This window comes from Paraburkholderia sp. RL18-101-BIB-B, from assembly GCF_046026985.1.
GTDB lineage: Bacteria > Pseudomonadota > Gammaproteobacteria > Burkholderiales > Burkholderiaceae > Paraburkholderia.
Genome location: NZ_JARESV010000014.1, coordinates 113,216 through 170,544, shown reverse-complemented (window position 1 = coordinate 170,544; position 57,329 = coordinate 113,216). Strand labels below are relative to the sequence as shown.

Below are 57,329 nucleotides of genomic sequence, written 5' to 3'. Positions count from 1 at the left end.
TAGAACCAGACAAAGCCGAAGGTCGAGGCGAGCGTGTCCAGAAAGCGCTGCGGCGATGTGTCGAAGCGGCCGGTCACCGTGCCCTGAACGTTGCCCGCGATCGATGCGGCCACGCCCTGGCTTGCGGTGAAATCGCGCAGCACGTCTTTCAGGTCCTTGCCTTCGACGGCAATATGCACCGCGTTGCTGCGCCATCGCACCGGCGCCGCGCTGGCGGGCTGCAGCCCGCCCAGCGTGAGGGACGCCGCGAGCCACGCGGCGCAGAAGAGCGTCTTCGATTTCATGGAGTCGACTGAGTGAAGGTGAAGGAAAGAAACCGCGAATCAAGTCGCACGCCGCCGCGGCGAGCGGCAACGAACCCGCTATCGTTCGAGCGTCTCGGACGGCGCTTCATGAAACTGCTTGCGATATCCGTTGACGAGCGTCGAGCGGTTCTGCACGCCCCATTTGCTCGCCGCGCCTAGCACGCCGCGATCGCTGGAATAAGAACGGTCGGTGAGTTCGGCGCGAATCCGTTCCATGCGCTGACGGCGGATCAATTCAGTGGGCGACAGCCCGAGGAAATTCTTGAAGGCGCTTTGCAGCGCGCGTTCGGTCACGCCGATTTCCGCGGCCACCTCGCGGACCGAGAGATCGCGCCGGTCCAGGTTGTCGAGCACATAGCTGTATGCGCGGCGATACTTGGCCGGCAGGCGCGCGCCCACATCGTCGAGTTGCGGCGAGGCTTTTGCGCTGCGTTGCAGGAACGGCGCGCGCGCCTGCGAGTCTTCGCGCAGACACTGCATCGCGACCAGCGCATAGCGGCTATACAGTTGCAGCGATTCCTGCGCGCGACCTTCGGCCTGGCGCGTTTTCGCGGTGCAGTAGAGGTATTCGAGCTGACGGTGGCCGGTAGTGCCGTTGCGGCCGATCTGATGCAGCGGTTCCAGAATCGAGCAGGCCAGATGCGGCGCCGCGCCCGCCAGCGTCGCGAGTGCGATTTCCAGTCGCAGCGTGCGCTGATAGTCGCCGAGACCCTGCTCGCGCGACCATTGCAAATGACGCTGCAATTCACCGATGGCATCGCGATCCGCGCAGGCGGCGAGGCGCAACTGCTGCAGATAGTCGATACGCGCGCGCAGCAATGGCGAGCGCACACCGAACACCGCGCGCGCGAGACCGTCGACGCTCATGTCAACGCCCTGGCCCGGCCGCGGCGCGTGTTCGCTCGACAAACCCGAATGCCAGTAGACGTGATCGCGCAGCGCCGTCGCGGCCCGCACTTCCATCTGCACAGCCAGGTCGAAACGCATCGTGGCAAGCAGTGCGTGCCAATGGCCCGCTGCATCGTCGAGATCGCGCTCCACGCGTTCAAACAGATCGTCGAGCGCGTCGGCCGCTTCGCTGGTGCGGCCCAGTTCATTGAGCACGCAGACGATCCCGAAGTGCGCTTCCACCGCGCGAGCCGGCTCGATCTCGGGTTCGTCCACGACACGCGAAAAACAGGCTAGCGCGGTGCCGAGCCGGTGACGGAACAACGCCTGCCACGCGGCATTGCGGCAGGACGCCGTGCGGATCGCATGCTTCGACGAACGAATCAGTTTCTGCGAACGACGGTAGTTCTCTTCCGCCTCGACTTCGATACCCAGCATCAGTTGCAGATCCGCGTGCAGTTGCAGTGCATGCGGCGCGGCTTCGGCGTGACCCACTTCGTCGGCCCAGCGGCTCGCGAGCTGGCTCGCGGCGCTCACCTTGCCGTCGAGCAAGGTGTCGAGGAAACGGCCGGACAGTGGCGTGTGTTTGCAAGGTGCGGGCGTCGCGAGTGCGGACACCACGGGGAAGTAAAGCATCGAGAACATGGACGACTCCTCTGAGTGCAGGAACGCGTCGCACGCGGCACGCGCGTTGCGTTCGGTGGAGTCAATGTAACGATTCGCATCAAGCGAAGTTTCAATTAATCTGATATTCGCGGCGCATTTGAGAAGGTTTGAGTTTTGCCGCGAGGCCGTTGCAATGCGGTACGTTGCGCATGCATTCTCAACATAACCTCAAGGCTTCGCTACGGGCGCGGATGCATTGGGCGCATCCTTCGCGGCCGGCGTCTTGGTCGTATCGGAGAGCACGCGAAACTCGGCGGCGAGACCGCGCAACGTCACCTGGTCTCGCACCTGATCCACGAAGATGCCGACGAACAACGCGAGCATCAATACCGTGACTGCGCCTTTGACCGGCTGACTGAGCGTCATCAGATCGAGTTTCGAAGCGGACTTCGCGGCGAAGCCAAAGGCGAAGTCGATCAGCAGCAGAATGAACATCATCGGCGCCGCGAGTTTGGCGACCGATTGCATCAGCGAATCCGTTTGCGTCAGCACGAACGATTCGAGAATGTTCGACACGTTCGGCCCCGCCGAGATAATCGGCCACCAGTGATACGACTCGTACAGCGTGCCGAGCAGAAACGTCATGCCGCCGAGCGCCCAGAATGCAACAGACGCAATCTGGCTGAGCAAGGTGGCGGTCGGCGTCGACTGTTCCTGGCGCATGGGGTTGGTGATCTGCACGTTGTTGTAGCCGGTCAGATCGTCGATATACGTGCCCGCGCTTTCCGCGACCCAGAACACGATCGATGCCGCGAAGCCGATGGCGAGTCCGATCAACGCCTCGCGCAAGCCGACTTCGAGCAGCAGCACGCCGTGCAGCGATTGCATGAACGCGACAGGCTGGCCGTAGGCCACATACGAACTGAACAGCAGCACGATGGCATTGCGCACCACGCCTTGCAGGAGACCGTCGGCGGTCGGCGGAAAAATGAACATCACGATGAACAGGCGCAGCGAACACACGCCGATCAACGTGATATAGCCGACCAGCAGCGAGCCGAGTTGCGGCAACGCCGATGCGATGTCGTTCATGCGTGCGCCCCGCGTGCCTGGAAGCGTCGCGCCAGCGCGGTTTCCTCGGCCTCTTCGTCACTCGCGTCGCTGGCGGCATTCTCCTGAACCCGCCGGATGTCGCGAATCCGTTCGCCGCATAGATCGATGCGGCCTTGATTCAACGCGATCTCGCGCTGGGTCTGCGCGATCGCGGCGAGGTTTGCTTGCACCGCGGCTTCGGCATGCGCGAGTTCTGTTTCGAACACGCGCAGCCGGTCGTTCACCACGCCGATATACAACCGGCAGTTGTTCAGGTCGTCGAGCGAGAAGGCTTCGGTGCCCGTCATCATGCCGTCCACGCGATGCTGGTAGAACTGCAGCACGCCCGCTTCGTGCGCGACTTGTGCCGCCTTCGCATCGCGTGCGGCTTCGAGCGGCGCATGCGCGCCGCGCTGCGCCGTGAGCGTGACGCGCAAGCTCTCGTCGAGACGGCGCCGCCGCGTGCAGGATCGCTCAAGTGCGACGATGCGCCGTTGCTGCAGGCCTTTCGATCCCGCGCTCATCAGCCGAGCCCGCTCAGGTCGTAGAGTTGCGCCTCGGTGTCGTTCGGCGCGGCATAGTCGCCGGTGCGCTGCGAAAGGAACGCCTTGATCGCGTCGGCCTTGGCGATCGCCTCGTCGGCGAGCGCGTTGGTGCCGGGCTGATACTCACCGATCTGCAGCAACATCTCGACTTCGCGATGCTTCGCCATCAATTCGCGAATCCGTGCGGCTGCCTGCACGTAGCCGTCCGGCACGACTTGCGGCATCACGCGCGACAGACTGCCGAGCACGTCGATCGCCGGATACTGGTTCTTCGCCGCGATTTCGCGCGACAGGATCATGTGGCCGTCGAGAATCCCGCGCACTTCTTCCGCGATCGGATCGCTGCCGCTGTCGTCTTCGGCGAGCACGGTATAGAGCGCGGTGATCGAACCCGTTTCGCCCATGCCCGCGCGTTCGAGCAGGCGCGGCAATTCGGCGAAGATGGACGGAGGAAAGCCGCGCCGCGCCGGCGGCTCGCCGGCGGCGAGGCCAATCTCGCGGCCGGCGCGCGCAAATCGCGTGAGCGAGTCCATCATCAGCAGCACGCGCTGGCCACGGTCGCGAAAGTATTCGGCGATTGCCGTGGCGACGTAGGCTGCCTTGGCGCGCTCCATCGACGAACGATCCGAAGTCGCGCACACCACCACCGAGCGCGCCATGCCTTCAGGTCCGAGAATCAGCTCGACGAATTCGCGCACTTCGCGGCCGCGTTCGCCGATCAGCGCGATCACGTTGACGTCGCACGACGCGCCACGCGCGAACATGCCGAGCAAGGTGCTCTTGCCAACGCCGGCCGGTGCGAAAATGCCCATACGCTGGCCTTCGGCGAGCGTCATCATCGCGTCGACCACGCGCACGCCGGTCGGCAATGGCGCATCGATCATGCGGCGGCTCATCGGGTCGGGCGGTGCGGCGAAGATCGGCCGCAAGGTATCGGAATGAATCGGCGGCCCGCCGTCGACCGGTTCGCCCAGGCTGTCGATCACGCGGCCGAGCAACATGTCGCCCACTTTCACGGCGAGCGAACGTCCGAGCCCGATCACCTGCGTCGAACGCGAAATGTTTTCGAGGCGCGAGAACGGCGAGAGCAACGCGACGTCGCGCGTAAAACCGATCACCTCGGCGTGTTGCAGCAGCGTGCCGTTCGGCGCGCGCAGTTCGCAAAGCTCGCCGAGCGACAGATCGAGCCCGGCCACCTTGATCAGCGTGCCGATCACTTCCAGCACTTTGCCGGTCCGCGCCACCCCCGGCACGGCCAGGATTTCGCGCTCGATCTCGTCGGTGAGACGGTCGAAATCGACCGTGCGGGTCAGCCACGGCGTGCTCATGCGGCTTCCTCGCCGTCTGGCGCAGCGGGCGTGGCGGGTTCCTCGCCGCCGGCATCAGCCTCTTCCACGGACCGCTTCAACGCGCGCGACACCGCGCTGCGCATGGCGCGCAATTGCGTGTCGAGACTCGCATCCACCGTGCCGAAGTCGGACTCGCACACGCAACTGCCCGGATCGAGCCGCTTGTCGGCGATCACGGAAAGCGGGATCGGCTGGCCGAGATCGCGCCAGCGCGAGGCGAGCCGATCGAAGGTGGCTTTGGCTTCGGCGTAGTCGTCGGGATGCACGGCCACGCGCAGATAGGTCGCGCCTTCCACGATCCGGTCGACGGTGGCGAGCGCCCGCTCGAACAACGCCTCGTGACGCTCGACGCGCACGATCTGCTCGACCGCCGACGCCACGATCTGCGCGAGCCGCTCGCGCATGCGCATCTGCAACTGGTTCTGCGCGTCGGCGACATCGGCGAGACGCTCCATCCAGTCGGCGAGCGCACGGTCGCAACCGTCGCGATACCCCTGCTCGCTGGCCGTGTCGTAGTCGCGCTGCGCCTGGGCGGCGATCTCCGCGGCCTGAGCATGACCCGCATCGACGATGCGCGCCGCTTCGTCGCGCGCGTCGGCAAGCAGGGCCTCGCGTTCGATGGCGAGCGCGGCGTAGGCTTCGTCGATCGACAGCAGTTCGCCGAAGGTCGCGCGCGGAATCACATCGCTGACCACGCCGACGCGCGCGGACCAGCCGTGCGCGTCGTTTTCGCCGAAAGCGGAGCGCGCGCGCTTCAACCAAATAGCCATGCAAACTCCGGTAGCAGATCGGACAGCCGCGCGAACAGGCGCGCCGAGCCGGCCGCGTCGATCGAATCGGGAACGGACGCGAGCCACGCCGGTGTCGTCAGCACGCGCGGCAAGGCGAGACGCAGCAGCGGAAACGGCACGCGCGCACTGTCGCCGGCGCAGTTCGCACCGTTCACATGGCCCAGGTCGCGCAGCAGCAACGCGCAGCCTTCGACGGCGAGGGTGCCGGCATCCAGCGCGGTCAGCGGCGGCATCGCGGCGCGCGCGGCGAGGCGCGCAATATCGGGGGCATCGGCAAGATGCGCGTCCTGGGTGAGACGGTCGACGCCGACACCGGTCCACTCGGAAAGCTGCGAACGGGTGCGCTTGTCGATCAGACGCCGCGCTTCGGCACGGCGGAACGACAGGGCGCGCATGCGCAGCACCTGCAGCGCGTGACGCACCGGCAGCACGTCGAGCAGCACGGCGTTCGGCTGGGCCGCGCCGGACGGCGTCGGTTTGAGCGCGCTATGCGTGAGGGACGCGAAGGCGGGCGGCTTGACAGCGGCCGCATCGGCGAGCGCGTGTGAACAGCTCTCCACCGCCGCGCTGTTCGCGCGTTCGAGCGCCATGCGCCAGCTTTCGAGTTGCACGGCATCCGCGCCGAGCAACGCGGCGCTCCATGAGGGATCGGCCCAGCGGGCCGCGCTCGCGAGATTGCGGCGATACGCATCGAGCGCCGCGGCCACGCGCATGAAGGGTAGATCGGTCGGCGCGTTCATCGTAGCCGCGTCGACGGATCAGTTCGCGGGACGCAGACGCCGCAAGCGCGCCAGCAATCCGGCGAAGCGCCCGCTCGCGCCGGCCGCGGCATCCGCGTTGCCGGCGGCATCGCCGCTCCTGGGCCGTCCGGCGATCACGCCACGGCGCGCGAGCACCAGCAGCCCGGTCGCGGCCAGCACGATCACCCCGGCCAGCACGCCGAACCACCACGCCGGGACGCCGTTGCTTTGCGGCAGTTGCGAGTATTCGACAGGATCCGCCGCGACCGCGGTCACGCTGACCTGATCGTAGGTGAGCCCTTCGACGCTGTGCATGACCAGCGTCTTGATCTGCGGCACCAGCGCGCCGATATCGGAGTCGCGCCGGTACTTGATGAACACCGCCGCCGACGACGGCTTGATGGTCTGCGCAAGCGGATCGTTATTCGGCAGCACGATCTGCACGCGCGCGACCAGCACGCCGTCGATCTTCGAGAGCGTCGACGACAACTCCTGCGAGGTGCCGTAGATGAAGCGCACGCGCTCCTCGGTCGGCGTCGAGACGAGGCCGTCCTTCTTGAACAGGCCGCCGAGGTCGTCGAACTTGCTGTGCGGCAGACCGCGCGCGCGCAGCACTTCCATGGCACGCACCATCTGCGCGTCGTCGACATCGAGCGACCATGTCTTGCCCGCGTCCGACGTGTCCTTGGACGCATCCACGCCGCGTTCCAGCAGCGCGACCACCATCTCGTTGACGTCCTGCTCGGAGAGATTGCCGTATAGCTCCTTCTTGCAGCCGCCGAGCATGACGCACAGCGCCAGCACGCAGAGCAGCGGCGCGGCTCGGCGGGCCGGTCGCGCGACAGGCGGCACGGCGGGCTGCACAGCGGGCAATCGGTCGAACATGGTGACGGCGTCCGTGACGAAGTTGAATGACGGGTTACTGGTTTTTCATCAGCGTTTCGATCGCCGACTTCGACGAATCCACCACGCCCATCTTCGCTTCCAGATCGAGCTGCGTGCTGGCGAGTTCGAGCGTCATGCGGATGGTGCCCGCGCTCATCTCGTTCATCGACATGGTCGGAGCCTGCTGCGCGAGTTGCAGCGCGTCGTTGACGGTGTGCTGCAATTCGGCGTCCTGCGCCGCCACCAGTTTCGAGGCAACCGCCGTGCCGTCCTGCTGCGGCGTGGCGGGCGCGCTCATCTGCCCTTTCTGCATCAGCGACTGAAACTTGTCCGCCAGTTCAGGCGTGGTTTGCGCGGCCGGCGCGGCGCCCGCGCTTTGCGACATCTGCTCGAGCGACGCCTGCAAGGCGGTCGTGGTGGCATTGACGGTCATGGGCGGCTCCGTGATCAGGCGCGCAGGAACGACTGGTGCGCATAGTCGACCGGCGCGGCCGCGGCCGGTGCGGGCGCCGCTGCGGTCGCGGGTTCGGCGGACTGCGCGCCTTCGGCGGTTTCCGCGTCGAATTCTGCCAGCGCCTCGCACGACTTCGGCGTGACGAACCGGCCGCCCGCGCGCTTGACCTTCATCGCGTTGAGCAGGTCTTCGCGAGCTTCGAGCGCGCGCACCAGCGATTGAGTGTCGCGCGTCGGATTGTTTTCCATGGCTTCGGCGGCGCACTGTTTCCAGTCAGGGTCGCCTTTCGCGGACAGACAAAACGCGAGCAGCGCCTTGGCGTAGCCGAAGCGCGGCGCGTTTTCGCCGACCTGGCGCAGCACGTGAATCGCATCGTCCCAGTGGCCGCGCACCATGTGCAGGATGCCGTCGAGCGTATCGATTTCGGCGACGCGCGGTCGCAGCACGCGCAGCGCGTCGAGCACGAGTTCGATGTCGTACGGGTCGGCCGACACCTTCGGGAAGTTGCTGAGCAACGCGGTCGAGACTGTTTCGATCAGGCCGCCGACGACATCGGGGCTGCAATTCAGGTAATCCGGCGTGCTGACGGTCATGGCGATGGGCTCCTGACAGAAGCGTTGAGGTCGACCGTGCCGTTCGCAGCCGGTCGGGAAGGATGACGCAAACATAGCAACCGCCGCGCGGCGGCAAGCCGTCGAATGCGAAGTGGCCGCAACGGATGCGAAGCCGTGCTGTTTGCGTAACAGCGCTGTCCATGCTCGCGCGTCAACGGCGCGATCCCGGTGCGGATTGCGTGCCGGCGGCGAATCAAAGCGCTTCGTAATGCGCGCGCCCGCTTCGCCTCGCCCGGCACGCGAGGCGGGTGCGGGCGCTATCGTCAGGCGGACTATGAGGCGCTGCCCTCCTCACATCGCGACCGAGCCGACATGAGCGACGAAAAGACCGAAGAGCCAACACAGAAAAAGCTGCGGGACGCGCGCAAGGAAGGCCAGGTGTCCCGCAGCAGCGATTTGACCGATTCGATCTCGATGTCGGCGGTGGTGCTGCTGCTGATGGCGGGCGCGAGCCACTTCAGCGACGCCATGCGCGAGGCGGTGACGATCGCCACCGGCTTCGTCAACGGCGATCATTCGCTCACCAATATGCAGACGCAGTTGTACAAGATCGGCGGCCTGGCGCTGTCGGCGATCGTGCCGTGCGTATGCATCGCGGCGCTCGCCGCGATTGCCGGCTCGATCGGCCAGGTCGGCATGCAGATCGCCACCAAGCCGGTCACGCCGGACCCGAAAGCCGTCAGCCCGATGGCGGGCCTCAAGCGGATTTTCTCGGTTCGCACGCTGATCGAGTGCGCGAAGATGATCGTCAAGGCGGTGATCGTGTTCTGCGTGATGTGGCAGACCATCAAGTGGCTGTTTCCGCTGATCGTCGGTTCGCTCTATCAGCCGCTGCCGGAACTGGTGCGCATGTTCTGGGATCTGCTGCTCAAGGTCTTCATGGTGGCCGCGGCTGTGTTCGTGCTGGTCGGCGCCGCCGACGTCAAGCTGCAGAGTTTCATGTTCCTCAAGAAGATGAAGATGTCCAAGGACGAGGTCAAACGCGAACACAAGAATCAGGAAGGCGATCCGCGCATCAAGGGTGAACGGCGGCGGCTCGCGCGCGAAATGCTGAATGCGCCGCCGCAGTCGAAAGTGGGCATGGCCAACATGATGGTGGTGAATCCCACGCACTATTCGGTCGCGGTGCGCTACGCCCCCGAGGAACACCCGCTGCCGCGCGTGATCGCCAAAGGCATGGACGAGAGCGCCGCCGCGCTGCGGCGCGCGGCGCGCGATGCGGGCGTGCCGATCATCGGCAACCCGCCGGTGGCGCGCGCGCTGTACAAGGTCGGTCTCGACGAGCCGATTCCCGAAGAACTGTTCGAGACGGTCGCGGCCATTCTGCGCTGGGTCGAATCGATCGGCGCGCGGCGCAACGAAGGCGCACTCGCACCCGACGACGAAACCTCGCCCCACACGACGACTCCGCCGCCCGCCCTCCATTGACGAGACCCACCATGCTGAAGACGCTGAAACTCCCTGCCGGCGGTGAAATCGGTATCGTCGCGCTGATCGTCGCGATCATTTCGCTGATGATCCTGCCGCTGCCGCCGACGCTGATCGACATTCTGCTCGGCGTGAACATCACGATCAGCGTGACGCTGCTGATGGTAACGATGTACGTGCCGGACGTGGTGTCGCTTTCCGCGTTTCCGTCGCTGCTGCTGTTCACGACGCTGTACCGCTTGTCGCTGAACATCGCGTCGACCAAGTCGATTCTGTTGCATGCCGAGGCGGGTCACATTATCGAGAGCTTCGGCGAACTCGTGGTGGGCGGCAATCTCGTGGTCGGGCTGGTGGTGTTCGTGATCATCACGACCGTGCAGTTCATCGTGATCGCGAAAGGTTCGGAACGCGTCGCGGAAGTCGGCGCGCGCTTCACGCTCGACGCGCTGCCCGGCAAGCAGATGAGTATCGACGCGGACCTGCGCGCCAATCTGCTGACCGCCGAGGAAGCCCGCCGCAAGCGCGCGACGCTCGCCGTCGAAAGCCAGTTGCATGGCGGCATGGACGGCGCGATGAAGTTCGTCAAGGGCGATGCGATTGCCGGGCTGATCATCACGATGATCAATATCGTGGCGGGTATTGCGGTCGGCGTCGCGTATCACAACATGAGCGCGGGCGAAGCGGCAAACCGTTTTTCGATTCTCTCGGTGGGCGACGCGATGGTGTCGCAGATTCCATCGCTGTTGCTCTCCGTGGCAGCCGGCGTGATGATCACGCGCGTCGCCGACGAGCGGCAAGCCAAGCCCGGTTCGCTCGGCGACGAGATCGGCCGCCAGCTCGGTTCCAGTTCGCGCGCGCTGTACTTCGCGGCCATCCTGCTGCTCGGTTTCGCTGCCGTGCCCGGTTTTCCCGCAGCGCTGTTCCTGCTGCTCGCCGGCACGCTGGCGTTTACCGCGTGGCGTTTGAACACCAAGAAGCCGCAGCAGAGCAGCCATGAACGCGAGTCGCTGCACGCGATGCAACGCTCGGGCGCGAAGATCGACGTGCCCGCGATTCTGGCGCGTGCGCCGCAGTTCACCTGCCCGCTCGGCGTGCGGATCGCGCCGGACCTCGTTGCGCGGCTCACCATGCCCGCGCTCGACAAGTCGTTCGAAACCGAACGCGCGCGGCTTCAGGAAGAACTCGGCCTGCCGTTTCCGGGCATCACGATGTGGACGTATGCCGCATTGCCGGCGTCCACTTGCCAGATCCTCGTTCACGACGTTCCGCAACTCACCATTGGACTCCCCGCCGGCAAAGTGATGTTGCCCGAAGCGAGCCGTCTCGCGCATTCGGCGGCACCGGTGACGCTCACTAGCGAAGAGAGCGAGGCGCTGGAGGTGCTCGTCGCGCAATGCGAGCCGGGGCCGCCGATCGACACGAGCGGCACGCCGACGCGTTGGCTGGAAGAACGCTCGGTGCCGCCGAAAACACCCGTATGGCGTGCGGAGCAGGCCATCGCACACGCCTGCGTCGCGTTGATGCGGCGCCACGCTCCGCTCTTTCTCGGCATTCAGGAAGTGCAATGGATCCTCGACCAGCTCGCGAGTGACTATCCGGGGCTGGTCGCCGAAGTGCAGAAAGTGCTGCCGCCGCAGCGTATCGCCGACGTGCTGCGACGTCTGCTCGAAGAACAGATTTCGATTCGCAATGTCCGCACGATCATGGAAAGTCTGATCGCGTGGGGACCGAAAGAGAAAGACATGCTGATGCTGACCGAGTACGTGCGCGGCGATCTCTCGCGCTTTCTCGCGCATCGGGCCGCAAGCGGCGAGCGGACCTTGTCGGCGGTGCTGTTCGACATGCCGGTCGAGCAGCATATCCGGCAGTCGATCAAGCAAACGCCGACCGGCAATTTTCTCGCCTTGCCGCCCGATGAAACCGCGCTGCTGATCGACAAGATCCAGTCCTTCGTCGGCGCGGTGCCGCGCGAGGGCGTGGCGCTCGTGACCTCGATGGATATTCGCCGTTACGTGCGACGCATGATCGAGGCGCGCCTCAACTGGCTCGCGGTGTATTCGTATCAGGAACTCGGCGAGCACGTCGAATTGCGGCCGCTCGGCCGCGTGTCGATCTGAGGCGGCGGCGATGACGCATATCGCTTCGCGCCACGTGCGTGTGATTCCGGGCGAAGCGGATAACGACACACCGGAAGACGCCGCTTCGCGTTCCGCTTCACGTGGCCGCGGCTTCGACTACGCGTCGTTGCTCGGCCGCCGCCGCGCGTTGCATCGGCTGAACAACAACGCGGATGCCGATGCCCACGCGGGCTCGCAAGGCGGCAGTCATGCGGATGCCAGTGAAGACGCAGAGACCGCATCGGCGCCCGCCGCGCCGCAGCCGTTCTTCCCGCACGAAGGCGACGCCGGTCACGATGCTGCCGAAGAGAGCACGGGCTCAGGTTCCGGCGCAAATACCGAACTCACGCTTTCGCCCGAACGCCTCGCGATCGGCGCACGTGTCGCCGATGCCGCGCAACCGGTCGTGTCCGCCGTGTATCGGCAACAACAGCGCTTCGTGCAGCTGCTCGGCTCGCTGGCGCGCGAGATCGGTGCGTTCTGCGGCGATCCGTCGATTGCGGAAGCAGGCAATTGGGAAGTGCAACTGCCGCTCGATCAGAAACTGTTGCCGCACACCACGCTGTATCTGACGCTTTCGCGTTTCAGTCTGCAGCTTCGGTTCGACACGACGGATACGGCGGCGCGGCAATTACTCTTGGAACATAGCGCACTGCTCGAACGAGAACTCGACACCTTGCTGCGCGCGTGGGGTGAAGCCCGCGAAATCGAACTCACTGTCTGGTGACAGATTCCCTGCGCATGACCTATCCGCTCGACGAGCCGACGACTGAAGACGAAGCCGTGACCGACCCGCGCGCGGTGCGTAAACGCGCATCGGTCAGCGAGCCGTCGCGCGGCGCGGCGGAGCTTGCGCATCGGCGAGTGATCGTGCCGTTCCGCATGCCGGTCGTGTCCCACGGCGACGCGCGCATTACGCGCACGATCTGCGATACGCGCGTCGCCAATCATCTGCGTGTGACGCTCGGCATCACCGAATGGCATGCGGCGTTGACCGATGCCCATACGTTCGATGCCGCCTACGCCGATCCCGGCGTCATCGAACTCACGCTCGCCCCGGTTGACGGCGGCACGACAACCGGCCTGCGTGTGGCGCTCGATCTGCGCGCCTATCCGGCGCTGTCGATCGCGGCATGGCCGGATAGCGACGCGCTGAGCACCAAACCACCCGCCGATGTCGCCTTGCGCCAGGCCGTCGCGGGCGTCGTGCTGGCGCCGTTGTTCGAGCGGCTCGTCGGCGCCGGCTTCAAGGACCCGCGTGTGGTTGCCGTGCGCCGGGCGCGCCTGCGCGATATCGCTTCGACTTCGACTTCGGCTTCGATGCGCAAGCTCACGAGCGAAGCCCACGCCGCTACGCCACCGGTCGTCGCGCTCTCGTTCGTACTTGCCGAGCGCCGCTATCAGGCTGCCGTTATCGCCGAGCCCGCATGCTACGACCTGCTCGACCGGCTATTGCGCAGCGATACCGACGCGACCCAGGCGCTGAACCCGACACCAGGCGCATTCGCATCGAACGATTCGTCGGCACACGCGAGCGCCGACCTCGACGTGCCGGGCAGCCTGATCCTCGGCGTGAAGCGCCTGCCGGTCGACACGCTGAATGCGCTCGAACCCGGCGACGTGCTGCTGCGCGCCGCCTTCCCTTCGCTCGATGCGGCGCTGCTCGGCGCATCGGACGACTCATCCGCGTCTCACGCTCGGCCGCGTGCCGTCGCCGCGTGGGGCACCCCTGGGCTCACCCGCGTGTGCGCCGCTGTGGAAATCGACGGGCACGCGCTCGTCATCGTCAAGGAGCCGAACATGTCAGAAGAGCTGGACCCGGCGAGCGCCGACGCCGGGCTCGCCATCGACGATCCCGCCGATCCGATCCGGATCGGAGAACTCGAACTGCCGGTGCAGTTCGAGATCGACACGGTGGCCCTACCGCTCGCCCAACTGTCGGCGCTCGGCCCAGGCTATGTGCTCGAACTGCCCGTTCCCGTGGCCGATGCCCAGTTGCGGCTCGTCGCGCATGGACAGACCATCGGCTATGGCGAGCTGGTGACGGTCGGCGAACATCTCGGTATCCGCATCATTCGCATGGCGCACAGGCATGGTCCAATTCAGTGATATCACCGGGCTGCTGCTGGTCGTCGTCGCGATCAGCCTGCTGCCCTTCGTCGCCATGGTGGTCACCTCGTACGCGAAGATCGTCGTCGTGCTGGGTCTGTTGCGCAATGCGCTCGGCGTGCAGCAGGTGCCGCCGAACATGGTGCTCAACGGCATCGCGATTCTCGTCTCCATCTACGTGATGGCGCCGATCGGCATGCTCGCCGCGAAGACGCTCGAAGGCCAGCAACTTGCCTCGCAACCATCGCAGGCGCTGATACAGGCGTTCGGCGCGGCGCGCGAGCCGTTCCGCGCGTTTCTCGTCAAGCACACCAACGAGCGCGAGAAGCGCTTCTTTCTGCGCTCGGCTTCCGTGGTGTGGCCGAAGGAAGAAGCCGCGCAGATCAAGGAAGACGACCTGATCGTGCTCGCGCCCGCCTTCACGCTGACGGAAATGACCGACGCGTTCAAGATCGGCTTTCTGCTGTACATCGCCTTCATCGTGATCGATCTGATCATCGCAAACGTGCTGCTCGCGATGGGCCTGAACCAGGTCACGCCGACCAACGTCGCGATACCGTTCAAGCTGCTGCTGTTCGTGGTGATGGACGGCTGGTCGACGCTGATTCACGGCCTCGTGATGTCCTACAAATAGCGCGGGAGACCAGATGGAAATCGATTCGCTAATCCGCTTCACCACCGAAGGCATGCTGCTGTGCCTGACCGTGTCGCTGCCCGCGGTGATCGTCGCGGCCGTGGTCGGTCTCGGCGTGTCGTTCCTGCAGGCGATCACGTCGATGCAGGATCAGACCTTGTCGCACGCGGTCAAGCTGATCGCGGTGACGGTGGTGATCGTGGTCGCCGCGCCGCTCTCGTGCGCGGCGATCCTGCACTTCGCCAACGAGTTGATGCAGGCGGCCGTGCCGCTCTGAAGCGGCGCAGGTCGGCCGTTGAACCGGGCCACTTTGCGAGGCGCGCGACATGAGCCGAATCTCCCATCAGGGCAGCGACACAGCGGCGGCCCACGCGCAGCGCACGGCCGAGGCGCAGCAGAAATCGGCCAACGCGCAAGGCGCGCGTAACGGCGCGCAATTCGCGGCGCTGTATCGCGGCACCACCAATTTCACCTATGGCGGCGACGCGCAACGCGGACCCTCGGTGAGTTCGGTGCGCGCGAAGCGCATGGCCGACCAGTTGGCGCGCAAACGACGCGCCGCCAAGAAACAGCGCAGCAACGGCGCGGGCCTCGACGACGATGGCCCAGACGACGCCGAAGCGCATCACGCGGAAGGCCAGAAGGTCAACCGCGACGGCGGCGGACGCGGGGGCGGCGGCGGTCATTCGCAAGGCGATCACAGCGACGAGCACGGCACGGGCGCGGCGGCCGGGATCAAGGCGCGCGGCGATCGCGGCGCCGTGCCACCGCCGCCGTCCGGCCGGCTCGACGCGGTCGCCGCGCAGTACGCGCAGCCGGGCCAGGAAAGCGCGCGCGCGGCGGCGGTGCGCGACGCATGGCGCAACGACATGCTGAGCTTGCGCGAGCAACTGGCCGCCAATCCGCAGATGCCGCTCGATGCGCGCGTGCTCGAGCAGTCGATCGATCTGCTCAGTGTGCAGCAGCGCATCGGCAGTCTTGCCGCCGCGCAGCCGGGGGCGAGTTCGGGCGTGGCCGCGCTGCGTGAGCGCGCGGGCAGTGCGTCCGGGCAAGCCGTCACGCGTCTGCCGCCGCCCGAGCGAGTGCAGCGTTTCAACCTGCTGTTTCCGTTGCTGTGGCTGCACGCGGATAAGCCGTCGAACGCGGCGCAGCTCGGGCGCTCGATCGATACGTTGTGCGGGCTGCGCGGCGGGGTGCTTGGGCGGGCTTCGGCTTCGGGCGTGTCTGGTGCGTCTGGTGCATCCCGTCGCCTCGCCGCTGAAGCGAGCCCGCACGGCGCCGGCGGCACACCGCCGTCCCCATCCGACGCCCCCGCAAGCCCGCCTGGACCACGCCGCGCCTTTCCAGACAATCGTCGCTAAACGGTTTGCCGCGCGGCTTCGCATCGCATGCGGCGCCTTCGCATCCGTTCGCTGACACGCCACATCGCGCGGCTACATTTAAGGTCGATCGAGCCGGCCTGAGCGCGCAAGCCGCGCGCTTCTCCGGCGCTTCTCCCACCCACCCTGTGCGAGCACGATGAAACTGCTGCGGATACTGACGGGCGTCCACGCGGGAGCGCAATTGCAGCTCACGCCGGGCACGCATCGCGTCGGCGCCGACGACGATGCCGACATCCGCCTCACCGACTGGCGTGGCGCGGATGCGCTGCTGCACGTCGACGCGAGCGGCGTGGTCAGCGCACAGCGCGTCGCCGCAGCGGTGCAGATGGCCGACACCGCGGACGGGCAGGCCGCGCCGCCGGTGGCCGGCGAAGAAGTGGTGCTGCTGGTGGACTTCGTGCCGATGCAGTTCGACGACATGATTCTGTGCGTGGGCGCGGACGATGCCGTGTGGCCGTCCGATCTCGACCTGCTGTCGATGCTGCTGACGCGCCCCGCCGAAGCGCGCTTCGCCGCCGAACGCAAGAAGCGCCGCCGTTATGTGGGCGCGATCGTCGCGTGCTTCGTGCTCGGCATCGTGATCGTCGCGGGTTCGCTGCTGACCACGACGCAGATGAGCCGCGCCGCGCTGCCGCGCAATGCCGACGACCGCGCGCAGCGCGTCAACGAAGGGCTGGCCGCGGCCCATGTGACCGGCTTGCAGGCGCACGCGGTCGGCAACACGGTGGTGGTGACCGGCATGGTCACGAGCCCCGCCGACGACGACGCCGTGCGCAATCTGTTCGCGCGCATTTCGCCGACCGGCATCTCGCGCAACTACGACGTCGCGCAGAACGACGCGCGCAGCATCGAGGATTCGCTCGGCGTGGCGGGCGCGCACGTGCGCTATCTCGGCGACGGCAATTTCGCGGTGACCGGCGCGGTCAGCAGCCGCGCGGATCTCGATGCGGCGCTCGCGCGCGTGCGGGCCGATCTGGATCCGAACGTGAAGAATATCGTGGTGCAGGCCGCGGAAAACTCCAACGTCATGGCGGCCGGCCCAGCGGCGGCGTCGTACTCCGAAATGATTTCCTCCGACGACGTCCGTTACGCGCAAACGCCGGATGGCGTCAAACACATCTACGCGATCGACACGCCGGCGTCGGACGGCGATGCAGCTGTGAATGCGGCTGCGAATGCGAATGCAAATGGCGAAAGCGGCGCGGCGCTTGCGGATGCGAACGCGGCCGGCCATGCCAGTAACACAACCGCCGCGAACACGAACGTGGCAGCGAACAGCAAAACCGCTGCGAGCAACACGCAAAACACCGCCAACGCCTCGATCGTGGACAACGACACCGTCACTCGCAGCGCGGCCAGCGTCGTGCCGCTGCCCAATCCCGCGACACTGCCGCCGGCCCAGCCGCGCGGTCCGTCTAGCTGACCCATCAACGGCACACCGCCACGCTTCAACCAGCACAACCAGGAGATCGACATGTACGAGCAGCTCGAAGCCCACGCCAGCGAATTCAACGACCTGCAGAAGACGCTCGCCGATCCGGCCGGCGCGCCCAAAGTGGAAGCGATCCGCCAGGCGCTCGACGCGACGGCGCAGCGCATCAGCGACAAGCAGGGCGCCACCGACCTCGATCGCAACAATCTGGCGAAGCTGTATCGCGGCTTTCTCGCCGCGTCGCGCGTGATCGCGCGGCTGCAGGAAAAACAGGCCGGCGCGCGCGCCTGAGCGCGACGCAGCGGCTCACCGCATGCCCGGCGCAGCACGCGCGCGGCGCGCGGATAACGCGCTTGCCGCGGCGGCCCGCTCTCAGGAGCGGCCGGCGCGGCGGCAGGTCTCGATGTAGGCCACTCACTCTCTACCCATAGTCACTGGAGGTTCTTATGTCCGTAGGAAGCGCAGGCGGAATGATGGCTGGTCTCACGCAGGAAATGGACCAGATGACGATGATGTCCGCCCAGATGCAAGTTGAACAAAGCATGTATGCATCGGTGGCGAACATCGCGAAGAGCGGCGCAAGCAACGTCAAGGATGCTTCGCGCGGCGGCTAAGCATTGCAGACGCGGGCCGTTCGCCACAGGCGGCGGTCCGCACGCGGCCGGCCCCGTCGCACACGGGGTCCGGCCGTGTTTTTTGCGGCATGCGCGAGAGGCGCGGCGCGGCGTCCGCCGCTCACGAAGCGGACAAAAGAACGCCCGGCCAACCGGGCACCGCGCGCAACCGCCAAGCAAGGGTCGAGAATGAGCAGCGAGCGTTACACCAGCCTGATCATGGATCTCTGCGCGACCGTCGGTCTCGGCGACGCGGACCATGTGCTGCGCACGCGGTCGATCGAGGTCGAGGGCTTCGACGTGCGGCTCGATTACTTCGAGCGCGATCTCGACGCGATGTACGCGAATTTCCATTTCGGCACGGTCACGGCCGGACGCACGCTCGTCGTGTTCCGGCTGATGCTGGAGGCCAACCTGCTGATCTATGCGCAGGACCAGGCGCAACTGGGGCTCGACACCGATACCGGCGGCGTCGTGCTGGTGCTGCGGCTGCCGTTCGCGGACGATCTGAACGGCGAGGCGCTCGCCGATCTGCTCGCGCACTACGCGGAGCACGGGCGCTACTGGCGACAGAACATCGTCGAGTCGAACGACGAGATGTTCGAAGGGATCGCGTCGGGAGAGTTTTTCTGGCTGCGGGCGTGATGCAACGTCGAACGCGACCGATCACGCAACGCCGGAGCAATCACAAGGGCAACTAGCCACGCCACTCACCAGCAACGCAGGCACTGCACCCGCAACACGCTCGCTCGAGGGTCCGCGCCTGGCGGACCTCGTTGCACGCCTCATCCCTTCGATGCTTCTTCCACGTTGCGCGCGCCCTGCTTCAGCAATTCGGCGAGTTGCATGACCGCGGCCTGTTCCAGTTGCAGCAGGCCGCCGACCACGTTCACGCCCGCCGTCGCGACACCGGTGGCGCCGTTCGCGAGTGTCGCCGCGCCTTGCGAGAAAGCGCCGAGGCGTCCGGCTCGCCCCGGCGCGCCGCCAGCGGCTGATTGAGCGGCCGACTGAGCAGCGCCCGGCGCAGCCGTCGTCGCCGAAGTGGCCGCCGACGACACCTTCGCCGCGAACGATGCGCGCGCGCCCTTGCCCGCCGCGGCGCCGCTGCCGTTGCCGGCCAGCGCGCCCAGTTTGTCGTCGGCTTGTGGACCGGCGTGCGGCAAGCCGCCGGCGGGTTTGCCGCCGTCCGCCGGCGACGACGACGGAGCGTTGGAGTCGGAAAGCGGCAGCGTACTGCTCGAACGTCCGATCGATGGGGAATTCGGCATGGTGCGGGGCTCCTGGTGTGAATGTGCGCCGCCAACGCGAAGCACAAGACAAGGACGTCGAACAGGCATCCTGCTCGACCTTACAAGCAGCGTACGAAACCCGCAGTCAGCGTGCGAACTCGCGTGCACCGATGCGAAGCGCGAGCGCTCAGCAGCACGACACCGTAGCCGCCGCACTTGCGTGTTCAGCGGCGGGCCGAGGCCAGCCGCCCGGCCCGCTGCCAGGTCTTCGCGCGCCCTTACGCCGATTCGCGGCGCGTCGTGCGCCGGTCATGCGTCGGCGGCACACTGCCGGGGTTCGTCGCTCACTCGGAATCCGACTCATGCGTTTCACTCCGCTCGACACTCTGGACACGCCGTATCTGCGGCTACGCCCCCTGACCCCCGCCGACGCTCCCGCCCTGTTCGACCAGATGCTGGGCGACGCCGACACGATGCGCGACCTGCCTGTGCTGCGCCACACCGGCGTGAGCCAGACCGAGGAATTCATCGCCGAGGCGCGGCGCGGCTGGGACGACGGCAGCCTGATCCGCTACACGCTCGAATGCAAGGAGACCGGCCGCCTGACCGCGCTGATCGAATTGAAGCCGACGCTGCCGCGCGTGGAGATCGGCGTGATCATCAGCCGGCATGGCGGCGCGCGGCGGCGCCGGGCCGGCGTGCTGGCTTTGCAGGAAGTGATCGACTGGCTGATCGAGCAGCCCGGCGTGTACCGCGTATTCGCGTGCTGCGCCGTGGATGGCGCCGCGCACAGTTCGATGGAGCGGCTCGGCTTCGTACAGGAAGCGCGCCTGACGAATCACGAACCGCGTCCGAACCGTGGCCTCGCCGCCGCCGACAGCTATCTCTACGCGCTCACGCGTCCCGCACCGGTGCCGCCCGAACCGGCCAGCGAAGGCGTCGCGTGGTTGCGCAATACCATGCGATGGAGTCTCGCGGACGCGTGAAGCAAGCGTTTTAACCGTCGACGGCGCACCCTGCATTGAAGAAGTGTCCGCAGTCCAGGCAATTGTTCACTTCTCGGGCGATAATACTTTGGTCTGACGAATAGCCGCAGCGCGGCATTTCGTCATGCATGCCTCGCGAGTATTCCTCGCCGGTGGACCGAAACACTACTACGCCGGAGATTCATCATGTCGCTACCGCGGCTCACTGGTCAGGTGATCGCTTTCTCGCGATTCTGGCTCGCGCGCGACGTGGGCCTGCTGATTTCCGACGGCGCCGTCATCGAACTCGGCGCGCGTCCGTTCGCGATGCTCGCGGCGCTGCTCGACGCACGCGGCCGCGTGGTGTCGAGCGCCGAGTTGCGCGAAATCGTCTGGCCGGGCAGCAATGTCGACGCGAACACGGTGCAGGCGCAAATCTCCGCGATTCGCCGCGCGCTCGACGGCGACCGCGATCTGATCGTCACCGTGGCCGGCCGCGGCTACCGTTTCGCGGGCGAGGTCCGCGTGCTCGAAACGCCGGACACCGGGCTCGATCTCGCGGTGGCGAACGCCGGCAGCATTGCCGCGTCGCTGGCCACCTCGTTCGCCACGACGGTCGCGGCGAGTCCGTTGACCACGGCCGGGTTCCGGTTCGGCGCGCCGGCCCGCGCGTTGTCCGCTGCGACTGCCGCGTCCGCATATAGCGCCGCGTTCGGCGCGTCCGGTTCGGCCTCCACCCGCACCGCGCGCTTCAGCAGCGCGCCGTACAGTCCGTCCGCCGCGGTCGCATCCGTCGCCGGCGCATCGAATCTCGCCGCGGCGGTCGCGCCGGCCGTGTCCGCGTTCCCCGCGCTGATGCCGACCAGCGCGGTCACCTCGCTGCGTTCGCAGATCATCGATCCGTCGCCGTTCATCGGCCGTCATGCGGAATTGTCGGAATTGCTCGCGCTGGTGCCCACGCGCCGCATCGTCACGCTGACGGGCGCCTCGGGCGTCGGCAAAACGCGTCTGGCGATCGAAGCCGCAAGCCACCTCGCGCCGCATTTTCCCGACGGCGACTTCTGCGCGGCGCTCGCCTCGCTCGCGCAACCGGATCGCGTGGCCAACGCGATCGGCGCGGCCGTCGGACTGGAGCCGGCCAGCGAGTTGGCCAGCGCCGCCAATCTGGCCGCGCAGATCGGCGAGCGCCGCATGCTGCTGATCGTCGATCATTGCGATCATCTGAGCGAAGCGGCGGCCAGCCTGATCGACACGCTGGTCGCCAACACGGGCGGCCTGCATGTGATCGCCACCTGCGAGTCGCCGCTCTTCATCGGCGGCGAGACCACCGTGCCGGTGGCCGCGTTGCGCGTGCCGCCCGAGCAGATCGACGGCACGCCCGCCACACTCGACTACGACGCGCTGCGGCTGCTTTTCTCCCGCCTCGCGCGCTGCGTGAAGGCCGCCGCATTGCACGCGCCGCTGCCGGAAGTGAGCGGCATCGCGCCGGCCACGTTCGCGGCGGCGGCGCTGATCTGCCGGCGCGTCGACGGCGTGCCGTTCGCGCTCGAACTGGCGGCCGCGACCATTGCCGGCCAGGTGCGCGCGGGCGTGCCGCCGGAAGAGGCGATCGTGGCCTTCGCGCGCGAACTCGACACCGTCATGACGTATCGCAGCGGCGGTCGCCGCATCGTGCTGCCGCGCGCGGCGATCGTGCACGTGATGCTCGATCTCTCGTACGCGGCGCTCGAAGCGCCCACTCGCACCATGCTGCGCCGGCTCGGCATTTTCGCCACCGCGTTCTCGCACGACGCCGCCTATGAAATGCTCGGCGCGTTCGGCAGCGACTACGGTTTCGGCCCGCCCGAGCCGCATCTGCTGGAACGCCAGCTCCATACGCTGATGGACGCGGGCCTCGTGAATGCCGTCGACTGCGACGGCGCCTTGCGGCTGCGCTTGCCGCCCGCCGTGCGCCGCTTCGCGCTCGACGCGCTGGAGCGCAATCGCGAAAGCGCCGAGGCCGAACTGCATCATGCGCAGTTCGTCGCGCGCGACATGGCGCGCCGGTTCGGCGCGGGCGTCGCCGTAGCCACCGCGCACAGCCGCCACGACATCGACGCGCTGCGCGCCGCGCTCGAATGGGCCGTGTCCGTCGACAAGGTGGAGCTGTGCATCGAGCTGCTCGACAACACCGCGCCGATCTGGGTGGCGCTCGCGCTCGTCGACGAATACATCGGCTGGGTGCGTGCCGTGCTGGCGCGGGTGGACAGCGTGTCGATGCGGCGCATCCGCGACGAAATGCGGCTGCGCGCCGTGCTCGCGCGTGCGTTGATGCTCAGGCGCGGCGCGTCGGCGGAGATCGTCGAGAGCTGGCAGCGCACCTATGAACTCGCCAATATCTGCGCCGACACGCCCTACCGCCTGCGTGCGCTCTTTTGCCTCGTGATGTGCGCGCTCGACGCCGGCGAGATCGAACAATGCCGGCGCCTCGCGAACGAATTCAGCGAGATCGCGCCGGTCGCGCAGAGTGCCGCCGTGAGCATCAACGCGCGGCGCATCGAGGGCATCGTCAAGGCGTACGCGGGCGAATTCGACACCGCGATCCGTTTGCTCGCGCCGGTGGTCGGCCTGAACGACGACACCGCCGACGACATCGACGAAGACCTGAGCCGCGAGGCCAACGCGGTGGCCACCAGTTATGGACTCTCGCTGCATCTCGTGGCGCGCGCGATTCATGCCGTCGCGCTGTGGCTGGTCGGCGAACCGCATCTGACGACACCGCCGCGCGTCACGATCCGCGACCCCGCCGACGAGAGCGAACCGCTCGCGTGCTGCATCGCGCTCGGTCTTGCCTGCGCGCTCGCCGCGCTCGACGACGACATCGCGCTCACCGAGTCGTGCGCCGCGGCGCTGGTCACGCGCGCGCGTGCGGCAGGCGTCAAGCGTTGGCTGCGCCTCGGGCTCGATTTCCAGCTTTGGCTCGAGGCCCGGCGCGGCGACGAGGAAGCCGCGTGGCGCCTGATTGCCGGCGCGTTGAAGCGGATCGCGCGCGAGCGCATCTATGTGCCCGACATCGCGTTCATCGCCACGCTGTTGCCGCGCATTGCGCTGCACGGCAAGCCGGAACTCGCGGTGTCGCTCGGCGCTACCTTGCGCGACGCCGTGAGCCGCAGCGAGCGCACCGGCGAGCTCTGGTACGTGCCCGAGCTGCTGCGTCTGGACGCCATGCTGCGCCTGCGCACCGGCGACGACCCACGCACGGTGCGCGAGTTGCTCGACGACGCGCTGCTGCGCGCGCGTCAGCATGGCGCGCGCCGGCTCGAACTGCGCATCACCGTCGATCTCGAAGCGCTGCACGCTTCGGCCGCCGCGGGGCTGCTTCGCGTGCGGTGACTTCGCTTCGCACGCTGCATGGGGGTGTCACACGCGCTTAATACCGTGGGTTCAACTGCCGCTCGTTGAACGCCACGCGCCATGTCCGACATTCATGCCCTGCCGCCGCACCTGCCCCACACGCCGGACACCGAAGCGGCGCAAACGCCCGCGCAGCGGCCCGGCGGTGCGCCCGCCACGCCGCCCACCGGCACGCCGCAGGCCCGGCCGCTCGTCGATGACACGCTGCTGGGCCGGCTCGGCAACACGCTCTCGCGGACCGGCGCGCGGCTGCGGGCGAGCAAGTTCGACGTCAGCACCGCCTTGTCGCAAACCAGTCAGCACGGCAAGCCGTTCGCGCCGGCCGATTTCACCGCCGACGGCGAGCGTTATGCGGCGAAGCCGGTAGCAGGGTCGAACGCGGCGGGAACGGCGCTGGCCAAGACCGAGCGGCAAAGCCGCCAGGCGTTGGGGAAAACGGCGCGCGCCGCGGATTCTTCCACTTCGAACACCGCGCTTGCGGTGGAGCACGGCAACGAAGCATCGACGGCGATCCCGCTCGATGCCATGACCGGCGAGGCCGCGTTGAGCGAGTACGTGCGCCATCAACTGCCTGGTCCGTCGCACGATCTGCTCGCACAGGCCGAACTTTCGCATCGGCTGAGCGCTTTGGGCGGCTCCGACGCGGCCTTGCCGACCGGCCGGGGCTCGCTCGTCGCCCAGGCGTTGCACGGCGCGAGGATCGGCGACGCACCCAGCGCCAACCACGTGCTCGACGCCCTCGAACATCTCGACTTCGCGCAGATGCACACCGCCCGCTCGAGCACGCCCGCCGAAGCCGGCGCCTGGCAAGTGGCCCGCACGCTGGCGCGCACCGACGCCGGTTTCGAAGCGCTCAGCCAATTGCGCCATCACGGCCAACCCGCCCCCGGCGATGTGTCGACGCAACTCGCGCAACGCATGATGCTGCAAGCCGCCGATGCGCTCGATCCGCCGCTCCACGGCGCAGGCCCGGCGCAGGACCCCGCGCCCGCCGCCGTCGCCGCGCGCGCGGCACCGGCAGCAGGCACGCCGCTCGATGAAACGCCGCTCGCTTGGCAAGCCTACGACGCCGCCTCGACACTGACCACGCAAGGACGCGCGGCACTGAGTGCCGATCAGAAAGGCGCGTTCTTCGCGTGGCGTCAGAATTTCCGCGAGGACGGACGCGGCAGCGACCTGTCGCAAGCCCGCGAGCGTTTGAACAAGTTCTCCGCGAAGACCATCGACCGGGTTGGCGAAAATCGTTGGAAGAGTTTCCTGCCGCGCCTCGCCGGCAAACGCAGCTCGCCGCTCTCGGCGCTGCGCTTCGGCACCCAGGGCGTGCCGCGCAAAACGATCGGCGCCGAACAGGGCAAACTCGACGAGGCCATGCGCGGGGCGCTGGAGCCGCTGCGCGAGCGTCCGGAAATGCGCGCCGCCGCCGCGCTTTCGCACGCGCGTCCGGAGCAGTCGATTGCCGAACTCGCGGCCTTGCATGTGTGGCTCGAGTCGGGCGGCTTTCCGAACGGCCGGATGGATGCCGATCAGTTGCACCAGGTCACCGAACGCGCGCAGCAGATGTGCGCCGAGTTGCAGCCGCGCGATGTCGGCTCACCCGCCACGCTCGATCGCCTGCGCGCCGAAACCACGCGCTGGGCCAACACCGATCCGCACACGCTCGCGCGCAGCAAGCCGTTCAAGTCGATCGCGAAACAACCGTTCAATCTGGAGCGGCTCGCTGCATGGGGTAAGGTCGCCGGGGTGCCCGCCGATTCGCCGTTCTGGACGCAGGTGTCGGCCCTGAAGGATCAGGCGCGCCCGCCCGCCCCGGCCGCCCAGGCCGACAGCGCCGACGCGGTCCGGCAAACGCTCAAGGACGTCGCGCACGATCTGCAATCGAGTTCGCGCTTGCGCCTGACCGATGGCCGCCGCATCGGCGTGAGCACGCGCGGTCTCTCGGCGAATCTAAGCAAGGTGCTGCATGCGGGCGCGGTGCCGATCGCGCCGCGCGTCGATCTGCGCGCGTCGCAAACCCGTGAAGCCGTGGTCGAGTTGAGCCGCGGCACGCATGGCGTCGAGATGTTCGTCGGCACCGCGAAAACCCAGCTGCGGCATGCGGGCGTCGGCGTGCTGGTGGGCTACGACGTCGACGTCGGCTTGACCCAGCTGCGCGCCGGGCTGACCACGCAGGCCGTGCTGCATTCGCAGGAGTTGTCCGAGCCGAGCGGCGTATCGCTGCGGGTGGCGCGGCGTGTCAATCGGAACGGCACCGGCTACGACGACAGCGCGATGCGCGCGAAACTCGAAGGCATCATTGATCATGTGTTCGACGAGACGACCGAGGCGCACGGCGCGAATTCTGGTGGCGCGCGTGGCACCTGGAACCGGCTCGCCGACCATTATTTCGACGACCCCGACGTGTCGATCAGCTGGACCGACTCGGTGGCACGCACCGTCAAGCGCGGCGGGTCCGCCGATGCCGGCGTCTCCGTGACCGTGCCGAAGATCGGCTCGCCGTTTCGCGCGGGCGCGAATATCGGCATCGGCTATGAAAAGACCGCGAAGCAGACGCTCGATTCAAATGAACAAAGCGGCCGCATGCAGATCGAGCAGCATCGGGTGGGCGCGGGCTCGCGTCTGATCGGACGGCTGAGCGGAACCGTCAGCGCCACGAAAGCGGTCGGTGCGCCTGCGTCGAGTGTGGGGGTGGGCCTCGTCTCGCTCGACGCACCCTCGGCGACCATGACCTTCGCCGACGACAGCCACCTCGCCAAAGTGCAACTCGTGCGCGAGGACGGCGCGCTGACGCATCGCGCGTGTCTGCTCGACACCGAGTATTCCAGCGCTGAAACCTACACGCGCGCGCTCGACGCGAGCCGCGACCAGTGGCTCGATCTGTTCACGGAACAGGTGCTCGCCGAGCAGGAAGGCGAACGCCAGGACGCGCGGCTGAATGGCCGTCCCGAACCGCAGCAAACGCCAGCGCGCACGCTCGCGGCGCAACGTCTCGACCGCCATCTCGGCGACGTGAAGGCGAACCGGCGGCCGAATCAGACCTACTTCCACCGCTACCGGCTCAAGCGCGGCGCGGCGAAGCAACTGGACATGCTGGCGGCAATGTCGAAACAGTTGCCGCCCGCCGAGGCCGCCGCGGGGCACGCGCAAATCGACGCGAAGGTGGACAGCATTCTCAACGATCCGGCCTCCTGGATGCCGATCGAACTGAAGGTCAAGGAGCGCACCACCAGCACGCGCAGCCCGGGTTTCAATTTCGCGCTGCAGCTGAATACGCAGACCAGCGCGACGGGCGACCGCGAACTGTTTGCGGAGAGTATTCCGTTTGCGCTGGTGGATCGGCTGGACGGTTAGAGGCGGGACGTGTGGTGAGTGCGGCCGGATCATTGCGGAGCTCAGGAAATCCAGTATCCTGAACATCCTGCTGAACGTATCCGACAGAGCCGGCTCTTCTCCATGAATCTATCTTTTGAAGTCCTGCAGGTGCTCGATGCAATCGATCGAACCGGCACGTTTGCGAACGCCGCCGAAACGCTTCACAAGGTGCCGTCCTCGCTGAGTTATCTGGTTCAGAAACTCGAACTCGATCTCGGCGTCAAGCTGTTCGACCGCACCGGCCGGCGCGCCACGCTGACGCACGCGGGGCGTGTGGTCGTCGAGGAAGGCCGCCGTCTGCTGGAGGCGGCCGAAGCGCTCGAATTCAAGGCGAAGCGAATCCAGCATGGCTGGGAGGCCGATCTGCACATTGCCGTCGACGAGATCATTCCGTTCGATCTGCTCTGGCATCACGTCAGCGAGTTCTACAAGCTCAAGCTGGACACGCGGCTGCATCTGTCGAAAGAAGTGCTGGGCGGCTCGTGGGACGCGCTGCTCACTCGTCGCGCGGACCTGATCGTCGGCGCGGCCGGCGATCCGCCGCCCATTCCCAATCTGATCGCGAAACCGATCGGCTCGCTGCGGCATGTGTTCGTGGTGGCGCCGGATCATCCGCTGGCGTCGATACCCGGACCGCTCACGCTGGACGTCGTCGCGCGCCATCGCGCGGTCGCGATCGGCGATACGTCACGCAAACTCGCGCCGCGCACGATCGCGCTCGCCGTCAATCAGGAAGTGCTCACGGTGCCGACGCTCGAGGCCAAACTCGCCGCGCAGATCAAGGGCCTGGCAGCGGGCACGATTCCAGAATGCCTCGCCGTCGAAGCGCTGAGCCAGGGCGAACTGGTGCAAAAGGAAGTGATCGGCATGCGCGACGTCACGCATTTCTATCTGGCGTGGCGCGACAACGAATGCGGCAAGGCGCTGCAATGGTGGGTCGAGCAGTTGAACCGGCCAGACCTGATCGACGAAGTGGTGCAACAGCGAACGCTGCACGGTTGAGGTTCGACTAGCAGGCTTCGCTGATCTCGTCCGGCGGCGGGTCGTCGAACGATGCCGCAGTGGCATGCGCATTCGTGTCCATCCGCGTATCGCCGCCGGCAGAAGTACCGGCCGGCGCGTACGCTTCAGTCGCGACACGCAGCAAGTCTTTAGCGGCCTTGAAGTCGTCCCAGTCGCGGCCCTCCGTGAGTCTCGCGCAGGCGGACTTCACCAGTTGCACCGCCTCGACGCTTCGGCCTTGCGCATGCCAAAGCCGCCCGAGGCTGGTCGCCGCCCGCAGTTGCAACGAGCGGCAACCCTGTGCCAACGATTCCTCCAGTGCCGCGGTGAGACTCGCCTGTGCATGCGTCGCCGCATCGCCGAACGGTGACTGGCCGGCGTACTCCATCAGCAGCAATTCGGCATGCACGCGTCTGAGTTCGGCGGCATACCACTGGTCGCCGGTCTCATCGCCCTGCGCGAGCGCGTCGGCCACGGCGGCGATGCCGTTCTCCCGCTGTCCGGCACGGCCGAGCGCGAGACTGTATTGCGCGGCAAGCATGGCGCGCGGCGCGGCATATTCGAGCGCCTGGAGATCGTCCAGCGCGGCGCGGAAGCTACGCACACGCTGCGCACTGGTGTCGTCCAGCGAATGCAGGTATTCGTCGAAACAGCGGCAGCACGCATGCGCCACCCGCAGCCCGGCACGCGCCGACACGTCCCGCAACAGCGCGATGGCCTGAGCCGCCCGCTTTCGCCGGCCCGCCAGCAGCGCCAGCGGAATTTCCGCCTCGACCAGCACGTAGCACGTGACCATCGCCTGTTCCTGCCGGCATGCTTGCGCAACGCATGCCTCGGCGACTCTGAGCGCCTGATCGCGCGCGCCCTGCAAGCCGAGCAGGCGGGCAAACGTCGCGCGGCCGACCACGCCCTGATCGATGGATTGTCCGAGCGGCAGCCGATATTGCAAGCGGCCGGTGTGCTGCAAGAACTGATCGAGCGAGGCACGCGCCTCTTGCTGATCGCCCACGTAGTGCGAGGCAATGCCGAGCAAGCGATGAGCGAGAATGCCGTTGGCGGTATCGCCCGTCTGCGCGGCCAGCGACGCGAAGCGCCGTGCGAACGCCAGCGCATTGCGCGCCGCACCGGCCGACTGGCTCGCGTTCCACATGCCCCACAACGCGCGCGCTTCGAAGGTCTGATCGCCCGACGCGATCGCGAGTGCCAGCACCTCGGCCCAGATGCCGAGCGTTTCCCGGTTCGGTCCGTTCACATGGACGAGCGCCGCACCGAGCGCGGCGAGCAGCTGCATGCGCAAGCGCAAATGGCGCGGCGAGCGCGCACCCTGATGCATCGCGTCCACGGTGTCAAGAGCACGCCTTGCCCACACGCAGCATTCGTCGACCAGCGAGAGTTCATAAAGCAGCGACACGAACTTCACCGCCAGCGTTTCGCCCAGCGCAGCGTCACCTTTCGGTGACAACGCCCAGGCCAACGCGGCTCGCAAATCGTCGAGTTGCTCGCGCATGTGGTGGCGCCAATGCTCCGGGCCGGCGCCCGCGGCGTTTGTGTCATGGGCTTCATGTGCTTCACGCGCATTGCTCGGCGAATCGAATGCGACCAGGTCCGCGAAATAACGTGCATGCCTGAGCGTGACGAGGCGCCGCTCGCCGTTGTCGTCGAGCTTTTGCATCGCGTAGGCACGCGTGGTTTCCAGCAGCCGGTAGCTTGCCTTGCCGCGCTCCGCGTGCATCACGACCAGCGATTTTTCGACGAGTCCCGATAGCGCCGCGATCACGCCGGACTCACGCAAGCCTTCGTCACTCACCATGGCGATCGCCGAATCGATCGTGAAGCTGTTCACAAAAACGCCGAGCCGGCGCAACGTCGTGCGCTCGGTGTCGTCGAGCAAGGCGTGACTCCAGTCGAGCGTCGCCTTCAAGGTCTGGTGGCGCGGCAGCGCCGTGCGATTGCCGCCCGTCAGCATGTTGAAGCGGTCGTCGAGATGGTCGGCGAGCGTCTCGATGCCGAGTATCGCAGCGCGCGCCGCCGCCAGTTCGATGGCCAACGGAATGCCATCCAGGCGGCGGCACACGGTGCCGGTCAGATGAATGCTTCGGTCGTCAAACGAAAAGCGCGCGTCGATCGCGCGGGCGCGTGACAGGAACAACTGCACGGCACTGCGTTGCAAAACATGCTGGCTCTCATCGTCGCGCGCGGGCACGTCGAGTGACGCCACCCAGTACAGGTGCTCGTCCACGACACGCAGCGGCTCGCGGCTGGTCGCGAGAATCCGGATGGCCGGACTCACGTTCAATAACGCTTCGGCCAGTTCGGCGGCGGGGCAAAGCACGTGCTCGCAGTTATCCAGTACGAACAGCACGCGCCGTTCGCCGAGTTCCTTGCTGACGCGCGCCAGCGTAAGCGGCCCGCTCGCCGCGCTCACGCCGACGCTGTTGGCGAACATGGCAAGCACGCTATTTGCGTCGACGGCGGACGCCAGCGGCACCAGATAGACGCCCTCCGGAAAGTGCGCCAGCGAGCTGCGCGCGATCTCGATAGCCAGACGGGTCTTGCCGATCCCGCCGGAACCGACGAGCGTGACATGGCGCGTCGAAGCGAGCGCCTGCGCAACGTCGCTGATGGCCTGATCCCGGCCGATCAGCGACGAGCTATTGGCAGGCAGATTGTTGGGGACGTTGCGAACCGACGGGACTGGTTCGGAGGCATCGGCCGCATTGTCGCGAACGGCGTTGGCCGGCTGTTCCGCGCAAGCCTCTCTGGATACCAGCCGGTAGCCTCTTCCCGACACGGTCTGTATCAGGTTGCGGCTCTCGCCCAGCACCTTGCGCAAGGCGGACATATGCACCTGAAGATTGTTCTCTTCAACGATGGTGTCCGGCCATACCTGTTCGAGCAGGGCGTCCTTCGACACCAGCGCGCCGTTCGCGGCGATCAGCACGGCGAGTATGTCGAATGCACGGGTGCCGATGCGCACAGGCTGTCCGTCGAGCAACAGCTCTCGGCTGGCGAGGTCCACCTGAAGCGGGCCAATGCGGGTCATTGCCTGAGTATCCAAGACACAGCGGGATGAGGAACCGCTGAGGACTGACTGCTCAGCGAAGCGTCCCCGAAGTCTAGATCAACCGCGAGTACGCATGCGCGGAAAAAACTGATCCTATCGTTCAAATTTTTTGTACTGAGCAAGCGGCTGCCGGCTGCGGATCGCGCGGTCTAGCGCGAGTCGCCTGACATGAGAGTGGACGGCATGCACGCGATAACGGAAGCCAGAATCATGGCGTCGGCATTGGCCGGGATCGCGCTGCGTACTCTCGGCTTGTAGATCGCATCGTCACGGCGAATCGTCGCGCCGCTCAAAGCGCAGCGTCCCTTGCTGCGCGCGCGGCAGCAGATCCACACCTGGTCGACATATTGGCAACGGGTCGCATCCTGCCAGAGCACGGCAATCGACGTATCCGACAGACGCTCGAGCACTTCGATCTGGATATGCCGCGACGGCGCGTGCGCGGCGGCGACGCGTTTCGCCCGCGCCTTCAGATAGGCTTCACCTTCGGTCTCATTGCAATAGTCCGCCAACAGCCGGTTGATCACGTGGTTCCACACTGGCGCCCGGCCGTCGTCCGGCATCGCCGACGGGTTCTCGCTGACCTGGCAGTACGCTTCACGACGATCGCGCGTCTCGTGCTGAGCCGTCTCGGTGCGTTGCTTCAAGGGGGTGTCGATATGCATGATGCTGCTCCCGAAGTGTTTGCGGGTAGAACCGGATCCCTCTTCCGACACGCCTCGCTGACGACATGGTGCCGATACGGCGTTACCAGCCGAACTTGAGTTCGGCGCCTACATAGTCGGAATTGCGCGCACCCAGGTCGCGCAGCGACGGACCGACCTGGAAATGCACGGCTTCGAGCGCGGTGGCGAGATTCGCGGTGACCGCATAGTCGGCGCGCAGCTGCGTGTAGAAACCGGTCCAGCGGCTGCCGTGTCCGGCGGTTCCCGGCACGACCGCCGAGCCTTGTTGATACACCGCGTCGGCGGTGGTCTCGCGCCATTGCAGCCCCACGCCCGCGAGCAGCGACAGCTTGCTGTTCGGTTTGACGATGAGCGAAGGCTTGACGTGAATCACGTTCGAGTAGCCCGTATAACCAGCGAGCGCGAAGTAGTAGCCGTTCGGAAAGAGCGGATTGAAGGTGCCGATGCGGCTGTCTCCTGGATGCGTGTCGCCTGAGGCCGCATCCACTTGCAGGCCGAGACGCGGGGTCCACGGCAACGAAGCCAGCGTGTAGCCGGCGAGCGTGCCCACCGCCCATGCGCCGATCGTCTTGCTGCCGACATGGCCCCACTGATACATCGCCTCCGCGTCCCAGTCGATGTGATTGACGGAGCCCGCGTAACGCGCGTCGAACACGTCGCGATGTTCGTCGCCGGTGGCGTCGAGAAAGCGCGCATTACTGCGGTTGTAGCGGGAGTAATAGGCGGACAGGTCGCCCGGACCGACGGCCTTGCGCTCCACCCGCACGCCGCTGAACGTCAGGTCGCGATTGGAGACGTCGTCGAAATCCGAGTTGTCGCGGTACTGCACCGGCTGCGTCGCATAAGCGATCCAGCGCCACGGGCCGGTTTCATAGTCGGCCCAGATGGCGTCGAAGGCCTGGCGCACGTTCGGGCCGTCACGCACGGAGATGAACCGCTGCAAGTCGAACGCCATCTCCTGCCGGCCGACACGAAACTTGAAGGTGCCGGGTCCGAGCGGCTCGGTGATGGCGACGAACGCCTGGCGCAAGTCGAGCGGATTCTTGTCGACCGGCGAGACGTTGTCCTTGCCGAACGGACGTGCATCCTCGAACTGCGTGAAGATCTGCACGTGCGGGCCGAGGCGCACATCCGCGTGGACTTCAAGACGTTGCAGCACGTACGTGTCGTCGCGGCCCGAACCGAGGCCGAAGAGCGGCGCGTCGTTCATTTCGAGCCGCTCGCGCAGCACCATGCCGAGCGAGATATACGCGTCGGGATTGCCGAACAGCGGAATGTATTTCAGCGAATCGAAGGGCTTCTTCGGCACGCACGGATTGGCGAGTGCCGACCAGTTTTCCTGCCAGCGATTGAACATGACAGCCGGCCGCGCGCATGAAGTGCTTGCGGCCGCTGCCGTGCTGCTGGGCGCGCCGGTCGTGCTGGTATCCTCTGCGCCGCCGAGCGCCGTATCCGCCGCCGACGCCGGCAGCGCGGCCGCCAGTCCCGTGCTGATCAACAGCGCACGGGCGGCACGCAGCGCCGAACGCCGCCGCAACGCCTGCAAGTTCTGGATGAGGCCTGCTTTACTGGACATCGTGCACTTCGGCGATATACCCACCCGGGAATTCGAGCACGGCGCTCTTGCCTGCTTCGCTGCTATACGGCTGCGACAGCACCTTCGCGCCGGCCGCTTGTGCGCGCTCGAGAGTCTGCGTCAGATCGTCGACGGCATAGCCGGTCGTTTCACGTCCGAACGGGAACGGCAGCTTGCCGTCCGTGACGAACACCACCATCCGGCCGAAGCCCGAATTGATCCGGATCTCGCGAATCGTCTCGCCAGGCCGGCCGATCACGCCGGCATCCGCGCGCGGGTTATCCGACACGACCTTGCCATGCGAAAAATGCAGCCAGCGGCGCACGAAGTTGTTGGCTTCATAACGCGATACATAGACGCGGTTATCCGGCACGCTGTGCAGCGGCGCGTAGTTCGGCGCCTTGGTGTGCCAATAGAGCTGCATCGTCAGGCCGCCCGGCCACTGGATGATCGCGTCCTTGCCGATCGGATCGTCGAAGCTATCGACCAGCACGTCGGCGCCCGCCGCGCGCGCCGCCTTTACCGCCTGGTCGATGTTGGTGACCAGGTAGCCGGTCCGCTCGTTGCCGAACGGATAGGGAATCGGCGTTTCGAAGCCGAACACCGACAGCATGCCGACCGGCGTCTGCACGTATTGCGACGCGGTCTTGCTCGGCGTCGGCGTCACGGTGAACACCGCGCGCGGCGATGCCTTGCCGCCGAACGTGGCGAGAAAGCTGTTGACGAACGCGTCGAGATCCGCCGAGGCGACATACACGTGTGTCGTGTCGTACTGCGCGCCGACCGAGACGTCGGGCATGCGCGCCGCGAGCGCGGTCTTGCCGTTCGAGACTTCCGGCGGGCCGTTATCGGCAAAGGCGGACGACACCGGCGCGAGGCCGATCAACACGGCAGCGCAGAAGGCCGCGATGGGACGAAAGCGTTGAAGCGAAGTGAACATGTGATTACCCGATGGTGTTAGCAAGATCTGAACGGACGGCTTGCAGGATCAGCCGCCCTCTTTTGTCGCGCCGGGCGTGGCCGGCTTTTGCGCCGAGGTGCTCTGCTGCGATTCGGCGACCCGAACCGTGGCCGTCTGCGCGAAAAACTGCGCCTTGACGACCGGTATCGCGTGCTCGCCCAGCACCATCCCAAGCAGGCCGGCGAGCGCGATCAGTGGCGGCGCCGGCGACTGCACCTTGAGCAGCCAGTAGAGAAGTCCAATGCCGAAGCCAACGCCCAATGAAATGATGTAGCCCATTCTGATTTCCTTTCGATGCCCGCTTGCGGCGTTCGCGTGGCCCGTTTCCAGGCGGCGTCCGACACGCGGCGAGCCAGTCGTCATATGCGGCGAACCGCGTCAATTCGCCCAGTCGGAACCCAGCACCAGCCCGCAGAAATTCAGCCGGCGATGGTTCGGGTCCCACCGGTCCAGCACGTCGGCATTCACGGTGCCGAACGTCGTCTCGGGACGATGCTCCATGCCGCGCGCGTAGGCTTCGAGGATCTTCTTCTTGAAGCCGGCTTCACGCGGACAGGCCTGCACGATCTCATCGCGCTGCTGCGCGGTGAATTCGTCATAACGGGCACCGCGAATATCCATCTGCACGCCCGCGCTCACCAGCGCGACGAGCGGCGACAAATGCTCGGGAATGCCCGGCGTGGTGTGCAACGCGATCGCCGCCCAGACCTCGTCGATCGCGCCGGCGGCGGCGCCGTACTGCAGCATGAAGTCGCGCGCCTCATTCGCGCTGTCCACCTCGTAGCGATACGGAGAGCGCCGGTGTCGCACATTCAAACCGACGTTGTGAAACAACGCGCTCACGTACAGCAACTCCGGGTCGAACGTCAGCTTGTCGCGAGAGCCGGTCAGCGCGCCGAACAGAAACGCCCTGAGCGCGTGATGAAACATCAAGCTGGACTCCGCGGCCCGAATCTGATCGGTTGCCGCCCGCGCCATCGGACTGTCGGGAATGCCGACTCCCGCAATGTTCTTCTTCATGTCATCTTCTCCCTATCCGACACGCCGCCGCGGGCGCGCATCGCCGACCGACCGATCAATGCAGCGTACCGAATTAACCTCATAAAGACTTTGGCGAATCCTTAAAAAGACTGAATCGATGCGGCGCGTCTCGCTGCGCTCACAACGTGAGTTCATGAATGCGCCGAACGCCGTCGCGAATCCATTGCAGCAGACCGCCGGAGCTTGGGTCGGCGTCGTTCGGCGACGCCAGCATCAGCTTCTCCGTTTCATGGTGTTCGGATAGCAGCCGGCACATCTCGCGCGCCACTTCGGGACGCCGCGCGAGAATCGGCGTCAACGCGGCCTTGTCGAGCTGGAACACCGTGGCGTGCGTCATCGCATGAACGACCACGCCAGTTCTAACGCCGGCGAGAATGCCCGACTGACCGATGGAGTCCCCTGGCGCGAGCCGGCGCAATTCGACCTCGCCGCTGTCCTTCGGCACGCTCACTTTCGCCACGCCGCGCGCCAGAATGTGCAGCGCGTGGCTGCTTTCATCGGCGGCGCTGTAGATGGTCTCGTCGATGTCGAACTCGTGGCATGTCAGTTGCGCGGCCAACTCCGCGATCCCACCGTCGTCGAGCGTCTGGAAGATGAGCACGTTGTGCAGCAGGCGCTGCTTTTCATTCGCGGCGTCGACCACGGGTTCGGGCACGGACAACGGACGCAGCACCACGCCGCGCGATAACAGATGCCGGTGCGCCAGATCGAACAGCTCGTTGCGCACCTCGGTCTTCTTGCCGAGCGCATCGACGTAGCAGACGATCTCGTATTCGATCGCGTCATTGGTCGCCCGCCGCACGCTGACGACCGGCTTCGGATCCGCGAGCACGTTCTCCGAACTGGCGGCGGCGTTGGCGAGCGCCTGCAACACGGTAGCGGGCCGGATCGACGGCTTGACCGGCAGCAGTACGCTGATGCCGTGCGTGTGCGAAGGCTGGTTGGCGTTGACGATATTCGTGCGCGCCGCCACGCTGTTGGGAATCACGACGATATTGCCCTGACCGTTGAGCAGGCTGGTCGCGCGCCAGTTGGTCTCCACCACCTTGCCTTCGACCTCGCCGATGGTGACCCAGTCGCCGATCGCAAAAGGCTCCGTTGCGTTGAGCACCACGCCCGAAAACACGTCGTTGAGCGTGCTCTGGATCGCGAGACCGAGCACGATCGCGAGTGCACCCGAGGTCGCGAGCAGGCCGCGCACCGGCAGTTCAAGCACGAAGGCAATCGCACCGACCCCGGCCGCGAGGAACACCAGCGCACCGAGCACGTCCTGAAACAGGCGCTCCTCGTGCCATGTCTCCGGCAGCACCGTGCGATCCAGCACGATCGTCACGAGCCGCGCCCCTTGCAACCACCACACCACCTCCAGCAATTGCGCGAGCAGATGGCGCAACGGCTCGTCCGGCCATGGCGCCGCACGCAGCGGATTCATGCCATAACTGAACAGCACGTAAGTCGACAAGCCGAACATCAGCGCACGCAGCGCGAGACGCCCCTTGTCCGTTTTACGGCTCATGAACCGCCAGGCGAGGAAATCGAGAACCAGGATGCCTAGCCCATACAGCACGCCATCGTCGAGGGTCGGCATAAAGGTTCTCGCTTGTCGGGTGGCACGAAGCGGTGGCTGTCAGAACGCGAAACAGCTACATCCCAGCGCGCCCCAGAAACCATTCGAATCGCTGACCGGCACGTTCTTGCGCCACGCCCAACCGTGCGCATGGGCATGCACGCCGCACAGATTGACGCAACCGTCCACGCACGCGACCGCGGTCGGCTTGTAACGGCTGTAGCCGCCGAATTCCGTGACCGGCGACCACGACGGACTGACCGGCAAGTCCGGCGGCGCGAGCGGCGCGAACTCGTCGTCCGCATAGACCACCTTGCCGCCCACCACCGTCATGTTCGAGGTGAGGAACTTGATGCGGCTCTCGTCGACCGAGAAGTAGTCTTCGCTGAGCACCGCGAAGTCCGCGAACTGGCCGGGCACCAGCGCGCCCTTGCGGTCTTCCTCGTTCGAGAACCATGCGCTGCCCACCGTGTAGCGGCGCAACGCCTCCATCCGGTCGAGCTTGTTCTCGCTCGAATACATCGACGTGCCGCCCACCGTCTTGCCCGACACCATCCAGTAGAGCGAGACGAACGGATTGAAACTCGCGACGCGCGTCGCATCCGTGCCCGCGCCGACCGGCAGGCCGGCGTCGAGCATGTGGCGGATCGGCGGCGTGCGCTTCACCGCCTCCTCACCGTATTGACGGATGAAGTACTCGCCCTGATACGCCATGCGATGCTGGATCGCAATGCCGCCGCCGAGCGCGTGCACACGCTCGATATTTTTCTGCGTGATGGTCTCGCAGTGATCGAAGAACCAGCGCAGCCCGTTGAACGGAATCTCGGCATTCACGCGTTCGAACACGTTCAGGAAGCGTTCGATCGATTCGTTGTAGGTCGCATGCAGACGGAACGGCCAGCGGTTCGCCACCAGCAGTTTGACGACTGTCTCGAGTTCGTCCTCGAGCGCGTCCGGCAAATCGGGACGCGGTTCGAGAAAGTCTTCGAAGTCCGCCGCGGAAAACACCAGCATTTCGCCAGCGCCGTTCATGCGCAGGAAATCGTCGCCCTCGCCGGGCTTGGTCATCTTCACCCACTTGGCGAAGTCTTCGATTTCCTTTTTGGCGTTCTGCGTGAACAGGTTGTAGGCGATACGCACGGTCAGTTCGCTGTGCTTCGCCATGTCCATGATGACGGCGTAGTCGTCGGGATAGGCCTGATAGCCGCCGCCCGCATCGATCGCGCTCGTCACGCCCAGGCGGTTCAACTCGCGCATGAAGTGGCGCGTGGAATTGCGCTGATCCTCGGGCGCGAGTTTCGGGCCTTTCGCGAGCGTCGCGTACAGCAACCCGGCGTTGGGCCGTGCGATCAGCATGCCCGTCGGATTGCCGCGCTTGTCACGCTGGATCTCGCCGCCGGGAGGATTGGGCGTGTCTTTCGTATAGCCGACCGCGCGCAATGCCGCTGCATTCAGAAGCGCACTGTCGTACAGATGCAGAACGAACACCGGCGTATCCGGCGCAATCGCGTTGATTTCTTCGAGCGTCGGTCCGCGGCGCTCGGCAAACTGGAATTCGTTCCAGCCGCCCACCACGCGCACCCACTGCGGCGCCGGCGTGCGGGCCACCTGCTTGCGCAACATGTCGAGCGCGTCCGCCAGCGACGGCACGCCGTCCCAGCGCAACTCCAGGTTGAAGTTCAGGCCGCCTCGAATGATGTGCAGGTGCGAGTCGTTCAGGCCCGGAATGACCGTACGGCCTTTCAGATCGACGTGCCGCGTGGCGTCGTTGGCGTGCCGCATCACTGCATCGCGCGATCCCGCGGCGACGATGCGGCCGTTCGCCACGGCGAGCGCGTCGGCGAACGAGCGCTTGTCGTCCTGCGTGGCGATCTTGCCGTTGAAGAAGACGACCTCGGCCGGCGTCGGCGCGGAAGGTGTGGAAGTCATGGCGATCCTCATGGGAGAACGCTCCGGTTGGCGCGCGCGGAGCTATGTCCGGGCAAGCCCGGAAATCGGGAAACAGGGAGGCCTGGAGGCGCACACGGGGCGCGCCTTCCATCGAGCATTCGAACAGGTGCTGCGGCCGGCAACGGCGCATCGGGGACGCCGGCACGCCGCCGCCGAACGGCCCGGCGTCTGTCGATACGGATTGGCCGGCGTCATGTCACGCCGGCTGCGGCGAATCAGCCTGCTTCGCTCGCGTGCTCGCCGAGAATCGACTTGGCGTAACGCACGCCGATGCCGTATGCGCTGTGCGCCTTCAGGATGTCCATGCAGCCTTCGTACGTTTCGCTGCGTCCCCAGTCGCGTTGCAGTTCGAACATGTACTGGAACGAGGTCATCGGCACCGCACCGGCCTGGATGATGCGTTGCACCGCGCGTTCGTGTGCTTCCGTGGTGATGTCGCCGCAGGCGTCGGTCGGCACGTAGATTTCGTAGCCTTCGTTGATCATCTGGATAGTCGGGAACGACACGCACACTTCCGTCCACAGGCCGGCGATCACGATCTTCTTGCGGCCGGTCGCCTCGATGGCCTTGCGAAAATTCACGTCTTCCCACGAGTTCATCGACGTGCGGTCGATCGGCGTGTACTCCGGAAACACCGATTGCACTTCCGGCACCATGTCGCCGCTGAACGACTTGGCGGCCACCGTGGTCAGGATCGTCGGGACTTTGAAGAGCTTCGAGGCCTTTGCGATCGCCTGGACGTTGTGCAGAATGGTGGTGCGCTCATGCGACGTCGTTCCAAAGAACATCTGCGGCTGATAGTCGATCAGGGCAACCGCACATGAATCAGGGGTCAAGAGTTCTTTCGGCATTACGGGCTCCGTATTGAATGGACAAAGCAGTCTGAGTGACTTGCCGTGCTCGCTCGAGCAGCGAGTGAAAAACTGGAACCGAGTTTATCGACGGCGCTGCGCGGAGTCCTTGTCGAAGTCCTTAATCGTTATTAAAAAAGACCCAATGAAAGCGTGCGGCGCGACGCACGGCGCGCGCTGATAACGCCGACCGGCGAAGATCCGCATTCAGAACAATTAAGCAATCTGAAGTTCTCTACAGTGCCTCGCACCATGCATTGAAGGCTGCGATGTCGCGTGATGCGTCGTCAGGACGGGACGTCCTTCAACAACACTAGACTGGAGAGAAAGCCTGGCTAGCCCGTCTGGAATTCCGTCGGCGAATCGCCAGACGAACCTCGCCATTCGAAGTCCGGCCGCGCATCTCACCTTTCCAATTCAGCAAACAGCCAGTCCTGAAAGCTGCGCAGCTTCGGCAAGTCAGCACGCGACTTCAACAGATTCAACGTATAGCCATTCACGCTGAGTCCCTCCACACCGAACGGCGCGACGAGCCGCCCGGTTTCCAGTTCGCGTTGCGCAAGCAGCAGACTCTCCAGACACACCCCCAGGCCGTCGACCGCGGCGCTCAACGCCATGAACGAACGGTCGAAGCGCGGCCCGCGTCCAATATCGACCCGCGTCTTCCGATGCAAACGCATCCAGTCCCGCCAGCCGACCAGACAACCTTCGCTGTGAATCAGCGGATGGTGCTGCAGGTCCGCGACGCTGACGAGCGGATAGTCGCCGCTCATCAGCGCCGGCGCGCATAGCGGCACGATCGTCTCCGGCGGCAACTCCAGCACCAGGGTGCCGGCCGGTTGCAGCTTGCGCGGACCATAGCGAATGTCGATATCGACCGCTTCCGAAATCAGGTCCGCCGCTTCCGAAGACGCATTCAAACGCACGTCGATATCGGTATGCGCCGCGCTGAAGCGCGCGATGCGCGGCATCAGCCATTGGGTCGCGAAACTCGGCGTGCAGTGAATCGTGAGGATGTCGCTCTTCGCCACGCGACCGATCTCGCGCGTGGCCGCATCGATGCGCGCGAATGCCGACGTGATTTCCTCTGCGTATTGCCGCCCCGAGTCCGTCAGCAGCACCGTGCGATGCAGCCGATGGAACAGACGAATGCTCAATTGCTCTTCGAGCAGCTTGATTTGATGGCTGATCGCCGAGGGCGTCACGAACAGTTCTTCTGCTGCGAGCGCGAACGACGAAAGCCGGGCGGCCGCTTCGAAGGCTTGTATCGACTTGAGAGTGACGCGATTGTGCATGGCAGCATCCACGTGAATTCAATTCATCTATCGACCCATCTTAATTCGTTTGAGCGCTTGCAGGCGTGCGATTACGCTTGTCATCACTGGCTGCGGCGTCAATGCGGCCCACGCAAAAGACCTAGGAGACAACAGTGAACATCAGCGAAACCGCGCCGTATCCCGAACTCGCGGAGCACGCCTATCAGATCCGCCGCAACGCGCTGCGCATGGGCGAGGTGCAAGGCCAAGGCTATATCGGCCAGGCGCTCGACATTGCCGACGTGCTGGCGGTCGCCTACTTCCGCGCCATGCGTTATCGCGCCGACGACCCCGACTGGGAAGGCCGCGACCGCTTCCTGCTCTCCAACGGTCATTACGCGATCGCCTTGTACGCGGCGCTGATCGAAGCCCGCATCATCGCCGATGAAGAACTCGAGACCTACGGCAGCGACGACAGCCGCCTGCCGATGTCCGGCATGGCGAGCTACACGCCCGGCATGGAGATGTCCGGCGGCTCGCTCGGCCAGGGGCTGACGATTGCGGTCGGCCGCTGCCTCGGTCTTAAGCGCAAGGGTTCGGACGCCACCGTCTACACGCTGTTCTCGGACGGCGAACTCGACGAGGGCGCGGTGTGGGAAGGCCTGATGTCCGCCGCGCACTGGAAACTCGACAACCTGATCGCGATGGTCGATGTCAACAACCAGCAGGCCGACGGCCCGTCTTCGGCGGTCATGGCGTTCGAGCCGCTGGTCGAGAAGTTGCAGGCGTTCGGCTGGTTCGTGCAGCGCGTGGACGGCAACGATCTTGCGGCGGTAGTCGCCGCGTTCGATGCGGCGCGCGCGCATCCCGAAGCGCAGCCGCGGATCATCGTCTGCGATACGCGCATGGGCTGTGGCGTGCCGTTCCTCGAAGCACGCGAGAAGAACCACTTTATCCGCGTCGATGCGCACGAGTGGCAACTCGCGCTGCAGGCGCTGGAAGCCGGGAGAACCGTATGAGCGCCGCCGCACCGAAACCGCGTCTGAAGACTTCGGCGATGATCGCCTCGATCGCCGGTGAAGGCCAGATCACCCGCTCTGCGCCGTTCGGCCACGCGCTGGTGGAGTTGGCGCGCAACCGGCCCGAAGTGGTCGGCATGACCGCCGACCTCGGCAAATACACCGACCTGCATCTGTTCGCGAAGGAATTCCCCGAGCGCTTCTATCAGATGGGGATGGCCGAGCAGTTGCTGATGGGCGCCGCCGCCGGCATGGCGCACGAAGGCGCGCAGCCGTTCGTCACCACCTATGCGGTGTTCGCCGCGCGCCGCGCTTACGACTTCATCCACCAGGCGATCGCCGAGGACAACCTCGACGTCAAGCTGGTCTGTGCGCTACCCGGCCTCACGACCGGCTACGGCCCGAGCCACCAGGCGGCCGAAGACATCGCCCTGTTCCGCGCGATGCCGAACCTCACGGTGATCGATCCGTGCGACGCGCTCGAAATCGAACAGATGGTGCCGGCGATTGCCGACCATCGCGGCCCGGTGTATGCGCGGCTCTTGCGCGGCAACGTGCCGGTCGTGCTCGACGAATACGACTACCAGTTCGAACTCGGCAAAGCCAAGCTGCTGCGCGACGGCGCCGAAGTGCTGATCATCTCGTCCGGGATCATGACGATGCGTGCGCTCGAAACGGCCAAGGCGCTCGCCACGGACCGCATCGACGTGGGCGTGCTGCATGTGCCGACCATCAAGCCGCTCGACGCCGTCACGCTGCTGCGCGAAGCGCGCCGGCCGGGGCGTCTCGTGATCGTCGCGGAGAACCACACGGTGATCGGCGGCCTCGGCGAAGCGGTGGCCACCGTGCTGCTGACCAACGGCGTCACGCCGCCCTTCCGTCAGATCGGCCTGCCCGACGCCTTTCTCGATGCCGGCGCGCTGCCGACACTGCACGACCGCTACGGCATTTCCACCGAGGCGATGTGCGACACGATCAAAGGCTGGCTGCGCTAGGCATTGAATCGATCCGCAGGGCAAATCGTAATCACCGATTGCCAACCACGCAGCACAACATAAGCATCACACTCAGGAGATCCGCATCATGTCAGAGTCACGTCTTCTCGACGGCAAGGTCGCCGTCATTTCCGGCGGCGCGTCGCCGCGCGGCATCGGCATGGCGACCGCACGCAAATTCGCCGCTCATGGCGCGCGCATCGCCATTTTCGATCTCGACGAAAAGGCCGCGATCGAAGCCGCCGCTTCGATCGGGCCGGAGCATCGCGGCTATATGTGCAACGTCACCGATCGCGGCGCATGCCAGGCTGCTGTCGAGCGCACCGTCGCCGATCTTGGTTCGATCGATATCCTGATCAATAACGCCGGCATCACCCAGGCGGCCAAGCTGCTCGACATCGACCCGGAAAGCTGGGATCGCATTCTCGACGTCAATTTGCGCGGCGTGCTGTACCTGTCGCAAGCGGTCGTCCCGCAAATGAAGAAGCAGAAGAGCGGTTCGATCGGCTGCATGTCGTCGGTATCGGCGCAGCGCGGCGGCGGCATTCTCGGCGGCCCGCACTATTCGGCGGCCAAAGCCGGTGTGCTCGGGCTAGCGAAAGCGATGGCGCGCGAGCTCGGCAACGACGGCATCCGCGTGAACTGCGTGACGCCGGGCCTGATCCAGACCGACATCAACGCCGGCAAGATCAGTGACGACAAGCGCGTCGAGATTCTCGCGGGCATTCCGTTGAATCGCCTCGGCGTGCCCGACGACGTAGCCGGCGCGTTCCTGTTCCTCGCGTCGGACCTGTCCTCGTATATCACCGGCGCGGTGATCGACGTGAACGGCGGCATGCTGATTCACGGCTGATTCAAGGCCGATTCGTCCAGCAGGACGAGCCGTCCGGCGGGAGGCCGGCGGCGGCGATGGAGACACAGTAGTAGATAACAACCAGGCGCGGCGCGCGACACGTGCAGCCGCCGCGCTCGAAGTTCGAAAAACATAACGACGCGCGATCCAGGTTTGGAGGAAGACACCATGACTAACCGTTCGAACGCCCCGCAGGGCATCAGCCGCCGCAACTTTCTGAAAGCCGGTGCGACCTTGTCCGCAGCCGTGCCGTTATGGAGCGTCTCGCGGCGCGCCATGGCGGCGCCCGAGTTTTCATACAAGCTCGCCACCGGCCAGGACCCGACTCATCCGGTCAATATCCGCGCCCAGGAGGCGATCAATCACATTCGCGAGGCGACCAACGGCCGCCTCGACATCAAGCTGTTTCCGCAGAACCAGCTCGGCTCCGACACCGATCTGCTCTCGCAGGTGCGCAACGGCGGCGTGGAGTTCTTCAACCAGGCCTCGTCGATTCTCGCGACGCTCACGCCGGCCGCGGGCATCGTCAACACCGGCTTCGCGTTCAAGGACTACGACGCGGTGTGGAAAGCGATGGACGGCGACCTCGGCAATTACATTCGCGCGCAGATCGGCAAGTCCGGCATCGTGTCGGTCAGCAAGGTGTGGGACAACGGCTTCCGGCAGATCAGTTCGTCCACGCGTGCGCTGCGTGCGCCGGCCGATCTGAAAGGCTTCAAGATCCGCGTGCCGCAGGCGCCGATGCTGACCTCGCTGTTCAAGGCACTCGACGCCGGTCCCGCGCCGATCAACTTCAACGAACTGTATTCGGCTCTGCAAACCGGCGTGGTGGAAGGCCAGGAAAATCCGCTGCCGATCATCGCCACGGCCAAGCTTTACGAAGTGCAGAAGTACATCAGCCTCACTTCGCACGTGTGGGACGGTTACTGGATTCTCGGCAACCGCGCCGCGTGGGAACGGCTGCCGGCGGATATCCGCGCCATCGTCACGCGCGAATTCGAAAAAGCCGCGATGCTGCAGCGCGCGGACATCGCGAAGCTGAGCAGCTCCCTGCGCGACGATCTGAAGACGAAGGGCATCACCTTCATCGACGTGGACCGCGAGTCGTTCCGCGGCGCGCTGGCCAAGACGAGCTTCTACCACGACTGGAAGAGCAAATACGGCGACGAAGCCTGGAGTCTGCTGGAGAAGTCCGTCGGAAAACTGGGGTAATGCGATGACCACGATCTCATATTCGCACGAGCGGCAGCACCGCTTCGCCTGTGCGCTCGATTCGGCGCTCGGGCACCTGGTGGAGATTCCCGCCGCCTTGCTGGTGCTCGCCGAAATCGTCGTGCTGCTGGCCGGTGTGACGAGCCGCTATATCCTGCACTCGCCGCTCGTCTGGTCCGACGAGCTCGCCTCGATGCTGTTCCTCTGGCTCGCCATGCTCGGCGCCGTGATCGCCTTGCGGCGCGGCGAGCATATGCGGATGACGGCGCTCGTGGGCATGGCGCCGCCAGGCGTGCGCGCGTTCCTCGACGTGGTGGCGATCGCCGCGCCGATCGCGTTTCTCGCGATGGTGATCGGCCCGGCAATCAGCTTCGCGCAGGACGAGTCGTTCATCACCACACCCGCGCTCGAACTGTCGAACTCGTGGCGCGCCGCCGCGTTGCCGGTCGGCTCGGCGCTGATGCTGCTGGTCGCCGTGGTGCGGCTCGCGCGCATGAGCAACTGGCGCCTCGTGCTGGGCGCGCTCGCGTCGGTCGGCGCGCTGGTCGGCATTTTCATCGCGCTCGGGCCCGTATTACGCGACCTCGGCAATCTGAACCTGCTGATCTTCTTCGTCGGCCTCGTGGCGCTCGGCGTGCTGAGCGGCGTGCCCATCGCGTTCTCGTTCGGACTCGCCACCTTCGGCTATCTCGCGCTGACCACGAACACGCCGATGCCGGTGGTGGTCGGCCGGATGGACGAAGGCATGTCCCATCTGATCCTGCTCTCCGTGCCGCTCTTCGTGTTTCTCGGCCAGCTGATCGAGATGACCGGCATGGCCGCGGCGATGATCGCGTTTCTCGCGAGCCTGCTCGGCCACGTGCGCGGCGGTCTTTCGTACGTGCTGGTCGGCGCCATGTATCTGGTGTCGGGCATCTCGGGATCGAAAGCCGCCGACATGGCGGCGGTCGCGCCGGTCCTGTTTCCGGAGATGAAAGCACGCGGCGCGAAACCCGGCGACCTGGTCGCGCTGCTCGCCGCGACCGGCGCGCAGACCGAAACGATTCCGCCTAGCCTCGTGCTGATCACGCTCGGCTCGGTGACCGGCGTGTCGATTTCGGCGCTCTTCACCGGCGGCATGCTGCCGGGCATCGTGCTGGCGATCACGCTGTGCATCGTCGTGCAATGGCGCTATCGGCGCGAAGACATGTCGGGCGTCAAGCGCGCGACTCGCGGCGAGATTCTGCGCAAGCTCGTGATCGCGTTTCCGGCAATCGCGCTGCCGTTCGTGATTCGCGCGGCGGTGGTCGAAGGCATCGCGACGGCGACCGAAGTCTCCACCATCGGCATTGCCTATGCGGTTCTTGCCGGCTTGCTGATCTACCGCCGTTTCGAGTGGACGCGCCTCAAGCCGATGCTGATCGATACCGCGACGCTGTCCGGCGCGATCCTGCTGATCATCGGCGCGGCCACCGCCATGGCGTGGGCGTTGACGCAATCCGGCTTCTCGGGGCAACTCGCGCAGACCTTGGGCGGTTTGCCGGGCGGCGCGGCGATGTTCATGGCGGCGTCGATCTGCATGTTCGTGATTCTCGGCAGCGTACTCGAAGGCATTCCGGCCATCGTGCTGTTCGGCCCGCTGATGTTTCCGATTGCGCGAGCCATGCATATCCACGACGTGCATTACGCGATGGTCGTGATCCTCTCGATGGGCGTGGGCCTCTTCGCGCCGCCGTTCGGCGTGGGCTACTACTCCGCTTGCGCGGTGAGCCGCATCCATCCGGACGAAGGCATGAAGCCGATTCTCGGCTACATCGCCGCGTTGATGGCCGGGCTGATCATCGTGGCCGCCGTGCCGTGGATTTCGACGGGCTTCCTGCATTGAGCCATTGAGTCCTTCAAGCGCGAGGCATGCGGCGTGCCCCGCCTCGCGCGATGTTCTTCCGCCCGTTCCTTCAGGCCGGTTCGTTAGATTTGTCCGATCACCGCCCGCGGCGCATGACGCAGCGGCGTAGAGGAGCCTTTTGCCATGTCCACCACCGAAGCCCTATCTGTTGCACCGAACGCTTCGTCTGCTTCGATCACTTCACCGCCGCAGGTCGCGTCGGTATCAGCCACGCAAGCGGCGCCATTGCCCTTGGCCGACGCGATCCGTTTCCTCTCCATCGATGCGATTCTGCGCGCCGGCGAAGGCCATCAGGGCGTGCCGCTCGGCATGGCGGAAATCGCGACCGCGCTATTCACACGCCACCTGAAATTCAATCCCGCCGATCCGACCTGGCCCGACCGCGACCGCTTCGTGCTGTCGAACGGCCACGGCTCGCTGCTGCTGTACTCGCTGTTGTATCTCACCGGATATGGCGCGATCGGGCTGGAACAGATCAAGACCTTTCGCGAGCTAGGCTCGCATTGCGCGGGCCATCCCGAGTACGAACCCGCGCACGGTATCGAGGCCACTACGGGCCCGCTCGGCCAGGGCATCGCCAACGCATTCGGCATGGCGATCGCCGAAGCGTATCTCGCGGCGAAATTCGGCAGCGACCTCATCGACCACTACACGTATGCGTTTGTCGGCGACGGCTGTCTGCAGGAAGGCATCGGTCAGGAGATGATTTCGCTGGCCGGGCATCTGCAACTGGGCAAGCTGATCCTCTGCTGGGACGACAATCAGATTACCGACGATGGCAGCACTTCCCTCTCGATCAGCGAGGACGTCAGCGCGCGCTTTCGCGTCGGCGGCTGGCATGTGGTCGAAGTCGACGGGCACGATCTCGAAGCGGTGTCGGCGGCGCTGACGATCGCGCGCGCGGACCCGCGGCCTTCGATGATCGCGTGCAAGACCGTGATCGGCCGCGGCATTGCGCGCCTGCAAGGACAGCGCGGCGGCCACAGCGGCAAGCTGTTCCAGGCGGACGCCGATGCAGCCCGCGACGCACTCGGCTGGCCGCACGCGCCGTTCGAGATACCCGCGGAGATTCTGGCAGCATGGCGCGCGGCAGGACGGCGTAGCGACCCGCAGTATTACGCATGGCACGAACGTCTCGCTGCGTTGCCCGCCGCACAGCGCGACGAGTTCGAACGGGTCCAGGCCGGCCACCTGCCGCAAGGCTGGCGCGACGTGCTCGACGACTACCGCAAGCGCGCCGTGGAGCGCGACGAGCCGCAGCCCGGCATCACCGTATCGGGCGAGATCAGCGATCTGCTTGCGCCGTTGTTGCCGGAACGCATGGTCGGTTGCGCCGATCTCGAAGCGCCCACCGGCCACAAGCGCCGGTTGCATGCTTTTACCGCTCAGGACCGCAGCGGCGCCTACGTCCATTGCGGCGTGCGTGAACACGTGATGGGCTCGATGGCCAATGGCATGGCCGCGCACGGCGGCGTGATCGCGACCAGCGTCACCTACCTGGCGTTCTCCGACTATCAACGTCCGGCCATGCGCATGGCGGCGCTGATGGGCCTGCCGGTGCACTACGTGTTCAGCCACGATTCGATCGGTGTCGGCAAAAATGGACCGACGCATCAACCCGTCGAGATTCTCGCCTCGCTGCGCGCGATGCCGAACATGCTCGTGCTGCGTCCCGCCGATGCCGTCGAAGCCGCCGAGTGCTGGGCGCTCTCGCTCCAACATCGGCGCGGGCCGAGCACGCTGGTGTTCGCGCGCCAGGCGCTGCCGTTGGTGCGCCGTGAATATAGCGCCGAGCCGCTCTCGCAGCGCGGCGCTTACGTGCTGGCCGAAGCCGAGGGTGGCGCGCGCGCCGTGACGCTATTGGCAACCGGCTCTGAAGTCGCGTTGGCCTTGCAGGCGCGCCGCCAGTTGCAGGACGAAGGCATCGCGACGGCCGTGGTGTCCATGCCGTGCTGGGAGATTTTCGACGAACAGGACGACGCCTATCGCGCCGCCGTGCTCGGTTCCGGCACGGTGCGAGTCGGCGTGGAAGCGGCGTTGCGTTTCGGCTGGGACCGCTATCTCGGCGAACGCGGCGGCTTTGTCGGCATGACGGGTTTCGGCGCGTCGGCTTCGGCGGAGACGCTGTACGAGCACTTCGGCATCACCGCGCAGCATATTGTCGCTGAAGCGAAGCGGCATCTGTAAATCATCGGGGACATGACCATGCATAAGATCGTTTTTCTGGACCGCACGACCCTCGCCCCGCAGATCGTATTGCGCGAGCCGCGCTTCGAGCATCAGTTGATCGAGCACGACCGCACTACGCCGGATCAATTGATCCAGCGCCTCGCTGGCGCATCGATTGCGATTACCAACAAAGTCGCGCTAACCGGCGAAGTGCTGGAGCAATTGCCCGATCTGAAACTCGTTGCGGTGGCCGCGACCGGTACGGATTGCGTCGACAAGGCAGCTTGCCAGCGGCTCGGCATTGCGGTGAGCAATATTCGCGGCTATGCGATCAACACCGTGCCGGAGCATACGTTCGCGCTGATTCTCGCGCTGCGGCGCAATCTGGTCGCCTATCGCGACGACGTGCTCGCCGGCGAGTGGCAAAAGTCCGGGCAGTTCTGCTTCTTCACGCATGCGATTCACGATCTGGCCGGCGCACGGCTCGGCATCATCGGTGAAGGGGTGCTTGGGCAGCGCGTGGCGGAACTCGGCAAAGCCTTCGGCATGCAGCCGATGTTCGCCGCGCACAAGGGACGCGAAGGGCTCGGCCCGCTGTACACGCCGTGGGATGAAGTGCTCGCGACCAGCGACATCATCACCGTGCACAGTCCGCTCACCCCGCACACGCGCAACATGCTCGCCATGCCCGAGTTTCGCGCGATGAAACGCCGGCCGCTGATCATCAACACGGCGCGCGGCGGACTCGTCGACGAAGCGGCGCTCGTGCAGGCGCTCGATGAAGGGCTGATCAGCGGCGCGGGTTTCGACGTGACCGCGGCCGAGCCGCCCGCCGACGATAACCCGCTGTTGCGCGCCGCCGGCCGGCCGAATGTGATTCTGACGCCGCACGTGGCGTGGGCGTCGGACGAGGCGCAGCAGAGTCTGGCGAATCAGTTGATGGATAACATCGAGAACTTCGTCGATGGTGCGCCGAACAATCTGGTGAGCGGGGCGTACTGAATCGATAGCCGCGCCGCCGATTCGTCGTCCGGCGCGGCTGTCTATCGCTACCGCCTCAAGCCTGACGGAAAATCGGCGCGCCCCACGGGGCTCCGATCGTCCCGCCATCCACGACGATCTCCGCGCCCGTCATTCCCGACGCATCGCTGGAAGCAAGGAACAGCACGGCTGCCGCCACTTCTTCCGGCGCGGCGAGGCGCGCCATCGGAACGCGCGGCGCGAGGGCCTGTTCGGTTCCGTCGAGCGTCGCGCCTTCGCGCGCGCCACGCGTCCAGATCGGCGTGCGCGTGCCGCCGGGGATCACTGTATTCACGCGAATACCACGCTGCACCAATTCCGACGCGAAGACCTTCGCCATGCCCGTGATGCCGGCCTTGGTGGCCGAATACGCCGATGAACCAGGCGAGCCGAGTTCGCGCATCACCGAACCGTTCAACACGACCGCGCCACCCTCGCTCATCAACGGCAATGCGGCTTGCACCGTCAGAAAGACCGCGGTCAGATTGGTGCGAAGAATCGCCTCGAACGCCGCGGCCGTCGTGCCGCCGAGCGGCGTCGGACCGGAGATGCCGGCGTTGGCGAACACGATATCGAGCGACCCGAATTTGCTCTTGATCTGTTCGAACAACGAGTCGATATCCGCTTCGTTATCCAGATTGGCCCGCACGCCCAGCACATTTTCGCCGAGTTCGGACACGGCCTGATCCAGCTTCGCACTGTCGCGGCCGGTGATCACCACCTGCGCGCCTTCGGCAATCAGCAGCTTCGCCGTGACGAAACCAATGCCGCTATTCCCACCGGTAATCAACGCTGTTTTTCCCGTGAAACGCATCATCTCTCTCCTGGATTGCGCCGCCAACGTGCCGGAAAACACGGCCGTGCGACGCCTGTAACGGTTAGGCGGCCCAAAAACGCCGCCGTGTACGGACATCCGCAAAGACGCCCTCATCGAACAATCTGCATGTTGATCATCATGCACATTTTCAGTATTATGCTCATCATGCAGATTGTCAAGAGGGGTGACGGAAATGGGCTACTCGCAGGCGCAAAAAGCAGAAAGCCGTCAGCGTGTGCTGGAAACGGCGGCGCGGCAGATTCGGGAAGACGGGATCGAGGCGCTCGGCGTGGCGGACTGCATGCGGCGCGCCGGCCTCACGCATGGCGCGTTCTACGGCCACTTCGAGTCGCGTGACGCGTTGATCGTCGAGGCGCTGGAATATGCCGTCGCGCAAAGCGAGAAACGTATCGCCGCTTCGATCGCGGCGGCGAATTCGAACGGGTCGGCGAAGAAAGAACCGTTGCGGGCGTTAGGCGAAATGTTTCTCAGCGAGAAACACATCAAGAATCCGGGCAACGGCTGCGCGTTGTGCGCGCTTGCCGGTGAGGCGCGGCACGCGGCACCGGAAGTTCGCGATCGTCTCACGCAATACGTGCACAAACTGGCATCGCGAATCGCGCAGACGTTGGCCGGCGATAGCGAAAACCTGGCGCTCGGCATCGTCGCGACCATCGTCGGCGCGGTGACGCTCGCGCGCGCCGTCGACGACCCCGAACTCGCCAGATCGATTCTCGCGGGCTCGCTGGATCTGATCGTGGCGCAAGGCGGTGACGCTTAGCTTGATGTAGCGCCGCCGGCATCAACCGGCGCCGCCCTTCTGTTGCTTCAATGCGCGTCGGGAAATGCGAGGCGCGCGTCAGCGGCTCAATGATCGTCGTCGCGATCGGGGCCGCACGCGCGGTCCGAGTCGCCGTGGTCATGACGATGATCGCCGTGACGATCGTCATCCACGCCGGGCAGTTTTTGCGCGACGTACGCGGGCAAGTCGCTCGGGTCCCACGCGAAGGCGAAAAACTGATTCGGGTTCGCAATGCCGGCCGGATGGTTGGTGTCGGTGATCGTGCCCAGGAAGTCGTTGTCGTTGGCGACGAACAGCGTGTGCTTCTTCACACCGCCGACCACGACGTCAGGACCGAACGCGAGACCCTCCAGCTTCGCCGGAATATCGTTCGCGTTGTAGCCGTGCGCGGTGAGCGTGGCGACCACATCCAGAAACAGCGTCTTCTGCACCGCGTACGGCGCGAGGCCGGCCTCGCCGCTCGTGTTGCTGACGTCCTGAGCGCCGTTCAGGTCGATATGGAACACCTTCTTGAACACGGCCGTCGAATTGTCGCCTAGCCCCTGCCCGTCCCGCTCGTCCATCAGCAATTCGTGATCGTTGACGGCGACCACGTCGCTGATGGTCGGATATTTAGGCTTGGCCGCCGTGCCGATGTTCGTCAGCGGATACGCGAACTGGGTCGTCCTGCCCGTGCGCACGTCGATCCTGACGATGCGCGTGTAAGCGCCGTTCGTGCCACCATCCTGGATCAGCGGGCTTTGCATTGCGCCGAACAGCGTCTTGCCGTCCGGCGAGATCGCGAGGCCTTCCATGCCCTTGTTGGCGACGCGGCCCGAGGTGTTCTCCGATATTTCGTCGTTGCCGATCGGGCTCAGCGTGGCAACCGCGAATGCGTCCGGCAGCTTATATGTGTCGATGCGGCGGCCACTGCGGCGATCGAAACGATAGACGTAAGGGCCGTATTCGTCCGAGATGAAGACGCTGTCGCCGTCATTGCTCACGCGCACGCTTTCGGGATCGAAGCGCGCGTCGCGGTCGTCCGTCGACAGGCGCGTCGGATCGAAGTTGTCCGAGCGGCCGGTGAAGTAGCTGGTGTGATTGCGGCGGTTGAGCGCCGGCGCGCCGTTAGGCACGCCCGCGGCCGCGCCTGTGCCGTAAACCAGCCTGTCGTTGGTGTGGAGCAGCGTCGTGGCGAGCAGGGTCGGCGTCATCGTGTACGGAAGCGAGGCGCCGGCCGCGCCGGGTTTCAGACGCAAGCGCAAGGTCTGAAAACGGTTGATATACGAGGCGGTGTCGTCGATCGCCGCGTTGTACGACACGGCATTCGGGCCACGGTCCGGCACGGCGACGAACGTATGGCAGCCCGCGTAACCGATGCCTGAACCGAGGCCGCCGAGCAGATTGCCCGCCACACCGTTCTCCAGCGGCGCCGCGGTTTCCTTCGATAGATCGCCCGTGAGGCCGCTCAGTTGGCCAACCGCAATAAGATCGACGCCGGCGTGCGCGACCGTTGCGACGAAAAGCGACGAAGCGATCGCCGTCAGAGCAAAGATTCTTGAACGAGCCACGGTGTCTCCTTGAGTGGAATGCTTGTTGTCGACGGATCGGGCGCGCGACGTCGTACATGGGCGCTTGGTCCGCGTGGAGGTGCGAAAGACGTGAAGGCGGGCCGGCCTGCGGCCCGTCGGCCGATTGAAGGCCGTCGGTAATACTGCGTGAGGTTCGTGACCGAATAATGACGTCGAGAACCAGCCTCGAAGCGTCGGCGGCAGTATTGCACTGCGCCAGAAAAGTCGCTGAGCGCCCGCGAACCCTACCCGATCGCCAATCCCGCGTCGGCCAGCGAGCGGCGCAGCCCGAGCTTCGGATATGCGCGATCGACCGCGCGCACGTCGGCGCGCGTTTCCTCGATGATCCAGTCGCGCACGTCGGCCGCGGCCGGCCGCAGCGCGCGGCTCTCCGGCCACACCAGACAGCAGCGCCGGTTCGTGACGATCAGTTCCTGTTCCGCTGGCTGAAGCGCGCCCTCCAGCAGCCAGTGCGACACCACGTTGAGCCAGCCGAGCGCGACGCCCTGGCCGAGCAACGCGGCCTGCACGACGATCGCGTAGTCGTTGAAGCTCAGCATGCTCGCGGCGTGCCGCCCGTGTGCGGCGAACGCTTCAAAGCGGTCATGCCAGCCGCGCTCGCCGTCGTCCATGACGATCACCGTGTCGCCATGCGCGCGCCCCGCCTCCGTGGCGGCGGTTTCGTCATAACGCCGGTTGCACACCGGCAGCAGCGTCTCCGGCATGACCAGCACGCTGTTCTCGCCGATCTCGTCCTCGCGCCGAAAGCGCATGCCGAGATCGACGTCGACGAGCGGCCCGCCGATCCGCCCCGAGATCAGTTGGAATCGCAAGTCGACGTTCGGGAACGCCTGATTCAGCCGGTTCATGCGCGGCATCAGCCAGTGCGTGGTGAAGGCCGTGGACACCGACAACGTGACCGACTCCACACCCGTGGCCCGCGCCTCGATCTCGCGGATCGCGCCTTCAATGCCGTTGAAGCCCTCGGAAATCTTCCGGTAAAGGATCTTGCCGTTCTCGGTCAGCTCGATGCCGCCGCGCACGCGCTCGAACAGGCGCACGCCGAGATGGTCTTCCATGCGCGCCAGCATGCGGCTCACTGCGGGCTGGCTCACATATAACTCCTGCGCCGCGCGCGTGAAGTTGCCGCAGCGCGCGGCAGCTTCGAACACGAACAGCGCATTGGCGCTCGGAAGTTTTTTGCGAAGGTTAGGCATGACCTGATGTTATGCCTTCTCCAACAATTTGGGAATTGCCGCCAAAAAGGACGCAGCCTATATTTTCCCTAACGCAGGCTTCTTCAGCGAGACAGGACGCAATGGACGCACGAGCGAAAACAGGTGTTTCGATCCGATCGGCAGCGAAACGTTATGGCCAGGTCGTGGCCCTCGACGACGTTTCACTCGACATCGCCCCCGGCGAATTCGTCTCGCTGCTCGGCCCTTCGGGCTCGGGCAAGACCACCTTGCTCGGCATTCTCGGCGGCTTCGTGCAGCCGAGTTCGGGCGCGGTCTGGGTCGGCGAACGCGACATTACATTCGCGCCGCCGCACAAACGCGACATCGGCATCGTGTTTCAGAACTACGCGCTGTTTCCGCATATGAGCGTCGGCGAGAACGTGGCGTTTCCGCTGCGCGCGCGCCGTCTGCCGAAAGGCACGTGGGCGAAGAAAGTCGCCGACGCGCTCGCGATGGTCGAACTCTCCGGCTACGAGAGCCGCGGCATCAGCCAGCTTTCCGGCGGTCAGCGGCAGCGCGTGGCACTCGCTCGCGCAATGGTGTTCGAGCCGCAACTGATCCTGATGGACGAGCCGCTCTCGGCACTCGACAAGCAACTGCGCGAAACCATGCAGATCGAACTGCGCCGGCTGCATCGCAAGCTCGGCGCGACGATCGTCTACGTGACGCACGACCAGCGCGAAGCGCTCACCATGAGCGACCGCGTGGCCGTGCTGAAGAACGGCCGCCTGGTGCAGATCGACACGCCCGAGCGGCTCTACGACCGGCCGTGCGACGCGTTCGTGGCGAGCTTCATCGGCGAGGCGACGCTGCTCGACGTGACGCGCGCCGGCGACGACGCCGTGCGTCTGGGCGATACCGTGCTGCGCACCGCGCATCCGCTGCCGCATGGCAACAAACTGCTGCTCGCGGTGCAGACCGAAAAACTCGTGATCGACGGCGGCGATCGCCAGGAAGGCGTGAACCGTCTGTCGTGCCGCGTCACCGAGGTGCTGTATCAGGGCGAAAGCCTGCGCGTGTTCGCCGCGCTCGCCGACGGCACCGCCATCAGTCTCCGGCAGCCCGGCGGCCACGACGCACGCCGCCGCATCCCGCAGCCGGGCGCACAGATGAGCGTGACGCTCGACCCGCAGGACACGATCGTCGTGCCCGCCTGATTTTCTCCGCCCACGCGTGGGGCACTCTCTCTCCGATTCACCGCATACTGCAAAAGGATGATTTCATGAAGCTCACCGATTTCAAGGTCCTGACGTTCGACGTCGTCGGCACACTCATCGACTTCGAGCGCGGCGTGCTCGCCTCCGTGCGGCGCATTGGCGGCCCGAAAGCGAAGGACCTGACCGACGACCAGATCTTCGAACCGTACATGCGTGGCCGCGCGACCTATCCGGGCCGGTCGAGCCACGAAATGGCGAACGTCTATCTCTCGCTCGCGAAAGAACTCGGTCTGCCCGACGACGCGCAATCGGCCGCCGCCTTCCAGCGCGACGTGCTCGAATGGCCGGCGTTCGCGGATTCGGTCGCGGCGCTCAAGCGTCTGCGCAAACATTTCCGCCTGGTCGCGATGACCAACGCGGACCGCGTGGCGCTCTCGGCCTATGCGCACACGCTCGGCGATCCGTTCGACGACACCGTCTGCTGCGACGAAACCGGCGTCGCCAAACCCGACCCGCAGTTCTTCGCATACAACCGCGGCCGTCAGGCAGCGTTCGGCTACAAGTTCGGCGAAATCCTGCACACCGCGCAAAGCCAGTATCACGACATCGGCATCGCCACGAAGCTCGGCTACGCAACCTGCTGGATCGAACGCCGTCAGAACGTGAAGGGCTTCGGCGCCACGCCCGTGCCGGAAACCGTGACCACGCCGACCTTCAATTTCGCGACGCTCGGCGCGCTTGCGGACGCCGTCGAAGCCGAAGCGCGTCTCGCGGCCTGAGCCGATGCTTGCGCCGATGACACTGCACACGCCCGCGCCTGATTCGCTCTGGCGGGCGCTCCTCGCGGCATCGCCAGGCGCCGGTGCGGCGGTCAGCACCGGCGTGCCGCTCGCGCGCGATCTCGAAGTCGAGGTCGCCGTGATCGGCGCGGGCTACTCGGGCCTCGCCGCCGCGTATGCGCTGCAAAAGCGCGGCGTCGAGTGCGTGGTGCTCGATGCGAATCCGGTTGGCTGGGGTGCGAGCGGGCGCAATGGCGGCGTGGTGTCGTCGAAGTTCAGACTGTCGTTTCCCACCATCGACAAGCTGCACGGTCTCGATACCGCGAAGCGCATGCATCGTCTCGCGCATGAAGGCGTGCGGGTCGTCGAGACGCTGGTAGACGAATTCCAGTTGACGCGCGCCCGCTTCGAACATACCGGCAGCCTGCGCTGCGCTCACACGGAGGCCGCGTTCGCCGCGATTCGTGCCGAAGCCGACTGGGTTCACACGAATCTCGGCGATACCTCGATGACCGTGCAATCGCGCGCCGCCATCGAGCACGAGACGGGTTCGAAGGGCTTTGTCGGCGGCGTGCTGAGCGCGGACGCCGGCACCATTCTGCCGCTCGAGTACGTACGCGGACTCGCGCGCGGACTCACGCGGCGCGGCGTGCCGATCTACGAATTGACGCCGGTACAGCAGATGCAACGCGCGTCCGGCGAGACGCGCGTGACGCTGCGCACGCCCGGCGGCACGGTGCGCGCGAAGCAGGTCATCGTCGCGACCAACGCGTATTCGGATCTCACGGCGGCGACCTCGGCGTATCAGCGCGAACTCGTGCCGTTTCGCAGCGCGATGATCGCCACCGAGCGCCTGCCCGCCGAGCTTGACGCACATCTCATGGTCGAGCGCCGCAGCTACACCGAAACGCGGCGCATGATGAAGTGGTTCCGCAAAG

The 57,329-nt window shown here is 65.8% G+C and carries 50 protein-coding genes (2 of these 50 running past the window's edge); 26 read left to right on the top strand and 24 right to left on the bottom strand.

What is annotated here, in order from left to right; genetic code table 11:
- The 10 genes from sctC to P0D73_RS21415 all read right to left on the bottom strand — a co-directional run.
- A protein-coding gene (sctC, locus tag P0D73_RS21460) for a type III secretion system outer membrane ring subunit SctC (RefSeq protein WP_132381825.1) crosses the window boundary here: on the bottom strand, nt 1–284 show its start. The gene continues 1,507 nt to the left of window position 1, outside the view; 284 of the gene's 1,791 nt are visible here — the first part of the coding sequence; the start codon lies at nt 282–284; its stop codon lies beyond the left edge, outside the window.
- A 78-nt stretch (nt 285–362) separates the two neighbouring features.
- A complete protein-coding gene (locus P0D73_RS21455; RefSeq protein WP_408177812.1) occupies nt 363–1,838 on the bottom strand; it encodes a helix-turn-helix transcriptional regulator in 1,476 nt (491 codons plus the stop codon).
- A 189-nt stretch (nt 1,839–2,027) separates the two neighbouring features.
- Nucleotides 2,028–2,891: a type III secretion system export apparatus subunit SctT gene (sctT, locus tag P0D73_RS21450; protein WP_408177811.1), complete on the bottom strand. Its 864-nt coding sequence runs from the start codon at nt 2,889–2,891 to the stop codon at nt 2,028–2,030.
- The gene (locus P0D73_RS21445; RefSeq protein ID WP_408177810.1) at nt 2,888–3,415 is read right to left on the bottom strand and encodes a type III secretion protein HrpB7; all 528 of its coding nucleotides are present in this window, start codon (nt 3,413–3,415) and stop codon (nt 2,888–2,890) included. Before P0D73_RS21445 ends, sctT begins: the two co-directional genes overlap by 4 nt.
- Nucleotides 3,415–4,764, bottom strand: coding sequence for a type III secretion system ATPase SctN (gene sctN / locus P0D73_RS21440; protein ID WP_408177809.1), 1,350 nt, complete (start codon nt 4,762–4,764; stop codon nt 3,415–3,417). Before sctN ends, P0D73_RS21445 begins: the two co-directional genes overlap by 1 nt.
- Nucleotides 4,761–5,555 carry a type III secretion system stator protein SctL gene (sctL, locus tag P0D73_RS21435; protein WP_408177808.1) on the bottom strand — a complete coding sequence of 265 codons (795 nt, stop codon included), beginning with the start codon at nt 5,553–5,555 and terminating at the stop codon, nt 4,761–4,763. Before sctL ends, sctN begins: the two co-directional genes overlap by 4 nt.
- On the bottom strand, nt 5,540–6,316 hold the full coding sequence (locus tag P0D73_RS21430; RefSeq protein WP_408177807.1) for a type III secretion protein HrpB4: 777 nt from the start codon (nt 6,314–6,316) through the stop codon (nt 5,540–5,542). The genes sctL and P0D73_RS21430 overlap by 16 nt, the downstream gene beginning before the upstream one ends.
- Before the next feature lie 18 nt (nt 6,317–6,334).
- Nucleotides 6,335–7,201, bottom strand: coding sequence for a type III secretion system inner membrane ring lipoprotein SctJ (sctJ, locus tag P0D73_RS21425; RefSeq protein WP_408177806.1), 867 nt, complete (start codon nt 7,199–7,201; stop codon nt 6,335–6,337).
- 34 nt (nt 7,202–7,235) lie between these two features.
- Entirely contained in the window at nt 7,236–7,634 is a 399-nt protein-coding gene (locus tag P0D73_RS21420) for a type III secretion protein HrpB2 (protein WP_132381809.1), read from the bottom strand.
- Nucleotides 7,635–7,648: 14 nt separating this feature from the next.
- Nucleotides 7,649–8,248: an HrpB1 family type III secretion system apparatus protein gene (locus P0D73_RS21415; RefSeq protein ID WP_408177805.1), complete on the bottom strand. Its 600-nt coding sequence runs from the start codon at nt 8,246–8,248 to the stop codon at nt 7,649–7,651.
- Between the two features lie 333 nt (nt 8,249–8,581).
- On the opposite strand from P0D73_RS21415, the gene sctU reads away from it, so the two are divergent.
- From sctU to P0D73_RS21360, 11 genes are all read left to right on the top strand, one after another.
- Entirely contained in the window at nt 8,582–9,697 is a 1,116-nt protein-coding gene (gene sctU / locus P0D73_RS21410) for a type III secretion system export apparatus subunit SctU (RefSeq protein WP_408177804.1), read from the top strand.
- 11 nt (nt 9,698–9,708) lie between these two features.
- Nucleotides 9,709–11,814, top strand: coding sequence for a type III secretion system export apparatus subunit SctV (sctV, locus tag P0D73_RS21405; protein ID WP_408177803.1), 2,106 nt, complete (start codon nt 9,709–9,711; stop codon nt 11,812–11,814).
- A gap of 10 nt (nt 11,815–11,824) precedes the next feature.
- Nucleotides 11,825–12,541: a type III secretion system protein SctP gene (gene sctP / locus P0D73_RS21400; protein WP_408177802.1), complete on the top strand. Its 717-nt coding sequence runs from the start codon at nt 11,825–11,827 to the stop codon at nt 12,539–12,541.
- Nucleotides 12,538–13,923: a type III secretion system cytoplasmic ring protein SctQ gene (gene sctQ, locus P0D73_RS21395; RefSeq protein ID WP_408177801.1), complete on the top strand. Its 1,386-nt coding sequence runs from the start codon at nt 12,538–12,540 to the stop codon at nt 13,921–13,923. Before sctP ends, sctQ begins: the two co-directional genes overlap by 4 nt.
- Nucleotides 13,907–14,557 (top strand): type III secretion system export apparatus subunit SctR, encoded by a 651-nt coding sequence (gene sctR / locus P0D73_RS21390; RefSeq protein WP_132381799.1) that lies wholly within the window; start codon nt 13,907–13,909, stop codon nt 14,555–14,557. Before sctQ ends, sctR begins: the two co-directional genes overlap by 17 nt.
- Before the next feature lie 13 nt (nt 14,558–14,570).
- Nucleotides 14,571–14,834: a type III secretion system export apparatus subunit SctS gene (sctS, locus tag P0D73_RS21385; RefSeq protein ID WP_132381797.1), complete on the top strand. Its 264-nt coding sequence runs from the start codon at nt 14,571–14,573 to the stop codon at nt 14,832–14,834.
- 49 nt (nt 14,835–14,883) lie between these two features.
- Nucleotides 14,884–15,918: a hypothetical protein gene (locus P0D73_RS21380; protein ID WP_408432759.1), complete on the top strand. Its 1,035-nt coding sequence runs from the start codon at nt 14,884–14,886 to the stop codon at nt 15,916–15,918.
- A gap of 157 nt (nt 15,919–16,075) precedes the next feature.
- A complete protein-coding gene (locus tag P0D73_RS21375) occupies nt 16,076–17,362 on the top strand; it encodes a type III secretion protein (protein ID WP_408177799.1) in 1,287 nt (428 codons plus the stop codon).
- 51 nt (nt 17,363–17,413) lie between these two features.
- Nucleotides 17,414–17,662 carry a type III secretion protein gene (locus P0D73_RS21370; RefSeq protein WP_408177798.1) on the top strand — a complete coding sequence of 83 codons (249 nt, stop codon included), beginning with the start codon at nt 17,414–17,416 and terminating at the stop codon, nt 17,660–17,662.
- A gap of 155 nt (nt 17,663–17,817) precedes the next feature.
- Complete coding sequence (locus tag P0D73_RS21365; RefSeq protein ID WP_162831287.1) at nt 17,818–17,985, top strand: hypothetical protein; 168 nt, start codon at nt 17,818–17,820, stop codon at nt 17,983–17,985.
- Nucleotides 17,986–18,174: 189 nt separating this feature from the next.
- Complete coding sequence (locus P0D73_RS21360) at nt 18,175–18,630, top strand: CesT family type III secretion system chaperone (protein WP_132381789.1); 456 nt, start codon at nt 18,175–18,177, stop codon at nt 18,628–18,630.
- 140 nt (nt 18,631–18,770) lie between these two features.
- On the opposite strand, the gene P0D73_RS21355 is transcribed toward P0D73_RS21360, so the two are convergent.
- Nucleotides 18,771–19,253, bottom strand: coding sequence for a hypothetical protein (locus P0D73_RS21355; protein WP_408177797.1), 483 nt, complete (start codon nt 19,251–19,253; stop codon nt 18,771–18,773).
- A 323-nt stretch (nt 19,254–19,576) separates the two neighbouring features.
- Between P0D73_RS21355 and P0D73_RS21350 the strand changes: the two genes are divergently transcribed.
- The 4 genes from P0D73_RS21350 (at nt 19,577) to P0D73_RS21335 (ending at nt 27,943) form a co-directional block, all read left to right on the top strand.
- Entirely contained in the window at nt 19,577–20,200 is a 624-nt protein-coding gene (locus P0D73_RS21350) for a GNAT family N-acetyltransferase (protein WP_408177796.1), read from the top strand.
- 186 nt (nt 20,201–20,386) lie between these two features.
- Nucleotides 20,387–23,551 carry an ATP-binding protein gene (locus tag P0D73_RS21345; protein ID WP_408177795.1) on the top strand — a complete coding sequence of 1,055 codons (3,165 nt, stop codon included), beginning with the start codon at nt 20,387–20,389 and terminating at the stop codon, nt 23,549–23,551.
- A gap of 81 nt (nt 23,552–23,632) precedes the next feature.
- Nucleotides 23,633–26,920, top strand: a complete 3,288-nt coding sequence (locus tag P0D73_RS21340; protein ID WP_408177794.1) for an autotransporter — start codon at nt 23,633–23,635, stop codon at nt 26,918–26,920.
- A gap of 102 nt (nt 26,921–27,022) precedes the next feature.
- Nucleotides 27,023–27,943 (top strand): LysR family transcriptional regulator, encoded by a 921-nt coding sequence (locus P0D73_RS21335; RefSeq protein ID WP_132381779.1) that lies wholly within the window; start codon nt 27,023–27,025, stop codon nt 27,941–27,943.
- Between the two features lie 7 nt (nt 27,944–27,950).
- Here the strand turns inward: P0D73_RS21335 and P0D73_RS21330 are convergent, their stop codons facing one another.
- From P0D73_RS21330 to gcvA, 10 genes are all read right to left on the bottom strand, one after another.
- A complete protein-coding gene (locus tag P0D73_RS21330) occupies nt 27,951–30,986 on the bottom strand; it encodes an ATP-binding protein (RefSeq protein WP_408177793.1) in 3,036 nt (1,011 codons plus the stop codon).
- 170 nt (nt 30,987–31,156) lie between these two features.
- A complete protein-coding gene (locus tag P0D73_RS21325) occupies nt 31,157–31,672 on the bottom strand; it encodes a DUF3331 domain-containing protein (protein ID WP_408177792.1) in 516 nt (171 codons plus the stop codon).
- Nucleotides 31,673–31,754: 82 nt separating this feature from the next.
- Entirely contained in the window at nt 31,755–33,269 is a 1,515-nt protein-coding gene (locus P0D73_RS21320; RefSeq protein ID WP_408177791.1) for an alginate export family protein, read from the bottom strand.
- Nucleotides 33,259–34,209, bottom strand: coding sequence for a glyoxalase (locus tag P0D73_RS21315; RefSeq protein ID WP_408177790.1), 951 nt, complete (start codon nt 34,207–34,209; stop codon nt 33,259–33,261). Before P0D73_RS21315 ends, P0D73_RS21320 begins: the two co-directional genes overlap by 11 nt.
- A 48-nt stretch (nt 34,210–34,257) precedes the next feature.
- Nucleotides 34,258–34,509 carry a DUF1427 family protein gene (locus P0D73_RS21310; protein ID WP_408177789.1) on the bottom strand — a complete coding sequence of 84 codons (252 nt, stop codon included), beginning with the start codon at nt 34,507–34,509 and terminating at the stop codon, nt 34,258–34,260.
- 99 nt (nt 34,510–34,608) lie between these two features.
- Nucleotides 34,609–35,250 carry an HD domain-containing protein gene (locus P0D73_RS21305; protein ID WP_408177788.1) on the bottom strand — a complete coding sequence of 214 codons (642 nt, stop codon included), beginning with the start codon at nt 35,248–35,250 and terminating at the stop codon, nt 34,609–34,611.
- Nucleotides 35,251–35,389: 139 nt separating this feature from the next.
- The gene (locus tag P0D73_RS21300; protein ID WP_408177787.1) at nt 35,390–36,859 is read right to left on the bottom strand and encodes a mechanosensitive ion channel domain-containing protein; all 1,470 of its coding nucleotides are present in this window, start codon (nt 36,857–36,859) and stop codon (nt 35,390–35,392) included.
- 39 nt (nt 36,860–36,898) lie between these two features.
- Nucleotides 36,899–38,767 (bottom strand): amidohydrolase, encoded by a 1,869-nt coding sequence (locus tag P0D73_RS21295; protein ID WP_408177786.1) that lies wholly within the window; start codon nt 38,765–38,767, stop codon nt 36,899–36,901.
- Between the two features lie 236 nt (nt 38,768–39,003).
- Nucleotides 39,004–39,639 carry a hydrolase gene (locus P0D73_RS21290; RefSeq protein ID WP_132381763.1) on the bottom strand — a complete coding sequence of 212 codons (636 nt, stop codon included), beginning with the start codon at nt 39,637–39,639 and terminating at the stop codon, nt 39,004–39,006.
- 404 nt (nt 39,640–40,043) lie between these two features.
- On the bottom strand, nt 40,044–40,934 hold the full coding sequence (gcvA, locus tag P0D73_RS21285; RefSeq protein ID WP_408177785.1) for a transcriptional regulator GcvA: 891 nt from the start codon (nt 40,932–40,934) through the stop codon (nt 40,044–40,046).
- A gap of 134 nt (nt 40,935–41,068) precedes the next feature.
- Between gcvA and P0D73_RS21280 the strand changes: the two genes are divergently transcribed.
- From P0D73_RS21280 to P0D73_RS21250, 7 genes are all read left to right on the top strand, one after another.
- Nucleotides 41,069–41,914, top strand: a complete 846-nt coding sequence (locus P0D73_RS21280) for a transketolase (protein WP_408177784.1) — start codon at nt 41,069–41,071, stop codon at nt 41,912–41,914.
- Nucleotides 41,911–42,909 carry a transketolase family protein gene (locus P0D73_RS21275; RefSeq protein WP_408177783.1) on the top strand — a complete coding sequence of 333 codons (999 nt, stop codon included), beginning with the start codon at nt 41,911–41,913 and terminating at the stop codon, nt 42,907–42,909. The genes P0D73_RS21280 and P0D73_RS21275 overlap by 4 nt, the downstream gene beginning before the upstream one ends.
- Nucleotides 42,910–42,997: 88 nt before the next feature.
- Nucleotides 42,998–43,762 (top strand): SDR family NAD(P)-dependent oxidoreductase, encoded by a 765-nt coding sequence (locus tag P0D73_RS21270; RefSeq protein WP_408177782.1) that lies wholly within the window; start codon nt 42,998–43,000, stop codon nt 43,760–43,762.
- 168 nt (nt 43,763–43,930) lie between these two features.
- Nucleotides 43,931–44,974, top strand: a complete 1,044-nt coding sequence (locus tag P0D73_RS21265; RefSeq protein ID WP_408177781.1) for a TRAP transporter substrate-binding protein — start codon at nt 43,931–43,933, stop codon at nt 44,972–44,974.
- 4 nt (nt 44,975–44,978) lie between these two features.
- Entirely contained in the window at nt 44,979–46,838 is a 1,860-nt protein-coding gene (locus P0D73_RS21260; RefSeq protein ID WP_132381751.1) for a TRAP transporter large permease, read from the top strand.
- Between the two features lie 144 nt (nt 46,839–46,982).
- On the top strand, nt 46,983–49,046 hold the full coding sequence (gene tkt / locus P0D73_RS21255; RefSeq protein ID WP_408177780.1) for a transketolase: 2,064 nt from the start codon (nt 46,983–46,985) through the stop codon (nt 49,044–49,046).
- An 18-nt stretch (nt 49,047–49,064) separates the two neighbouring features.
- Nucleotides 49,065–50,030, top strand: coding sequence for a D-2-hydroxyacid dehydrogenase (locus P0D73_RS21250; protein WP_132381749.1), 966 nt, complete (start codon nt 49,065–49,067; stop codon nt 50,028–50,030).
- Nucleotides 50,031–50,085: 55 nt separating this feature from the next.
- On the opposite strand, the gene P0D73_RS21245 is transcribed toward P0D73_RS21250, so the two are convergent.
- The gene (locus P0D73_RS21245; protein WP_408177779.1) at nt 50,086–50,862 is read right to left on the bottom strand and encodes an SDR family NAD(P)-dependent oxidoreductase; all 777 of its coding nucleotides are present in this window, start codon (nt 50,860–50,862) and stop codon (nt 50,086–50,088) included.
- Nucleotides 50,863–51,058: 196 nt separating this feature from the next.
- Between P0D73_RS21245 and P0D73_RS21240 the strand changes: the two genes are divergently transcribed.
- Nucleotides 51,059–51,646 carry a TetR/AcrR family transcriptional regulator gene (locus tag P0D73_RS21240; protein ID WP_408177778.1) on the top strand — a complete coding sequence of 196 codons (588 nt, stop codon included), beginning with the start codon at nt 51,059–51,061 and terminating at the stop codon, nt 51,644–51,646.
- Nucleotides 51,647–51,732: 86 nt separating this feature from the next.
- Here P0D73_RS21240 and P0D73_RS21235 read toward each other — a convergent pair whose 3' ends face one another.
- Together P0D73_RS21235 and P0D73_RS21230 are read right to left on the bottom strand one after the other, a co-directional pair.
- The gene (locus P0D73_RS21235; protein ID WP_408432751.1) at nt 51,733–53,217 is read right to left on the bottom strand and encodes an esterase-like activity of phytase family protein; all 1,485 of its coding nucleotides are present in this window, start codon (nt 53,215–53,217) and stop codon (nt 51,733–51,735) included.
- Between the two features lie 245 nt (nt 53,218–53,462).
- Nucleotides 53,463–54,434, bottom strand: a complete 972-nt coding sequence (locus P0D73_RS21230) for a LysR substrate-binding domain-containing protein (RefSeq protein WP_132381743.1) — start codon at nt 54,432–54,434, stop codon at nt 53,463–53,465.
- A 101-nt stretch (nt 54,435–54,535) separates the two neighbouring features.
- On the opposite strand from P0D73_RS21230, the gene P0D73_RS21225 reads away from it, so the two are divergent.
- The 3 genes from P0D73_RS21225 to P0D73_RS21215 all read left to right on the top strand — a co-directional run.
- Nucleotides 54,536–55,612, top strand: coding sequence for an ABC transporter ATP-binding protein (locus P0D73_RS21225; protein ID WP_408177776.1), 1,077 nt, complete (start codon nt 54,536–54,538; stop codon nt 55,610–55,612).
- A gap of 65 nt (nt 55,613–55,677) precedes the next feature.
- On the top strand, nt 55,678–56,391 hold the full coding sequence (locus P0D73_RS21220; RefSeq protein WP_408177775.1) for an HAD-IA family hydrolase: 714 nt from the start codon (nt 55,678–55,680) through the stop codon (nt 56,389–56,391).
- 4 nt (nt 56,392–56,395) lie between these two features.
- Nucleotides 56,396–57,329: the 5' portion of an NAD(P)/FAD-dependent oxidoreductase gene (locus tag P0D73_RS21215; RefSeq protein WP_408177774.1), read on the top strand. 404 nt of this gene lie beyond the right edge of the window; the window shows 934 of its 1,338 coding nt (coding positions 1–934); it begins with the start codon at nt 56,396–56,398; its stop codon lies off the right edge, out of view.

What these genes read in the sequence shown, in the direction of transcription:
- P0D73_RS21455 (WP_408177812.1), bottom strand. Translation starts at nt 1,838, where the DNA reads ATGTTCTCGATGCTTTACTTCCCCGTGGTGTCCGCACTCGCGACGCCC.
- sctT (WP_408177811.1), bottom strand. Translation starts at nt 2,891, where the DNA reads ATGAACGACATCGCATCGGCGTTGCCGCAACTCGGCTCGCTGCTGGTC.
- P0D73_RS21445 (WP_408177810.1), bottom strand. Translation starts at nt 3,415, where the DNA reads ATGAGCGCGGGATCGAAAGGCCTGCAGCAACGGCGCATCGTCGCACTT.
- sctN (WP_408177809.1), bottom strand. Translation starts at nt 4,764, where the DNA reads ATGAGCACGCCGTGGCTGACCCGCACGGTCGATTTCGACCGTCTCACC.
- sctL (WP_408177808.1), bottom strand. Translation starts at nt 5,555, where the DNA reads ATGGCTATTTGGTTGAAGCGCGCGCGCTCCGCTTTCGGCGAAAACGAC.
- P0D73_RS21430 (WP_408177807.1), bottom strand. Translation starts at nt 6,316, where the DNA reads ATGAACGCGCCGACCGATCTACCCTTCATGCGCGTGGCCGCGGCGCTC.
- sctJ (WP_408177806.1), bottom strand. Translation starts at nt 7,201, where the DNA reads ATGTTCGACCGATTGCCCGCTGTGCAGCCCGCCGTGCCGCCTGTCGCG.
- P0D73_RS21420 (WP_132381809.1), bottom strand. Translation starts at nt 7,634, where the DNA reads ATGACCGTCAATGCCACCACGACCGCCTTGCAGGCGTCGCTCGAGCAG.
- P0D73_RS21415 (WP_408177805.1), bottom strand. Translation starts at nt 8,248, where the DNA reads ATGACCGTCAGCACGCCGGATTACCTGAATTGCAGCCCCGATGTCGTC.
- sctU (WP_408177804.1), top strand. Translation starts at nt 8,582, where the DNA reads ATGAGCGACGAAAAGACCGAAGAGCCAACACAGAAAAAGCTGCGGGAC.
- sctV (WP_408177803.1), top strand. Translation starts at nt 9,709, where the DNA reads ATGCTGAAGACGCTGAAACTCCCTGCCGGCGGTGAAATCGGTATCGTC.
- sctP (WP_408177802.1), top strand. Translation starts at nt 11,825, where the DNA reads ATGACGCATATCGCTTCGCGCCACGTGCGTGTGATTCCGGGCGAAGCG.
- sctR (WP_132381799.1), top strand. Translation starts at nt 13,907, where the DNA reads ATGGTCCAATTCAGTGATATCACCGGGCTGCTGCTGGTCGTCGTCGCG.
- sctS (WP_132381797.1), top strand. Translation starts at nt 14,571, where the DNA reads ATGGAAATCGATTCGCTAATCCGCTTCACCACCGAAGGCATGCTGCTG.
- P0D73_RS21380 (WP_408432759.1), top strand. Translation starts at nt 14,884, where the DNA reads ATGAGCCGAATCTCCCATCAGGGCAGCGACACAGCGGCGGCCCACGCG.
- P0D73_RS21375 (WP_408177799.1), top strand. Translation starts at nt 16,076, where the DNA reads ATGAAACTGCTGCGGATACTGACGGGCGTCCACGCGGGAGCGCAATTG.
- P0D73_RS21370 (WP_408177798.1), top strand. Translation starts at nt 17,414, where the DNA reads ATGTACGAGCAGCTCGAAGCCCACGCCAGCGAATTCAACGACCTGCAG.
- P0D73_RS21365 (WP_162831287.1), top strand. Translation starts at nt 17,818, where the DNA reads ATGTCCGTAGGAAGCGCAGGCGGAATGATGGCTGGTCTCACGCAGGAA.
- P0D73_RS21360 (WP_132381789.1), top strand. Translation starts at nt 18,175, where the DNA reads ATGAGCAGCGAGCGTTACACCAGCCTGATCATGGATCTCTGCGCGACC.
- P0D73_RS21355 (WP_408177797.1), bottom strand. Translation starts at nt 19,253, where the DNA reads ATGCCGAATTCCCCATCGATCGGACGTTCGAGCAGTACGCTGCCGCTT.
- P0D73_RS21350 (WP_408177796.1), top strand. Translation starts at nt 19,577, where the DNA reads ATGCGTTTCACTCCGCTCGACACTCTGGACACGCCGTATCTGCGGCTA.
- P0D73_RS21345 (WP_408177795.1), top strand. Translation starts at nt 20,387, where the DNA reads ATGTCGCTACCGCGGCTCACTGGTCAGGTGATCGCTTTCTCGCGATTC.
- P0D73_RS21340 (WP_408177794.1), top strand. Translation starts at nt 23,633, where the DNA reads ATGTCCGACATTCATGCCCTGCCGCCGCACCTGCCCCACACGCCGGAC.
- P0D73_RS21335 (WP_132381779.1), top strand. Translation starts at nt 27,023, where the DNA reads ATGAATCTATCTTTTGAAGTCCTGCAGGTGCTCGATGCAATCGATCGA.
- P0D73_RS21330 (WP_408177793.1), bottom strand. Translation starts at nt 30,986, where the DNA reads ATGACCCGCATTGGCCCGCTTCAGGTGGACCTCGCCAGCCGAGAGCTG.
- P0D73_RS21325 (WP_408177792.1), bottom strand. Translation starts at nt 31,672, where the DNA reads ATGCATATCGACACCCCCTTGAAGCAACGCACCGAGACGGCTCAGCAC.
- P0D73_RS21320 (WP_408177791.1), bottom strand. Translation starts at nt 33,269, where the DNA reads ATGTCCAGTAAAGCAGGCCTCATCCAGAACTTGCAGGCGTTGCGGCGG.
- P0D73_RS21315 (WP_408177790.1), bottom strand. Translation starts at nt 34,209, where the DNA reads ATGTTCACTTCGCTTCAACGCTTTCGTCCCATCGCGGCCTTCTGCGCT.
- P0D73_RS21310 (WP_408177789.1), bottom strand. Translation starts at nt 34,509, where the DNA reads ATGGGCTACATCATTTCATTGGGCGTTGGCTTCGGCATTGGACTTCTC.
- P0D73_RS21305 (WP_408177788.1), bottom strand. Translation starts at nt 35,250, where the DNA reads ATGAAGAAGAACATTGCGGGAGTCGGCATTCCCGACAGTCCGATGGCG.
- P0D73_RS21300 (WP_408177787.1), bottom strand. Translation starts at nt 36,859, where the DNA reads ATGCCGACCCTCGACGATGGCGTGCTGTATGGGCTAGGCATCCTGGTT.
- P0D73_RS21295 (WP_408177786.1), bottom strand. Translation starts at nt 38,767, where the DNA reads ATGACTTCCACACCTTCCGCGCCGACGCCGGCCGAGGTCGTCTTCTTC.
- P0D73_RS21290 (WP_132381763.1), bottom strand. Translation starts at nt 39,639, where the DNA reads ATGCCGAAAGAACTCTTGACCCCTGATTCATGTGCGGTTGCCCTGATC.
- gcvA (WP_408177785.1), bottom strand. Translation starts at nt 40,934, where the DNA reads ATGCACAATCGCGTCACTCTCAAGTCGATACAAGCCTTCGAAGCGGCC.
- P0D73_RS21275 (WP_408177783.1), top strand. Translation starts at nt 41,911, where the DNA reads ATGAGCGCCGCCGCACCGAAACCGCGTCTGAAGACTTCGGCGATGATC.
- P0D73_RS21270 (WP_408177782.1), top strand. Translation starts at nt 42,998, where the DNA reads ATGTCAGAGTCACGTCTTCTCGACGGCAAGGTCGCCGTCATTTCCGGC.
- P0D73_RS21265 (WP_408177781.1), top strand. Translation starts at nt 43,931, where the DNA reads ATGACTAACCGTTCGAACGCCCCGCAGGGCATCAGCCGCCGCAACTTT.
- P0D73_RS21260 (WP_132381751.1), top strand. Translation starts at nt 44,979, where the DNA reads ATGACCACGATCTCATATTCGCACGAGCGGCAGCACCGCTTCGCCTGT.
- tkt (WP_408177780.1), top strand. Translation starts at nt 46,983, where the DNA reads ATGTCCACCACCGAAGCCCTATCTGTTGCACCGAACGCTTCGTCTGCT.
- P0D73_RS21250 (WP_132381749.1), top strand. Translation starts at nt 49,065, where the DNA reads ATGCATAAGATCGTTTTTCTGGACCGCACGACCCTCGCCCCGCAGATC.
- P0D73_RS21245 (WP_408177779.1), bottom strand. Translation starts at nt 50,862, where the DNA reads ATGCGTTTCACGGGAAAAACAGCGTTGATTACCGGTGGGAATAGCGGC.
- P0D73_RS21240 (WP_408177778.1), top strand. Translation starts at nt 51,059, where the DNA reads ATGGGCTACTCGCAGGCGCAAAAAGCAGAAAGCCGTCAGCGTGTGCTG.
- P0D73_RS21230 (WP_132381743.1), bottom strand. Translation starts at nt 54,434, where the DNA reads ATGCCTAACCTTCGCAAAAAACTTCCGAGCGCCAATGCGCTGTTCGTG.
- P0D73_RS21225 (WP_408177776.1), top strand. Translation starts at nt 54,536, where the DNA reads ATGGACGCACGAGCGAAAACAGGTGTTTCGATCCGATCGGCAGCGAAA.
- P0D73_RS21220 (WP_408177775.1), top strand. Translation starts at nt 55,678, where the DNA reads ATGAAGCTCACCGATTTCAAGGTCCTGACGTTCGACGTCGTCGGCACA.